Below are 42,637 nucleotides of genomic sequence, written 5' to 3'. Positions count from 1 at the left end.
CGCCATCATGGATGGCCGCCGCCGACGTCACACCAAGCACCTCGATAGCAAAACCAGCCGCCGCAGCGCCCGTACAGGTCGTTGTGCGCTGTGCGGTAGTAGCCCGGGTAGTTGTTCGAACCTGCCGTGCCGGCCAGGTCACTGGTCAACGACGGGCTGGTGTTCGAACCCGAGATCATCACCATGTTGGCCTCAGAGATCAACGGAGCCGCAGCAGCCGCCGCACCCGAACAACTCGTGCCAATCACACCGACAACCTGCTCGTCAGCCACGATCGTCTGGGCAGCCGCCTGGCCACCATCAGCTGAGCACAAGTCATCAAGACCAGTACCCATCGACACGTCATGGCCACCAATGGACCCGTAATCAGCAATGGCCATCTCGACGCCGCGCTGGTTCGGGATACCCAAGAACGCCACATCGCCAGAAATGGCGTTCAGCGAACGAATCTGAATGTCCTCGCCGGAACCCACCTCAACGGTGCCCAACGAACCATCACCAAGATGGTCAGCAACCGTGCCGACCTCCTCGGGAGCCGGAGCAGCCGTAGTAGCCGGAGCAGCCGTAGTAGCCGCCGGAGCAGCCGTCGTAGCCGCCGGAGCAGCCGTCGTGGTCTCGGCCTCATCGGAGCCACAGGCTCCTGCCATAAGCGCGAAAGCCGCCAAAAGTAGGGTCAACCTGCGCAGTCGAGTCCTCATGGAACAGTTCCCCTCGTAGTCAAAACACCGTTATTTCGAGATGATTGGGATGGTTCCCACATCTCGTAATTCGGAACCGTAGACCCGAACTTCCTACCGATGCGAGTCCGGGAGACCAAGGTGTACGTAACTGGATGCGTGCCGAACCAATGGCTTATGACACAGGCAGCTGAGCCAAACCGATCGGTCCTAGCCTCGTCTTTTGTGCCTCACCCACGACCCGCTGTGGACCACCAGGGCTTGGTGGACCGCCCCACTCCCTCCCCCTTTCCGGAGGGGCCGTCCACGGTGGCCGCCTGCCTCGACCGGGGGCTGGTTGAGCACCCTGACCGGGAGGCTCTCGTGTGGGGTGACCTCTCCCTGACCTACGCCGAGTTGGACCGGCGGGTGACGGCAGCGGCCGGTGGTCTGGCCGCCCTCGGTATCCAGTCGGGTGACCGGGTCGCCTTGTCGCTTCCCAACGTCTCGGCTGTCGTTGAGGCGTTCCTGGCTGTCCAACGTCTGGGGGCCGTCTGGCTGGGCATCAACACCAACCTGGCTCCGCCGGAGGCCCGGTGGATGCTGGAGGACACCGGGGCCTCCCTGTTCATCGCCAGTCCCGAACAGACCGTCGCCTCCGATGATCTCCAAACGCTCACTGTCGATCCCGGCGACGGGTCTGGTACGTGGGCCGACCTGGTGGCCGCCGGTCAGCCCCCTCCGACTGTCGACGTGGACCCCCACGCCCCGGCGGCTATCGCCTACACCTCGGGGACCACGGGACGCCCCAAGGGTGCCGTGCACTCCCAACACAACCTGCTGTGGCCGGGCATCTCCAGCCGTACCTCGGCACCAGCCCGGGACGACGAACGGCACGGCACGGTGCTCGCTCTCACCATCTTGAACATTCTCGTCCTGGGACCACTGTGGTCGTACCTCCGGGGCACCACAGCCGTCCTGTTGGACCGATCCGATCCCGTGGGTCTGGCCACCGACATCCGGGAACAGCGCATCAACCGGATCACCCTGGTACCTACCCTGGCCCACGACCTGGTGGCCCACCCTGGGGTAGCAGGTGACGACCTGGCCCCTCTGTCCCAGACCATCATCGGTGCCGGCCACTCTCCTCCGGCGCTGCGGGCCGCCTGGCGGGAGAAGTTCGGCACCCCGGCCACCATCGGCTACGGCCTGACCGAGGCCCCGTCCGGGGTGACCCGGGAACGTGCGGACTTCCCGACCCGGTCCGACGGCGCCGGTTACCCCCTCGACCCGGTCCGTGTGGTGATCGTCGATGACGACGACCGGGAGATCCCCTCGGACGAAACGGGTGAGGTTTGTATCGCTCCGGCCGACCACGGGCCCTGGGCCGGCTCGTGGACCCCGATGCTCGGCTACTGGAACCGGGGCGAGGCCACCGCGGAGGCTCTGCGGGGCGCGATGCTCCACACCGGTGACCTCGGTTTCCTGGATGGCGGCCAGTTGGTGGTCCGGGGCCGACGGACCGAGATGATCCTGCGGGGCGGGGCCAACGTTTACCCGGCTGAAGTGGAGAGGGTGCTGCTGGACCACCCGGGGGTGCGGGAGGCCTCCGTCCTCGGGGTACCTGACGACCGCCTGGGCGAGGCCGTCGTGGCCGCCCTGGTCGCCACCGACGACGTCGACCCGGACACGCTGCCTGAAGCCGTAGTCGCCTTCTGTCGGGAACATCTCGCCCACTACAAGGTGCCATCCCGGATGTTGGTGCTCGACGGCCTTCCCCGAAACGCCCTGGGCAAGGTGGTCAAGACCGACCTGGCCCCCCATTTTGACGGGGCTTGAGCGGCCTACCCGGCCAGGGGCACGACCGCCCCGTCAGCCAGGACCAACTCCACCCGGTCACCAACGACGGTCGGCCCGTCCCACCAGGCCCGGATGGCGACGCCTGCCACGTCCAGGTCAAGGAGGGTCCGCCCACCCCGGATCGAGGTACGCCGGACCTCGCCCACCAGCCCACCGGCCGGAGGTGCGGGTCGGACAACTAGGCGGTCGCCGCGGACCAGCACAGTGCCTGGCCCGTCGCCCAGGCGACCCAGGGCACACCCACCGTCGCCATCCAGGTCGACGAGATTCTCGTGGCCTAGGCACCGGGCGGCATGCACCGACCGCGGATCGGCCCACACCTCGGCCGGTGTCCCCACTCGGACCAGGCGGCCACCCCCCATCACGGCGATCCGGTCGGCCAGGGCAAAGGCCTCGTCGTGGTCGTGGGTGACGTGGACCACGGCCTGGCCTAGGCGCCGTAGCAGCGTTCCCAGCTCGGCGGTGAGCCGCTCCCGAAGGGCCCGGTCCAGGGAGCCCAGCGGTTCGTCGAGCATCAGCAGTCGGGGCCCGGCGGCCAGTGACCGGGCCAACGCCACCCGCTGGGCCTCCCCGCCCGACAGGGTGTCGACCCGGCGGTCGCCGAAGCCCGGAAGGCCCACCAGATCCAGCACCCGCCGCACCCGGTGGGCTCGCTGGTCGGCGGGCATCCCGGCTACCCGCAGGCCGAACTCCACGTTGCCGGCTACGTCGCGGTGAGGGAACAGGGCGTGGTCTTGGAACATGAGGCCCATGCCCCGCTGGTGGGTGGCCGCAACGGTCAGGTCCTCGTCACCCCACCAGACCCGTCCCGCCGAGGGACGCTCCAGGCCAGCGATGGCCCGGAGCAGGGTGCTCTTGCCGCATCCCGACGGTCCCAACAACACCACCACTTCGCCCTCGGCCACCTCGAGGTCAATGCCGTCCAGCACCAGCACACTGTCGAAGGCCAGCGTCAGGCCCTCCACTCGGAGGCTCACAGGTCCCCCCGAACGCTGCCCCGACGTCCCCAACCTTCGATGACCAGCACTGAGGCGGCGGTCAGGACCATGAGCACCACGGCCAGTGCCATGGCTTGGCCCCGCAGGGTCTCCCCGGGTGTACCCAAGAGGCGGAAGAGGGCCAGCGGGGCAGTCAACCGGTCGGGGTTGCGGGGCAGGAACGAGGTGGCCCCGAACTCCCCCAGCGAAACGGCGAACGAGAACCCGGCCCCCACGGCCAGGGCCCGGGCGGCGATTGGAAGGTCCACTTCGCGCCGGACCCGGGCCGGTGAGGCCCCCAACGTCGCGGCGGCCTCCCGGAGTCGACTGTCGATTCCCCGCAAGGTCGGCACCACGGTCCGCATCACGAACGGCACACCGACCAGGGCGTGGGCCACCGGCACCAGCCACCGCGACGACCGTAGGTCCAGGGGCGGCTCGTCTAGGGCGATCAGCATGCCGAACCCCAGGGTGACCGCCGAGGCGCCCAGCGGCAGCATCATCCCCAAGTCGAAGACCCGGGACGCGGCCCGCCGGCCGTGGACCACGACCAGTGAGGCCAGGCCTCCGACCAAGACGGCCAGGCCAGTGGCCACCACTGCGAACAGCAGCGAGTTTTGTAACGCTTCGATCGCCGAGACGGGAAGCAGGTTGACCCGGTCGGCCAGGGCGGCGTAGTTGCTCAGCGACCAGCCACCGTCGGTGGCCAGCGACCGCTCGACCAGTACAGCGACCGGCAGACCGAGCACCGCTCCCAGCAGGCCCAGGTTCCCGGCCAGCAGCCGGGCCTCGGCCCGGGGAACCTTTCGGTGGACCGGCCGCTGGCCGACGGCTCGCTGCCGCTGGAGACGGTTGGCCACCACGACCATGGCCAAGACGGCGGCCAACTGAACCACAGCCAGGGCCGTCGCGGAGGTCAGGTCGCCTCTGAACACAGCGTGGCGCCACACCTCGGTCTCCAGGGTGGCCCGGGTCGGCCCGCCGAGGATCAAGATCACCCCGAACGAGGTGAAACAGAATAGGAACACAATCGACGAGGCAGCGGCGATCGACGGCCAGAGCCGGGGCAGGGTGACCCACCGGAAGGCCTGCCACGGCGTGGCCCCCAGGACCCGGGCCTGCTCTTCTGGTCGGTGGTCGAGGCCCTCCCAGAAGCCGCCGACAGTGCGCAACACCACGGCCACGTTGAAGAAGACGTGGGCGACCAGGATGGCCCACACGGTGCGGGTCGCCCGGAACGGGCCGTCGACCAAGCCGAAGCGGTCGAACAGGGCCAGAAAGGCTCCGCCAACTACCACGGTGGGCAGGACGAACGGCACGGTGGTGGCCGCCCGGAACAGCGCCCGGCCCCGAAACCGGCGCCGGGCCAGCAGGTGGGCACCGGGCAGGGCCACGACCACGGTGAGCAGGGTGGACACCGTGGCCTGCCAAACCGTGAACCACGCCACCCCCCGGAACGAGGCCCGCCCTGGAAGGCCGAGGAGCCCGTCTAGGCCGTCGGCCCCCAGTCCCCGGACCAGAATCGTCCCCACCGGATACAAGAAGAAGACTCCCAGGAAGGCGCCAGGCACGACGACGCACAACACCCGCGCCGCCCATCGGACCGGGCCCACGTCAGCCCACCCTTCCTGATCGGCGCCACGGACTCAGCGCAGAACGATCTCGGTCCACCGCTCGGTCCAGGTGTTGCGATTGGCCTCAATCTCGGCCGGGTCCAGTACGTGCGGATCGTCAGCCAACTCCACGAAGTCCACGAAAGCCGGCGGCAGGATGGCTGTCGACAGGGCCGGGAACACGAACATGTTCAGCGGAATGTCCTCCTGGAAGGTGGGCGACAGGAGGAAGTCGACCAGCATCTCAGCTGCGAGCCGGTTCGGCGTTCCGGCCAGGATCCCGGCGAACTCGACCTGGCGGAAGCAGGTGTCGGTAACCACCCCGGTGGGCGGGGTATCGACCGGCGGGTCGGCATAGATCACCTCGGCGGGCGGGCTGGACGCGTAGCTGACCACGATCGGTCGGTTCCCACCTCCGGACACAAACTCGCCGTAGTAGGCGTCCTCCCAGCCAGCTGTCACCACCACGCCGTTGTCGCGGAGGGCAGCCCAGTAGTCCTCCCAACCGTCGCCGAACTCGGCAATGGTGGCCAATAAGAAGGCCAGCCCGGGAGACGAGGTCTCCGGGTTCTGGACCACCAACTGGTCGGCATAGGCCGGGTCGGCCAAGTCGGCCAGCGTGGAGGGCGCAAGATGGCCATCGTCGAAGCGGTCGATCCAGTAGTTGACGCACACGTCGCCGAAGTCGATCGGCGTGACCCGGTGCGACGGGTCGAGTTGTAAAGCGGTCGGTACGTCGGCCAAGGCCGGCGACCGGTAGGACTCGAAGAGGTCGGCGTCCAGCGCACGTTGGAGGAAGGTGTTGTCGACACCGAACATCACATCGCCCATCGGGTCGCCGGCGGTGAGAATGGCCGTCGAAACCATCTGACCGGTGTCACCGGCCGTCCGGAGGACGACCTCGATACCGGTCCCGGCCGTGAAAGCAGCCAACGTTCCCTCCGAGACCCAGAACGAGTCGTGGGTAACCAAGGTGACCGGGCCGATGGGCGACAGTTCAGCCGACCCATCACCAGAGCTGAGCGGCACCGACGTGATGGGGTCGGTCCCCCCACAGGCTGATCCGACCAGGACGGCCAGCACCAGGAACCCCGAGCCGAAGGCGGAGGATCGGGCACGGACCATGGGCTCTCCCTTCGCCGGCATTACCCGGAGCAGGTTCTGGTCGGGTCGACAGCGCCCCCGTCGATGGCGACGGTCGCTGCCCTCTCAGCCCGGCATCAGGCCCGAGCTCCCCGGCTGGTTGTCGTCCTCGAGACTACCGGTCAACCGGTGCGGCGTGGAAGGCCCGAAAGGTACAAAAGCTCACCGTAGATCGAGCGGAATAATGGCCCGGATGTCGGCCGACGACGGTCCGATATGTAGTTCGCAGGACCCCGGATCAATGTGCCAGCCGGGCTCGTCGCGGGAAGCCACCCCCTGACCGGCGGCCACGGGGGACTTCGACGAACGTTGGGAGTACCCGGGATCCCCGGGGTCCCAGTAGGCGAAGGCACGGTGGCCAAGTACGACGACGACGTCCGTGGACTCCCCCGGTTCCAGGCGCACCTTTGCAAAGCCCTGCAACTCCCTCACCGGTCGGGTTAAGCGCGGAGCTAGGGGAGCCACGTAGCACTGCACGACCTCGGAGCCCGCCCGGTCGCCGACGTTGGTCACCGGCACGGTGACCAACAGGGTGGCCCCCGACTCCAAATCGGCCACGGTCGGGACCTCACCCAGCGAGGGCTCCCCCCAGGAGAACTCCGTGTAGCCCAGACCGTGACCAAACGGGAAGGCCACCGGCAAGTCTCGTGCGTCATACCAGCGGTAGCCGGTGAACAACCCCTCGCCGTAGACCACCCGACCGTTCTCGCCCGGATAGTGGAGAAAGGCCGGCGTGTCCTGCAAGCGATGGGGCACCGTGGTGGGCAAGCGACCCGACGGCTCGTCGTCCCCGACCAGAACGTCCACCAGGGCGTCGGCCATCTCCTGGCCTCCGAACCACGTCTGGAGCACAGCAGGCGCAACATCTGCCCAATCGCTGGTAACCACAGATCCCGCGTTAACGACGACCACGGTGTCCGAGTTCGCCGCACACACCCGCCGGATCAACTCAGGTTGATCACCGGGCAGGTCCATCGACTCCCGATCCCGGCCCTCAGTCTCCCAGTCATGGTTGGTGCCAACCACGAGCACGACAACGTCGGCCTCGGTCGCTGCCGCCACGGCCCGGTCCATGAGGTCGTCCGGCGAGGGCGTCCGCACGCCAACTTTGGCGCCGCTTATGAACGCCGCCCCCTCCGACGTCCACTCGACGGTCACCTCGACAGGTCGACCGGCGACCATAGGGACGGCGGCGTCCGCCTCAACGCTCCCCATCCCGAAGAACTCCTCACCAAGTGGCATGGGTTGAGCGATCCCATCAACCACCACCTGGCCGTCCACCAGCAGTCGGGCCCGCCCGGCCTGCACCAGCGTGAGGGCGTGGTTACCGTCGACCGCAGGGGTAAACGTGGTGGTTGCCCGGAATGAGAAGGACCGCAGGTCGGACACTCCAGGGACCCGGTCGAAGTGGAGGATCCGACCATCCCGGAAGGTTGAGGTTCCCACCTCGGGGCCCGTCCAGTCGGTGGAGTCGAAGTAGACCACGTCGAATCCCCGCTGACCGTCGGACCGTTCAGTGGTCCGTCCGCCCAGCGGCTGGGCCGACCTGTCGGTAACAACCCCGGGTTCGTAACGGATCTCCAGGCGTTCCCCCAAGCGGTCGACCAGGGCATCAAGGGGTGAGGTCTCATGCTGGGCAACCAGGGCTGACGAACCACCTCCCATGATCATCGCCGCCGCGGCGTTCGGGCCGATCACCGCCAGGTTGCTCAAACGGTCGACCTCAAGTGGGAGTAGCTGGTCGTTCTTCAACAGGACCATGGCCTCAGCGGCAGCCCGCCGAGCCAGCAGCCGGTGAGCCAGTTCGTTCAACTCCTCCTCTTCCCGTAAGTGAGGCTCTTCAAAGGCTCGGGTCCGCTCGGCCAGGAGGAGTAGCCGCCGGGCCGCTCTATCCAATGCCAACTCGGGGACCTCACCAGCCTCGACTGCCTCGACGAGCCGCTCTCCGTACCAATGCGGCGGTCCGGGCATCTCGAGGTCCAGCCCTGCAGTAACCGAGGGGCCAGTCGACCTGGTGCCGAACCAGTCCGACACCACGATCCCGTCGAAACTCCACTCGCCCCGGAGGACGGTGTCCAGCATCCACCTGTTCTCGGCCGCGTACGTCCCGTTGACCCGGTTGTAGGAGGCCATGACACCCCATGCGCCGCCTTCAGCGACCGCCATCTGGAATGGACGCATCGAAACCTCCCGCAGGGTCCGCTCATCCACCTCCGAGGAGATCGTCGTGCGCTCGAACTCGGAGTCGTTAGCAACGAAGTGCTTGACCGTGGTCCCAACGCCACCGGCCTGCACACCGCGGATGAAGCCGACGGCAATCCGACCGGTCAGAAACGGGTCCTCCGACATGCACTCGAAGTTCCGCCCCCCTAGCGGGGTTCGGTGCAGGTTGACAGTCGGGGCCAGCAACACGTGACATCCGCGGGCCCGGGTTTCCGCGGCCAGTACTCCACCCAGTTCCTCGACCAACTCCGGATTCCAGGTGGCCCCCAACGCCGTACCGCAGGGAATACAGACCGACGGCGTGCCCGTACCCAACATGCCGGTCCCTCTGGCACCGTTCGGACCATCGGTGACCTTCAGCGACGGAATGCCCAGGCGATCCACCGGCTGCACCGACCAAAGGTCACGCCCCCCCATCAGCGCCACCTTCTCCGCCAACGTCAGGTCCACCAGCAGCCTGTCGATCCTCTCGCCCATCGGAGGATCCTCGTCCACGGGTCGCCCGGCTGGCGACCCGCGGGACCGTTCATCGGGGACCGAAAACCTGACGCTCCGTCAGGTATCGATACCGGCCCACCGCTAGCCTCGCCCCCATGTACGACCTAATCATCCGCGGTGGCACGGTGATCGACGGCTCGGGCGAACCGGGGTTCCGGGCCGACGTGGCCGTCACCGACGGCCGCATCGCGGCGGTGGGCCACCTGGCTGAAGCCGAGGCCGTCGAGACGGTCGATGCCGCCGACCGGATCGTGTGCCCCGGCTTCGTCGACCCCCACACCCACTACGACGCCCAACTCTTCTGGGACCCGTACGCCACGCCGTCGTCCCATCACGGAATCACCAGCATGGTCATGGGCAACTGCGGCTTCAGCATCGCCCCCCTGGGCGACGACTCGGACGCCGCCTACCTGGCCGCCATGCTGGTCAAGGTGGAGGGCATGTCCCCCGACGCCCTGTCGGCAGGTGTGGACTGGAACTGGCGCTCCTTCGGCAGCTTCCTGGACCGCTTCGAGGGGAACCTGGGCGTGAACGTGGCCGGAATGGTTGGCCACAGCGCCATCCGCCGGACGGTCATGAAGGACGATGCCGTCAGCCGGGAGGCCACCCCCGACGAGCTGGCCCAGATGACGAGCCTCCTGGCCGAATCGCTGGAAGCCGGCGGCCTGGGCTTCTCAACCAGTCGCTCGTTCACCCACACCGACGGCGACGGGCTCCCTGTCCCGTCCCGCACAGCGGCCGTCGACGAGGTGGTCGCCCTGAGCGCCGTGTGCGCCGATCACCCGGGCACCACTCTGGAGTGGGTGGCCGACGGATGCCTGAACGGCTTCAGCGATGACGAGGTCGACCTGATGTCCCGTATGTCGCTGGCCGGCCGACGACCAGTCAACTGGAACGTGTTGACCATCGACGCCGCCCGACCGGACGACTACCGGAACCAGTTGGCGGCCTGCGACCGGGTGGCAGAGACCGGAGGAAGGGCCATGGCCCTGACCATGCCCATCCTCGTGGGCATGAACATGCACTTTCACACGTTCTGCGCCCTCTACTCACTGCCCGACTGGGGCGACGTGATGAACCTCCCCCACGGCGAGAAGATGGCAGCTCTGGCCGACCCCGAGACCCGCCGTTTTCTCGAGGAACGGGCCGCCTCACCGGACGCCGGGGTGTTCTCGCGACTGACCGGGTGGGGCCTGTACCGCATCGGCGATACGCACTCGGTCGAAAACGAGGGTCTCAAGGGACACCTGGTCGGTGACATTGCCCGCCAGCGCGGTCAGCGGGACTTCTACACGCTGCTGGACATCGTGCTCGCCGACGACCTGCAGACCGTCCTGTGGCCAGGGCCCACCGACGACGACCCGGCCAGCTGGATCATGCGCCAGGCAGCCTGGGACCACGACCACGTAATGATCGGTGGCTCGGACGCCGGTGCCCACCTCGACCGCATGGCCGGCGCCAGTTACACCACCCAGTGGCTGGCCGATTGCCTTCGGGGTCGGCAGCTGGCCTCGGTGGAAGCCGCAGTGGCCCACATGACCGACGTGCCGGCCCGCTTTTTCGGGCTCCGCGAAAGGGGCCGGATTGTGGAGGGATGGCACGCCGACCTGGTGATTTTTGACCCACGGGCCGTCGGAGCCGGTGAGTTCCACCTGCGGCACGACCTGCCGGGCGACAGCTCGCGTCTCTACGCCGAGGCCCACGGGGTCGACCGGGTCTACGTCAACGGCACCTGCACCGTGGAGGCGTCCACGCCGACGGGGTCGCTGCCCGGACGGGTTCTGCGCTCTGGGATCGACACCGAGACGGTGTCCATCCCGGCCGACGCCTAGACCTGCCCGATCAGCGCTCGGGAGGCGCCGGGACAGAAACCCCGGCCGGAACCTGGGCGTAGTGGTCGTGCCGAATCGTGAACCGGCCCCGACCTCCCGTAATGGAGCGCAGATCGATCGAGTAGCGCATCATCTCGGCCTCGGGAACCATGGCGATGATCACCTGGTCGCCCCACATGTCCATGTCCGAGCCCTGCACCGTCGCCCGACGCGACGACAGGTCACCCATGACGTCTCCCAGGCAGTCCGACGGGATGGTCACCTCGACGGCTGAAACGGGCTCCAGCACCACCGGACGGGCCCCGCCTAGCGCCTCCTGGAAGGCCAGGCGGCCAGCCATCTTGAAACTCATCTCGGAGGAATCGACGGCATGGTGCTTGCCGTCGAACACGGCAGCCCGTACGTCGACCACCGGGTAGCCCGAGGAGCCCCCGTGGGCCATGGCGTCGACGATGCCAGCTTCTACGGCGGGGATGAACTGCCGGGGGATCACTCCGCCCCTCACCTCGTCGGTGAACTCAAAACCCGACCCGGCGGGCAGTGGCTCGATCCGGATCGACGCGACACCGAACTGCCCGTGGCCGCCGCTCTGCTTCTTGTACTTGCCTTCGGCACTGAAGGTGCCGGTGATGGTCTCCCGGTAAGCCACCCGGGCGTCCTCTTTGTCGACCTGGACGCCGAACTTACGTTCCAGGCGGGCCACCACGTTGCGCAGGTGAGTCTCTCCCAACCCGCCCAGCAGTGTCTGGCGAGTCTCGTCGTTGCGGGTGACCGTCAGCACCGGGTCCTCCTCGACCAGGCGGTGCAGGGCATTAGCCAGCTTGTCCTCGTCGTTACGGTTCCTCGCCGAGACGGCCACCGACAGCACAGGCGACGGGAAGCCGATGGGGGGCGCGGCGGCGCGGCCCCCGGCTGAGAGCGTGTCTCCAGTCAGGGTCCCGTGGAGCTTGGCCACCGCTCCGATGTCACCGGCCGGCAGCGCATCCACGTTGAGCGACTCGCCACCCTGCAGGGTCATCACGTTCCGGAACCGCTCGTTGTCGCCAGTCCGACCATTGGACAGGTGGAGGTCGCGGTTCACCGTGCCGGTCAAGACCCGGAAGTAGGAAACGTGGCCCAGATAGGGGTCGACAGCGGTCTTGAAGACCTGGACCAGGGTGTCGGCCGACGGGTCGGGGACCACCTCGACCTCTGTCCCGCCCACAGTCACCGGGACGGCGGGCCGGTCCATCGGCGACGGCCCAACCTCAACGATGTAGTTGCAGAGGCGGTCCACAGCGATGGGGATAGTGGCTGACCCGCAGACCACCGGAAACACTGTGCCGTCGGCCACGCCCCGCCCCAGCACCTTCTCCAACTCCTCGAGAGACGGGACGTCGCCGTCCAGGAACCGCTCCAGCAGGTCGTCGTCAGCCACCACGATGTTCTCGATCAGCGAATCGTGGACCTGGTGCTCGCGCTCCTTCATCTCCTCCGGGATCTCGCCCAACTCGGCATGACCACTGTCGTAGATCCAGGCCGTATCGGTGAGGAGGTCAGCGATGCCGTGAAACGACTCGGCCTCGCCGATCGGGATCTCTAGGGGGGCGACACCGGCCCCGAAGGCGTCCTGCAACTCGGCGAGGACCCGTTCGAAGCTCGTGTACTCCCGGTCCAGCTTGTTCACAAATACCAGGCGCGGCAACCGGCGGACAGAAGCCTGACGCCACAGGTCCACCGTGGCGTGGTCAAGACCACTAGAGGCATCCACTACGAAGACGGCCAGGTCGGCGACCGCCATGGCACCCACCGCCTCGCCGGCGAAGTCGAACGTTCCGGGCGTATCCAGGAGGTTGACCTTGTGGTCATGCCATTCCAGGGTGGCCAGCGCAGTGGTCAGTGAGTGCCCGGCCTCCTTCTCCTCCGGCTCGTGGTCGCAGACGGTCGACCCGTCCTCCACCCGTCCCACCCGCTTGAGGGCTCCAGCCCGGTAGAGCATCGCCTCAGCCAGGGATGTCTTGCCTGACCCGGGCGGCCCAACCAGGGCCACGTTGCGGATCCGGTCCGGCGCGAAAGCCTTCACGGCACACCTCCTCCGCCGCCGGGTCGCTCGGTGGCTCGCCGTCGGCTCCGTCCTACGTGGGTCCGTGACGGTACCCGCCGACCGCATGCACCGCCAAAGACGGGGTCCTGACTCGGGTAAACAACTTGTAGGGCCACCCCCGTTTCACCCAGATCTCACTGTCTCACTCCGAACATTCACCGGTGGCTGACCTGGAAACTGGGCTGCTGGAGACTGAGCCCGGTCAACTTGGCCTGACCGGGCTCCGGGACCGGTCCGGTCGTCGACCCAGCGGTTCGTAGACTCGCCAGCCATGGAGGTCGCCGGGCGCCGGAACATCCCGCGGCCGCGGTGGTCGGCCCTCCCGTGGACCGAAGCGGCCTCACTGCTCGTACCGGCCATCGCCGTAGCAATACCGCTGGCCCGAATGTTCGGAACTGGCGCCACCTCCATGGAGGAGGCCAACGCCCTGGTGGTGGGAGCTGGAATCCTTGACGGTCGCCTCCCTCACGCCGACGTCGAGTACCTCTATGCCCCGGGTACGGCATGGACGGTAGCCAGCGCCTTCTGGCTGCTGGGCACGTCGGTAGCCGTGGAGCGAGTAGTCGGCCTGGCCTACCGGCTCGCGTTCCTATGGGGTATCCACCGGCTGTGCCGCCACTGGGGCCGGGGGACAGCGACCTGTGCCACGTTGGCCTCATGGGCAGTCATCGTCCCGTTTGGGCTGGTGGCCTACCCGTGGATCGCCGGCTTGGGCCTGCTGATCGCCGGTACAGCCCTAGTTCTTGAGGGCGACGACGGACGACGGGCCTCCGTGGGAGCCGGACTGTGCGGCCTGGCCGCCTTCCACCAGGTGGTCCTGATTCCGGCGGCCTTAGTGGTCGTTGTCCCAGCCTTCTTAGCCGCCGACCCCGAGCGGAGAGCCCGGCTGGGGACGGGAGCCGTAGCCGGCCTCTCACCGTTCTTGCTCCACCTCGTGCTGGTCGGACCCCGGGCCATGTTCGAAGGCATGGTGATCGATCCAGTTTTCCGCCTCCGGGCCGGACGACAGCTCCCCGTGCCCCCCGACCCGTCGGACAGCGGCGACTTTTTCGCCCGGCTGGACGACCTGGTCCGCGGGCCGGAAAGCCTGCCCGGACTGGACCGACCGGCCCAGATAGCGGCGTTGTTCTGGCTGCTTATCGTCGGAACCCTGGTGCTAGTCGTGGTGGCCCGGCGTTGGCGGGGGTCAGGTAGGACCCGGATAGGCGTTCTAGTGGCCCTGTCGGTGGCACTGCTGCCCATGGCACTACAACGCCCCAGCCCCAACCACCTCAAATTCGTGGGCACGTTCACCGTAGCCATCGCCGTGGTAGCCCTAGCCGTTCCCATGGGACGACGGCTAGGCAGCCGAACCCGGGTCCTGGCACCACCGATAGCCCTGTTGGTGGTGCTCGGTGGGCTAGTCGCCGTGGCCCCCCACCACATCGGCCGGTTCACCGCTCAGGCCTTCACCGACCGGCCCTTTGACGGGGCCACGACCACCGTGGTCCACGACGGGCGAATCCTGCCCCTGGGCAGGGCCACAGCCGACGTGGCTACCGAGGTGGACACTGTGGTGTCGATGGCAGATGCCCTAACCCGACCCGGCGACCGGATCTTCGTGGGCCCGGCGGACCTGTCGCGCACCAACTACGGCGACACCTTCCTCTACTTCCTGCTCCCCGACCTGGTCCCAGCCAGCCGCCACCTGGAAATGAATCCAGGGTTGGCCAACCGTCATGGCGGCGGGTTGGCCGCCTCACTGGCCTCAGCCGACCTGCTGGTCCTCACCGACCGGTTCGACGGCTGGACGGAGCCCAACAACTCCACCAGACCCGGCGACCCCACCCCGGGCGCCGTTGTGGACGAGCGGTTCTGCGACGTGGGCGGAACCCGCACCTGGCGCCTACTAACACCGTGTCAGTGACGACAACCGCGGCCATCGGTCGCCACGACGGCTCCCGGTAGGTTCCGACACCATGGCCGACCAGGCGCGCCCCCGCTTCTCCTACATTCCCGGCCTCGACGGCATCCGAGGGATCTGGGTGGTCGTCGGCCCGCTGCTGTACCACGCGGCTACCGACACAGTCTCCGGCGGGATCCTAGGCATCGACCTGTTCTTCACCCTGTCCAGCTTCCTGATCATCTCCATCGCCCTGAACGAGTTCGAGGCCACCGGGCGGATCGACCTGAAGGCCTATGCGGGACGCCGGGCCCGGCGCCTCCTGCCCGCCCTGTTCCTGGCCCTGGGAATGCTGACCCTGTACCTGGTGCTGGTGGTCCCGCCCAGCGAGATAGCCCGCTGGACCGGCGCGATCTTCTCGACCCTCACCTACAGCGCCAACTGGTACGAGATCTTCTCCGACACCTCCTACTTCGAGGACTTCCACCACTCGCCGCTCCGCCACGTCTGGTCGTTCTCGATCGAGGAGCAGTTCTACATCTTCGCCCCGCTCTACCTGATTACTGTGCTGACCCTTTTCCGGCGACGGGCCAACCTGGCCCTGCTGGTCACCATGGTGGCCGGCACCATCCTCTCTACATGGTGGATGAGCCACCTGTACCCAGGACACGGTGATCCCTCCCGCGTGTACTACGGAACTGACACCCGGGCCCATTCGCTGTTCGCCGGCATTATTTTGGCCGTTGCCGTCCGCATGTACGGGCCGGTCCGGACCCGGGCCGGCCAGCTGGTGTGGGTGGTCGGGGCCTACGGGGCGACGATCTTCTTCTCGTGGGCCATCTTCGAGATCTCCGAACGCGACGCCTGGATGTTCGAATACGGGGGCTTCCTGCTAGTGGCCGCCGTCTCGTGCCTGATGATCTACGGGGTGGCTCAGCCCGGTGAACGGGCCTGGCACAGCCGGCTACCCAGTGCCCTGTCGGCCGACGACGCCCCATGGGCCAGCCGGCTGGTCTGCGGCGCCCTCTACGCCGGGCTCTTCACGGCCGGTTGGGCGGTGGTCAGCGTGGCCCGGGGCAACGCCCCGTTCGACCACTGGCCCTACCTCCTGGGCGTGGGGATCGGGTGGTTCTGCTACGGCGTGGACCGGCCAACAGTCGGTCCGCTGCACTGGTTCCTCGAGTCCAGACTCATCCGCTGGGTGGGAAAGATCAGCTACGGCCTCTACCTGTACCACTGGCCGATCTACCTGCTGGTCACCCCGACCCGGGCGGCTCGCCTCGTGCCCGGCGTGTCGGTTATCGAAGGCAACAACCTGATCTGGCTGCACCTAGCCCTCACCTTCGCTCTGGCCGCGGCCAGCTTCTATCTGGTGGAACAGCCGGTCATGCGACGGCGGTTCCCGCTACTCGACCGACCGATTTCGGCGATAAGCGGCACAGCGGCCGGAGCCACGGCCGTCGTCCTAATCCTGGTGGGGTTGTTGTGGGTCAATACCCGGCCGGCCGAGGCCGGGGCGTTCGCCCCGTCGACCAGCCCGTGTACCGAGCAGGGGTTGCTGCCGCCGCCGTCCGACGAACGGGTCCGGGTCCTGGTGGTCGGCGACTCGGTGGCCCTCCAGATCGGAGAGGCCCTGTGCGGGTGGGCCGTGGACAACCCGGGACGCATGGTGGTCTTGAACGAGGCCCACCTGGGGTGCATCGTGGGTCGCCACGGCCTTAAGCGGATCCCCGAGGGCGACGAAGGGCCAGTGGGTGAGCTCTGCTCGGCGTGGAACGACCCCGTCCCCACCCACGTGATGCTGGACCCCGAGGTGGTCTCGTGGCCATCAGCCGTTAAGGCCTTCCGTCCTGACGTGGTGATGGGCCACGTGACGGCCTGGGACGTGACTGACCGGCTGGTCCCGTCGCTTGGCGAGGACTGGGTATGGATCGGTGTCCCCGCCTACGACGAGTACATCTCGGCCGAGTACCGGCTGGCTAGTGAGGTGCTGGGTTCGACCGGTGCGCACGTGTACTGGCTGGAGGGAGCCCACATTCGGCGTGAGATCCGCCCTCAAAACCACCCCGACCGGATCGACGCCCTTAACGCGTTGGTCCGGGAGGCCACGGCGGACCTCCGGTACGTGACGACCGTGCCCTACCGAGACTTCATCGGGGCCAACGGCACGGAGCAGGAACGCGAGATGCGAAACGACGGCGTGCACCTGTCCGACGCCGGGATGTCGCAGGTGGGCGACTGGCTAGTGGACAAGGTGTTCTTCGAAACGTCTGGCAACTGACCAGTGGACTTAGGCCTGGTCGGCCCACCAAGCGTCGAGGCGGGCCTCTAGGTCTGGGCGCTGCAGGTCGCCCTGGGTCCGTTTGACCTCCAGCAAGAAGGCCAGAGCCCGGCCGACGTCGCGACCTGGTCCTATGCCCAGGTGGGCCATCACGTCGGCACCGTCTAGGCCCGGACGCTCGGCAGCCCGTCGGGCCTCCTCAGCCAGTTCGGCGATTCGGTGCTCCAGGTCGTCCATAGCGGCCTGGATGCCCGCCGCCTTCTCCCGGTTACGGGTCGTGCAGTCGCAGCGGATCAGGTGATTGAGGCGGCCGAGCAACGGCCCGGCGTCCCGGGCGTACCGCCGAACCGCGGCGTCCGACCAGCCATCGGCGTAACCCTTGAAGCGACCGGACAACCGGACCAGCTCGGCCACGTCGTCCACCAACATCTCGTCGTAGCCCATGGCGACCAGGCGCCGTCGGGTCATGCGGGCTCCCACCGCCTCATGGTGGCGGAAGGTCACGCCGCCGTGCTCGAAGGAGCGGGTGCGGGGCTTGGCGATGTCGTGAAACAGGGCGGCCAGACGCACCGTCATCTCGGGCTCAGTCTTGCCCACCACGGCGATCGTGTGGCTGAGGACGTCCTTATGCCGGTGGATGGGATCTTGTTCCATCCGCAGAGCCAGCAGTTCGGGGACCAGGTGGTCCATCTCGCCGGAGTCCACTGAGGCCCAGATACCAGGCGCGCAGTCCGGCTCCAGCAGGAGGGCCGACAGGCGCTCGCCGGCCCCCGGGTCTACCTCGTCTAACGGGCCGGTGGCCGGCTGGGTATCGGTCGCCGCTGTCTCGGCCATGGAGGCAGTCTACGGACCTCGTCCCGTTGGCCTTGGGCCGTGGCGGGCGACCGACCGGAAGTCAGACCGTCGGGCAGGGCTCGATGTCGAGGCTGAGCATGCGGGCCGCGTTACCCCGCACGATCTTCCACACCACGTCGGCCGGAAGGTGGCCCATCATCTCCTCGGCCACCTGCTTCGTGTGGGGCCAAGTGGTGTCGGTGTGGGGGTAGTCGGTCTCAAAGGTGATGTTGTCGACCCCGACCTCGTCCAGCGACCGCAGTCCGTGGTTGTCGCGAAAGAAGCAACCGTAGATCTGGCGGTAGTAGTAGGTGGAGGGGGGCTCGGGGATGGTGTCGGCCACGCCCCCCCACGCCCGGTGCTCCTTCCACACGTCGTCAGCCCGTTCCAGGATGTAGGGGATCCAGCCGATCTGGCCCTCGCTATAGGCCAGGGTGAGCTCCGGGAAGCGAACCAGCACCCCGGAGAACAGGAAGTCGCTCATCGAGGCGATGGCGTTGTTGAAGCTGAGCGATGCGGCCACGGCTGGTGGGGCGTCGGGCGAGGCAGCCGGCATCTTCGAGGACGAGCCAATGTGCATGTTGACGGTAGTCCGGGTGTCCTGACAGGCGGCGAAGAAGGGGTCCCAGTAGCCAGTGTGGATGGAGGGCAGCCCGAGGTTGGGGGCGATCTCGGAGAAGCACACGGCATGACAGCCCCGTTCGGCGTTACGACGCACCTCGTCGGCGGCCAGCCCGGCGTCCCACAGCGGGATGATGATGAGGGGGATAAGGGCCCCGTCTGAGTCGCCGCACCACTCCTCGATCATGAAGTCGTTGTAGGCGCGCACACACGCCAACCCGAGGTCCCGGTCGGTGGCCTCGTAAAACGTCTGGCCACAGAACCGGGGCAGCGTGGGAAAGGACAGCGACGCCTCGACGTGGTTGGCCTGCATATCGGCCACCCGGGCCGTCGGGTCGTAGCAGCCGGGTCGCATCTCGTCGTAGGTAATAGGCGCCATGGTCATCTCGTCGCGCTCAAAACCCACGGCCGCCACGTGCCGCTTGTTGGGGTGGACCAGGTCTTCGTAGAACCAGATGTCGCACCACGGGGCGTCGGGCGTGTCCAGCTCGTACTCGTACATCTTCGCCCCGCCAACCCACTTCATCTCGCCCAGTCGACGCCGTTCGACCCGAGGGCCGCGGTCGCGGTACCGGGCAGGAAGCCATTCCTGCCACAGGTGGGGCGGCTCCACGATGTGGTCATCGACGCTAATGATCGGGGGGATCTCGGTGCGGGCCCCGGAGGGTGCGGGTTGGGCGATCGTCATGCCAGTCGAGTTCCCCAAAGTTTCTGACGCACCGTCAGATCTTAGGCCGCATCCGCTTCGTCCAGCCATTCCGAGGCAAAGTTGGGCCGGATGGGGCCCCGGTCAGGACCACCGGTCAGACTCGGCCAGTCAGCCGCCACGACGCCGGAGAGAGCCATGAAGGTCGGGATCGCGTTCGCCAACATCGGGCCATTCGGTACCGCCGAGGGAGCCGTCGGCCTAGCCACAGCCGCCGAAGAAGCCGGCATCGAATCGTTGTGGACGGTCGAACACGTCATCTATCCGGACGACTACGAGTCGTCCTATCCCTACGACGACTCGGGCCGGATGATGATGGCCCCCGACACCGACCTAACCGAACCCCTGACCTGGCTGACCTGGGTCGGCGCCCACACCTCGACCATTCGGCTGGCCACCGGCATCCTGATCCTCCCCGAGCGCAACCCGTTGGTGCTAGCCAAGCAACTGGCCACCATGGACCAGCTGACCGGCGGCCGGGTAGACCTGGGCATCGGCGTGGGATGGCTGCGGGAGGAGTTCGACGCCCTCGGGATCCCCTGGAAGCGCCGGGGCGCCCGGACCGACGAGTACGTGGAGGTCATGCGCACCCTATGGAGTGGCAACAGCGTGGCGTTCGACGGTGAGTTCACCTCCTTCGCCGGGGTCTCGTCGAACCCCAAACCAGTCTCGGGCAACGTGCCCATCGTGGTGGGTGGACACACCGAGGCTGCGGCCCGCCGGGCGGGGCGGCTCGGTAACGGCTTCTGGCCTGGGCGAGGCGACCTGGGCCACCTAATAGACGTGATGCGGCAGGAGGCCGAGGCACACGGGCGTGACCCCGATGGCATCGAGATCACGTGGGCTGGAGACCTGGCGACAGGCGAGGACCCGGTGCAGGCGGCGGAGGGCCTCCGGGCCCTAGGGGTCGGCCGCGTCGTCGTGCCCTCCTTCCTCTTCCTCCGGGACACCGCGGACGCGCTGGCCAAGTTCGCCGACGCCGTCGTGGCCCCCCTGGCAGACCTCTAGGAGGTCCCGGCCGACATCGCGGCCTCCCCCATTAGCCACTGCGCCCCTACCCTGACATCGTGCGCACGACGATCGGTGTCCAGCCGTGACCGGAACGATGCGGGACCCCCGGGACCGCCGAAACCGGGACTTCGGTCCCGCCTTCGGCCTCGGACGGCGATCCCGGCGTATACCCCGGGCCGGCCTAGCCGACGCCTTGGGTAGTCGCTCCACCTGGATCGCCGTGGCCGTCCTCGTCGCCTTCTTCGCTGTTATCGCCCTGGGGACCAATGCCCCAACCGAGGAGCGGGCGACCGAGCAGGACCTCACGGCCTCCGTCCAGGGGGCGATGGTCCAGGCCGGCCTGCCAACAGTCGAAGTCCGGGTCGTCGACTGGACAGTGATTCTGGAGGGCCGGGTGGCCACCGACGAACTGAAGGAAGCCGCCGAGCGAGTGGCCTTCGCCCAACCGGACGTCATTAGCGTCCAGAACCGCCTATACGTCCCCCCGACAATCGAAGAGACGATCACCACCACCACGCTCCCCGACCTCCCAGCCGCCCTGGCCGACCTGGTACTCCAGGCCCGCCTGAGCGCGGTGGCCGCCCATCCGCCGATCCAGTTCGAGAGCGGCGGCGACCGGATCACCCTGGAGTCGGTACCCACGCTCGACCGGCTGGCCGCCTTCCTGTTGTTCGAGCCGACCATTCGGGTTCAGATCATCGGCCACACCGACAGCGACGAGAAGTCGCCTGGCGACAACCTCCGCCTGTCCACTACCCGGGCCGAGGCGGTCCGCACCCAATTACTGGCCCGTGGCGTGGAGCCCGACCGGCTGATCACTCTGGGCCTCGGCCACACCGACCCCATCGCCGACAACCTGACGAAGACCGGCAAGGCAGCCAACCGCCGTATCGAGTTTCTGCTCCTCCGCGAGGGAGAGACCGGTCTCCCCCCTCCGCCCGTGGCGAGCGAGTCGAACGACACCACCACCGGGGGTTGAGTCCGTGACGCTAAGCAACCGATCCACGCCTCCGGACTGGCGTGGCGTCCACCACCTGGCCCTGGTCACCCCTGACATGGACGCCACAGTTCGTTTCTACGTCGGCGTCCTCGGCATGCCGCTAGTCGCCACACTGCGGGCCGGACCGATGCGCCACTACTTCTTCGAGCTCGGCCCGGGGAACACCATCGCCTTCTTTGAGGTTCCGGATGCCGAGACGTTCTCCAAGCCGGCGGGTGCACCCTCGTCACGGGCTATCCAGTTCGACCACGTATCGTTCGCCGTCGACGACGAGGCGGCCCTTGTGGCCCTCCAGCAACGCCTGATGGCTGCAGGCTGCGAGGTGACACCGGTGGTGGACCACCACATCCTGCGCTCCATCTACTTCCACGATGTGAGCGGCATCGCCCTGGAGGCGTCGTGGTGGACTACCGGCGGCCGTGACCTCGGGTTCCGGCCCGACGACCCGGAGATGTTCGCCGACCCGGATCCCGTGCCCGCCGTGGCCGAGTTGGCCGGCGACGGGCTGTCGTCCACGCCCACCACCAGGCTGCGGTGAACGACCGCTCCCCGACTCCGGCCATCTGGCGCCGACGAGTCACCGAGGCGGCTGTCGGGCTGTTCAGCCACGCCCCCGACCCGCTGGCCGACACGTTCGCCCACCAGGGTGACCCTGGCCTGTTCGGACCGACGTCGACGACTTGGCAGGTGATGAGCGACTGCTCAACGTTCATCGGCGGGGTCCGGGCCCTTCTGGTCCAGGCCGCCCATCCCGAGGTGGCCGCCGGGGTGGGCGACCACTCCTCGTACCGGGACGACCCACTAGGCCGCCTGTCTCGCACCGCGGCCTACGTAACGGCCACCGCCTACGGGTCTTTGCCCGAGGTGGACGCAGCGGTCGCCCTGGTACGTCGGCGGCACAGCCCGGTGTCGGGAACCTCGCACCGGGGCGTCACCTATTCGGCTGCCGACCCGGAGATGGCAGCCTGGGTCCACAACGCCTTGGTGGATTCGTTCCTGGTAGCTCATCGCACCTTCGGACCCCAACCCATGTCGGACGCCCAGGCCGACGCCTACGTGGCCGAGCAGGTTCGCCTGGGAGAGCGTATGGAAGCTGCACCACTGCCGGCCGGTGCCGACGAGTTGAAAACCTGGTTGGCCGGGCACCCGTCCCTGGGCCGTTCCCCGGCCGGCGACGACGCCGTCGCCTTCCTCTCCGGACCTCCCTTATCTGGTCCGGTGCGGACGGCCTACCGGATCATCCACGACGCCGCGGCGGCCACCATCCCGAGGCCGATACTGGAAGCCATCGGTGTCTCACCCCGCCGGGGAGCCGTCACCCGTGGGCGCTTGCTGGTCCGCGGCCTACGTAGCGCACTCGGCGCCTCGCCGGCCTGGGCCGCCGCTCTGGAACGATGCGCCGAACCCCGCCCAGAGGGCGTGCGGTTCCGAAACCCACCCGGCTCTACCCGCTAACCGGAACGAAGACCGCAACGATCGTCAGGGGACCAGTACGGGTTCGGACGGGGTGAACTCGACCGGAAGGTGCTTTATCCCGTTCACGAAGCTCATCCGCAGCCGGTCAGCCGGACCGGTAGAGGCGATGTCGGGCATCCGCCGGGCGAGGCCCTCGAACACTAGCTTCAGCTCCAGACGGGCCAGGTTCGCCCCCAAGCAATAGTGGGCACCGCCGCCACCGAAAGCCAGATGGTGGTTGGGGTGACGGGTCAGGTCCATGCGGTGGGGGTCGTCGTAGACCTTCTCGTCCCGATTCCCCGACGGGTACCAGAGGGTCACCTTGTCTCCGGCCCGGATCTGCTGGCCCCCCAGCTCCGTGTCCGCGGTGGCCGTACGCCGGAAGTAGTTGACCGGGCTGGTGTACCGCAGGATCTCGTCCACGGCGACCTCGTCCATCTCGGCCCCCTCGGTGAGTGGACCCCACTGGTCGGGATGGTCGAGAAAGCCCATCAGGCCAAGGCTGATGGCGTTGCGAGTCGTCTCGTTACCGGCCACCAGCAGCAGGGTGAAGAAGAGGTCCCGTTCGATGTCGGTCAACTCGGACGTCGTGCCGTCGTCCAGCGTCACAGTGGCCGACGTGAGGACCGTCCAGAGGTCATCCTCTGGCTCGGTGCGCTTGCGGTCGGACAGGCCGTGGGCGTACGTAGCCATCTCGATCATGGCTTTCTCGTAGGTAGAACTGTGATTTTCCTCGGCACCCTCGTCCATGTATTCAGGATCGCTTCCACCGATAGTCCGGTTGCTCCAGTCCAGTAGCAGGTGCCGTTCATTGTCAGGTACCCCGATGATGTCGGCGATAGCCATCAGGGGGAGTTCGGCGGCCACGTCCAACACAAAGTCGGCCGTCCCCTGCTCGCAGATCCGGTCCAGGATGATGGTCGTGCGGAGCCGCATGACGTCCTCCATGCGTCGGACCATGCGCGGCGTGAACCCGGTGTTGACCAGCTTGCGGTACCTCGTGTGCTGGGGCGGGTCGGTCATGACCATTTGGAGGCCCGGGCCGCGGCCGGGCGCGATGTCGTTCAGGGCTACCCCGCCGGCACCGTCCCGTCCCGGCCCGGTCTGGTGGGAGAACAGGGTCCCTGACCGGTGGGCCTCGGAGATGTGTTCGTAGGACGAAACCACCCAGAACGGTTCCGGGTGCTCGTCGGTGGCCGGGTGACGCCACACCGGTGCTTCCTGGCGGAGTAGGTCGAACCAGTCGTGGGGCATCCGCTCGACGAACACGTCGAGGTCTGTGAGGTCGATGTCGTCGATGGTGGCCATGGCGATTCCAACTCCTCGGGAAAGGTTCTCTTGCGAGGAAGATACCTTCGTCAAAGGTACCCAAGACCGTCCACCTCCGAGCAGTCCTGCCCATGCTGGCCACCGGCAAGGTCGACTAGAAGACCCCGGGGAGCAAGGCGGTGGACCTGGCCGGACGCTGATCCAGCATCACCCGGTCAGCGGAACGACATCACCGGATCGCCCCACTGGGACTCGTCCGGGGTGATACCCAGGCCCGGGCCAGGGGGCAGGTCGATCCAGCCCCTGTCCAGGTGGATCCCATGCTTATCGTCGTAGTGGCCGTCCACGTAAGGCTCGGCGATCCAAGTTCCCTCGAAGTTCGCCGGGTCCACTGTGGCTCCCACGTGCAGGCTGGCCGCGGCGACCAGGTCGCCCCCCCAGGTGTCGTCGACCGTGTGGGGCCGACGGGCCGCCGCGCACACGTCGCGCACAGCCCGCATGGCGCTGATGCCCCCGACCCGAGAGACCTTCATGCCGAACCCGTCGGCCACCCGTTGGCTGATGGCCGTCACCACGGCCATCAGGTCGGTAGCCGACTCGTCGAGGTAGATCGGATGGCAGACCTTCCCTACCAGCGAAGCCGTCTCCTCGTAGCTCAGGCAGGGCTGCTCGAGCACCATCGCTATGTCACGACAGGCCCGGGAAACCTGGATGGCGTCGCGGGTGGTCCACCCCTTGTTGGCGTCGGCCGACAGGCGAACCCCAGGCCGCAGGGTCGCCGCCACGGCCCGTAGCGCGGCGACATCGTCGGCCACCGGACGACCTCCCACTTTGAGCTGGATCCGCGGGAAGCCCTCGGCCTGTCGTCGGTCAGCGTCCGCTGCGGAGTCTTCCGGCGAGGCGATCAGAACGCCGTGGTACGACGGCACCCGTTCCCGGACCGCGCCGCCCAGCAAGTCACAGACCCGGATCCCGTAGGCCTTGCCTGTGGCATCCCAGCAGGCCACATCGACGGCCGCCTTGGCGTACCGGTGTCCCATCAGCACCTCGTCCATAGCGGAGTTCACCCGACCGATGGCCGTGGGATCCAAGCCGATCAGGTGAGAAGCCATCTCCGCCAGGGCGGCTCGGGCGCCTAGGGCATGCTCGGGCTGGTAGGTCGATCCCAGCGGACAGGTCTCGCCGTATCCGACCGTGCCGTCGTCGCAGGCGAGGCGCACGATGGTGGTGTCCAGATGCCATTGGTCCTGGAGGGCCATCCGGTACGGAACACCCTGCTCGGGCCCTCGCACGGGGAGGTCGTGCTGAAACACGTCAACCTCGGCGATCTTCACGGTTCGCTCTCCCCTGTCGATCCCGGACGGCCGCGGAACCTATCAGTGGCTAGGGCGCTGTTTCCTTTTCAGCACTAGAGTGCGGCGGCCAGCCGGACCGCCGGTTTCCCGACGAGGTTCGACGCGATGAACCAGCCCAAGCTCGCCTGCCGGAACGTCTGGAAGCTCTACGGGCCAGATCCCGAAAAGTTTCTGGCGTCCCATGACGGTGAGCCCGACCTGACCACCATCAAGGAGGGCGGCTACATCCCCGCCGTTCGAAACGCCTCGCTGGAGGTCCACGAGGGTGAGCTCGTCGTGCTGATGGGTCTGAGTGGCTCGGGGAAGTCCACCCTCGTCCGCTGCATGTCTCGTCTCATCGAGCCGACCGCCGGCGAGATCGACTTCGACGGCGAGGACCTGCGTGCCGCCTCCGAACGGGAGTTGGTCGAACTTCGCCGGCACAAGATGGGCATGGTGTTCCAGCACTTCGCACTGTTTCCGCACCGCACGGTGCTCGAAAATGTTGCCTTTCCGCTTGAAGTCCAGGGTGTCGACCTGGCCACCCGGAACGAGCGGGCCCTCGAGATCATCGATCTCGTCGGGCTGCACGGACGGGGCGATTACTACCCCAGGGAACTTTCCGGCGGACAGCAGCAGCGTGTCGGCATCGGTCGCTCACTGGCTGTTGAGCCTGATGTCTGGTTCCTCGATGAGCCGTTCTCCGCCCTCGATGCCCTCATCCGACGCGATATGCAAGATGAGTTCCTCCGGCTCCAGTCGACGTTGCAGAAGACGATCATCTTCATCACGCACGACTTCGACGAGGCCATCCGTCTCGCTGACCGGATCGCCATCATGCGCGACGGGGTGATCGACCAGTTGGGCACCGCTGAGGAGTTGATCACCAACCCGGGTTCGGACTACGTCGCGGCGTTTACCAAGAACGTCTCTCGGGCCAAGTTGCTCCGGGTTCATACCCTGATGGGTTCAGCCTCGGATGACGCCGAGGGCGAGGTCGACGGTCGCGTGTTTGTGGCGTCGGTGGCCAGTCAGATTCTCAGCTCCACGGTCCCGCTGAGGGTGGTCGAAGACGGCGAGGTTGTCGGCTCGATCACCGCTGCGCAGGTGAACGAAGCGCTCTTCGAGTCCGAGTGATCACCAGGCCATGACGGATCAGACCACGGCCGAGCCCCTCGACACCTCTGACGCTGCTTCGGCCGACGGACCAGCGAAACAACTCTCCAGTCGCCAGAAGTCGGCGATTGCCTTCGGCCCGTTCCTGATTCTGTGGTTCGCCTGGTGGCGGCTCGGGTCACACCACATCACTCGAACTGGCAAGTACGAAGGGGAGTCCGCGGCGCTTGAGTGGCTGTACCGGGTTCCGCGGACCTGGACCGTCGACTGGTTCAACTTTGCGGGCCGGGACGGCTTCGCCAGCGTCAGTTACAAGGCCACGGGGTGGGTGAACACCTGGTTCGACCATCTCCGCTACGAAGAGTTCTTCCAGTTCACCGTGGCGTGGCACCTCTCCAAGGGGCCGTGGCTGTTGGTCCTACTGGCCTGCCTCGGAGCGGCCGGCTGGATGGCCTGGCGTACCCGTAGCAACCGTTGGCTGATGGCCACCGTGGCCGTGGCATGGATGGGCTGGTCGTTCGACCTGTTGGACTTCCTGCACGTTCCCACAACGCCGTGGGTCTACGTCTTCTTGGTGCTCGGCATCGCCTCGGCGGCCCGGACTCTGCAGAATCGGACGTTCGGATGGACGGCGGCGACCGCAACCGTCGCCACCATCGGATGGTTGGCCCTGCAGACCAACGAGGAGTCCTTCAACGTCAAGGCCTTCTTCCGCCAGGTCGCACGATGGCTGGAGTTCCCCCTGGACGTCACCGAAGGGCTCCTCATCAGCGGCTACGGGCCGTGGCACCTACCCGACATGCCGTGGCTGTTCATCTTCGTCCTCCTAGTCGGTGGCGCAGGCTGGCTGGCCTGGCAACGCCGGAGCACCCCCCTAGCCGTAACGACCCTGCTGTTGGGCTGGATGGCCGTGGTGAGCCTCTACGAGCCATGGCATATTCCCGCACTGCCGTGGATCGTGATTGCCGGCCTCTTCGGTGTCGTCGGTTGGAAGCTGGGTGGCTGGCGCCTCACCCTCCTGTCGGTCGGATTCATTCTCTACGCCGCCTTCGTTGGTGAACCTGCGGAACAGGCCGGAGCGGAGACGCGCTGGGACAAGACGATGATCACGCTGTCCGCGGTCCTGGTGGCCGTTCCGATCGCCGCCCTGCTCGGAGGCCTCATCGGTCTGGTGGCTGCCAAGCGACGTCGGGTCGAACAGTTCCTGATCCCGATCATGAACCTGACCCAGGCCTTCCCGCACTTCACCTTCCTCATCCCGATCGGCGTGTTCATCGGCCTCTCGCACAAGGCGGGTGTCATCGCCACGATCGCCTACGCCATCCCGCCAATGGCCCGGGTGACGATCCTCGGCATCCAGGGGATCTCGAGTGAGGTCATCGAGGCGGGGATCATGGGCGGCTGTACACGACGGCAGATGCTGTGGAAGGTTGAGTTGCCCGCCGCCCGCCACTCCCTCCTGGTTGGCATCAACCAGGTGGTGATGGAGTGCCTGGCCATGGTGGTCATTGCGTCCTTCGTCGGCACTGCCGGCCTGGGGCAGGACCTCCTGTTCCGTCTTACGGGACTCCACATCGGCGCCGGAACGGAGATCGGGATCGCCATCGTCGTCATGGCCATCACCCTGGATCGCCTCAGCCAGGCGCTGGGTCGGCTCCAACCGACCCGCCACGCAGAGGGCGCGCCTTTCTGGAAACGCCACCCTTACCTCCTGGCCACGGGGGCCGTGGTGGTGGGCGGTCTCCTTCTGGCCCAAGCCTGGGATGCCGCCTTCCGTGTTCCCAACTCGTGGATGCGGGGCCATGAGGGCGTTTGGGAATTCCTCGTGGATAATGGCAAGAGCGATGTGGCGTGGTGGCACCTGTCCGGTGGTCGGTGGCTGGTGCTCTTCCTGGCCGCCATCGCAGTCGCCGGGTGGAGAGCCTGGGACACCCGGCGCTACCGCTGGCTCTTCGCTGCGACCGCCGTGACCCTGGTGGGATGGTCCGTCGATCTCTTCGACTTCCTGCACCTCTCCACAAAGCCGTGGATCTACGTCTTCGTGGTGGCCGGCGTCGCCGCCTTAGCGTACGGCTCTTCGGTACGAACCAGGCTGCTGACCCAGGCCTCCGAGGAGGACAACTCGGACCTCGCGGCCACCGCGCAGGCCCAACAGTCGCTGCGTTTCACCTGGACGGCAGTCATGACGGCGATCGTGGCGCTTGGCTGGGTGACCCTCCGAACCATCGACGAATCCTTCACCGTCAACCTCCGCGACATCACCATCACCTTCCGGGATTATCTCGAGTCCTGGGTCCTGCTGCCCATGCGCGACGCCTACCTCACCGTTCCGTGGGTGGGCCTCGTCCTGCTCTTCGGTGTGGTCGGATACTTCATCAACGGTCGCCGACCCGCCCTGATGGCCGCGGGCATGGTCGCCTTCATCTCCCTCGCCGGGTTCTGGTGGCAGGCCATGTGGAACTTCTACCAGCTGACCTTTGCCGTGTTGCTGGCAATCGTCTTCGGCGTTCCGTTCGGGATCTGGGCGGCAACTACCGCGCGACGCAACACGGCAGTGCAAGTGTTCCTCGACTTCTTCCAGACCTTCCCGTCGTTCGTCTACCTATTTCCGGCCATCATGTTCTTCGACGTCTCCGAAACGGCGATCATCGTTGCCGTGGTCCTCTCCGCATCCGTACCGGCCATCCGGTACACGATCTTCGGCATCCAGAACGTGCCGGCGCCACTGGTCGAGGCGTCCACAATGGCCGGCTGTACCCGACGGCAGACCCTCTGGAAGGTGAAATTGCCGATGGCCGTGCCGGAAATCATGCTCGGCGTCAACCAGACAATCATGTTTGGCCTCTTCATGGTCATGATCGCCGGACTCATCAAGACCACGGGGCTGGCCCGGGAACTCATCGAGGCGCAGCCCAACATCGACAGTGGCCGGGCCATCGTCGCCGGCATTGCCGTGGCCTGTATAGGCATGGCATCTGATGTGCTGATCTCAGAATGGGCCGACAAGCGCAAGCGTCAACTCGGCCTCATCTCCTGACCTAACCCCGGGAGGAAACGACATGACCAGAGTGGCCATCCTCGGCGCGGGCCCGAGCGGCCTGGCTCAGTTGCGGGCCTTTGCCTCGGCGGCGGCCGACGGGACCGAGATCCCCGATCTGGTGTGCTACGAGAAGCAGGAAGACTGGGGCGGCCTGTGGAACTACACGTGGCGCACCGGGGTCGACGAGTACGGCGAGCCCGTCCACGGCTCGATGTACAGGTACCTGTGGTCTAACGGTCCGAAGGAGTGCCTGGAGTTCGCCGACTATGGCTTCGAGGAGCACTTCGGGAAGCCCATCGCCTCCTATCCGCCGCGGGAAGTCCTCTGGGACTACATCAAGGGGCGCGTCGAGAAGAGCAAGGTCCGCGACCAGATCCGGTTCCGGACCCCGGTTCGCGACGTGTCCTACGACGACGCGACCGGCCAGTTCACGGTGACCGCCCATGACCTAAAGGTCGGCACCGTCAGCTCCGAGGAGTTTGATTACGTCGTCGTGGCCACTGGACATTTCTCGGTACCCAACGTGCCCCACTACCCGGGATTCGAGAAGTTCCTGGGGCGGATCCTGCACGCCCACGACTTCCGAGATGCCGTGGAGTTCGCCGGCAAGGACATCCTCATCATGGGAGCCAGTTATTCAGCCGAGGACATCGGGTCCCAGTGCCACAAGTACGGCGCTAGAAACATCTACTGCACATCACGCGCCGGCACGATGGGCTTCGACTGGCCGGACAACTGGGAAGAGTTTCCGATCCTGACCCACGTGGACGGCAACACCGCCCACTTCGTCGACGGCCAGACCCGAGATGTGCAGGCCATCATCCTGTGTACCGGCTACTTGCATCACTTCCCGTTCATGCCCGACGACCTTCGCCTTGAGACGAAGAACCGCCTTTGGACGCCCGGGCTCTACAAGGGAGTGGCCTGGGAGCGGAACCCAAAACTCTTCTACCTAGGGATGCAGGACCAGTACTACACGTTCAATATGTTCGACGCTCAGGCCTGGTGGGCCCGAGATGTGATGCTGGGACGCATCGAGTTGCCGTCAGCTGCCGAGATGGCGGCCGACAGCTCCAGGTGGCTCGAGCGCGAGGAGGCCCTGGAGACCGCCTACGAAGAGATCGACTTCCAGGGCGACTACACGCAGGAACTGGTCGATGCCACCGACTACCCCGACTTCAACATCGGCGAGGTGAACCGGATGTTCAAGGAGTGGAAGGGCCACAAGAACGCCGACATCATGGGCTACCGCAACCTCGGCTTTCCGTCAACGCTGACCGGCACGGAGGCACCGATCCACCACACTCCGTGGATGGAGGCGATGGACGACTCCATGGCGACCTACCTCCTGGACGAGGCCCCGGAGGGCGGCGGCTGAACGTACGGGCCCCGGACGCGACGGTGGCCGGGCACAAGCCCGACCGCCGGTCGACACTTGGGCGGCCCCGGAGGTCCGCTATGACCTAACTCCAGGGATAGGGCGAGTTGCTCTCCGGGTGGAGTTTGCCTAGGGCGTACCTGCTGTAGCGGAATGGCTCTAGTAGACCCTGCGTGTCGCCACAGAGTTCCCGGGCCACCAAGGCACCCACACCCACCATCTTGAACCCATGGTTCGAGTCGGCGATCACGTAGACGTTGTCACAGAAGGTGTCGAACACGGGAAAGCTGTCCGGCGTGAAAGCACCGATACCGCCTGACGGGGCATGACTCATCAGGCTGGCCTTGCCCTCGAACCGTTCCTGGCAGTGGGACAACGCTGCGGCCCAGACAGCCCGGAAGTCCTCGCCCACGATGAAGTCAGGACTGGCCGGGCCGTAGGGGTCGATGGCGACCTCGCGCCAGGGCTTCTCGACCCGGTAGGGCATGTAGCCACCCTGCACGCCGCCGAAGTTGAAGTCCGGCTTGTAGTAGATGCCCCACTTGCCCTCGACCAGCACGTTGCCGTCCTCGTCGCACAGCGTGGCATCAGCGTCCACGTGAACTACCGGCGGCATGTCGCCGTCGTTGTTCATCAGGTAACCGGGGTCGACACCCAGCGTGCCCTCCTGGAGGGCCCAGAACTTCCACGTCGGCTCAGTGAACGTCCGGTCGCCCACCACGATGTCGGTGGTGTCGGGGAGGTCCAGCATCTCCCACAACTTGGGGACCCACGGGCCGGCGGCCGCCACGACATGGTCGACGGCGATCGTCGCCGACTCGGTTCCCTGGCGGGTAACCACGTGGGTGACGGCACCGCCGTCAACCACCAACTCGGTGACCAAAGTTCCGGCAACCACGCTTACGCCCTCGGCCTCCACCTTGGCCAAGAGGCCGTTGACGGTGGCCATGTTGTGGGCGTAGCCACCCTTCTTCTCATGTAACACGCTGGTGACGCCGGTGGCCCGCCAGTCGTCGAAGATGCCCTTCATGTAAGCGTGGGTTTCGGCCTCCCCGTCGATAAACACCGACTCGTACCCAATGGCCTGTTGCTGCTCGTGGATAGTGACCACGTCGTCGCGCATCTCGTCGTAGGAAATCTGCAGGTAGCCGACCGGGTGGTATTCAAACGCCTCGGCGTTGGCCTCCCAGACCTCAACTGAGTGGGCCATCAGCTCCCGCATGGCGGGCTGGAAATAGTTGTTGCGAACCACGCCGCAGGCGATGCCCGAGGGGCCGGCACCCGCTTCAGACTTCTCGATGACGACGATGTCGCTGCCGTCACCAGTGCCGCGGGCCTTGAGCTCGCGGGCCAGGTGCCAGGCGGTGGACAGGCCGTGGATGCCGGCACCGATGATGCAATACCGGATCGACTTAGGAAGCGTGTCGGACGTGCTCATGGGGCACTCCTGTTATTCGGCGGCCCGCAGGCCGGTTGACGTTTGTTCGGTCGAGAACACGACCGGGCCCACCGACAACGTGGCGACAGGCCCGGACCGGAGACTCTCTCAGGGCTTGGGTTAGTGGGCAGGGGCTTCCCAGCCCTCGAGCACTGGGGGCTGGTAATTGTCGCCGACCGACTTGGAGTCGGCCACCCATGGGCCAAGCTCGACTTGGTGAAACTTGCAGTGCTTCTCCTTTAGCTGGATGCCGTAGGAGTTGCCCGAGATGAGGTGCTTCATCAGCACCTTGCGGGCGATCTCGTCCTCGCGGCCCTCCGGGATGTTGAAGTAGATCTTGAGGAACGAGTTGGAGTTGCGATCGAACACGGCGGGGGTGTTGTCCTCCTCTAGGAGGTGGATGTCCTCCAGCCAGTTGAGGTCCTTGCCGGGAGTCAACTCCATCAGGTCGAGGTCCTCGACGAGAGAAATGTCTTCCTGGTACTCGAACCGCTTGCCGGCCAGCTGTTCGGCGTCGATGGCGACGCTGCGCTTGTCACTCATGTCCTTCAGCTCCCCTGGTTCGCGACCTGTTTGGCCATCAAATCCTTCATCTCCGCCAGCGCCCGCTCCTCGCTGACACCTGGGATGTAGGTAGTACCGGCTAGTGGCACCTTGGCCATGGCCGCCGCCTCGTGGGTCAGGGCCGCAAGGTCCTCCGGCTCCAAGCTGTGGATGTTTGTCTTGCCGCAGGCACGAGCCAGCAACTGGACCTCCATGGTCAGCGTGTGGAGGAAGTTGTAGACCCGCAGTGCCGCCTCGTCGACGTCGAGTCGCGCCCGCAACTCCACGTCCTGTGTGGCAACGCCCACCGGGCAGCGGCCGGTGTGGCAGTGGTAGCACTCGCCGGCCGGCACGCCGATAGTGCCCTCGTAGTCGGTCACACCCTCAATGTGCTTGTTGCAGTTCAGCGCCATCAGGGCGGCGGTGCCCAGGGCCACGGCCTTGGCGCCCAGCGCCAGGCACTTGGCCACGTCACCGCCGTTGCGAATGCCGCCGGCCACCACGAGGTCGACCTCATCGGCCAGGCCGACGTCCTCAAGCGCCCGTCGGGCCTCGGGGATTGCTGCCATCAGCGGGATACCCGTCTCCTCGGTAGCGAGGTGCGGGCCGGCGCCGGTTCCACCCTCGGCTCCATCCAGGTAGATGGTGTCCGGACCGCACTTGGCGGCCATCCGGACGTCGTCGTAGACCCGAGCCGAGCCCAACTTCAGTTGGATCGGGATCTGGTAGTTAGTGGCCTCCCGTATCTCCTGGATCTTTAGCGACAGGTCGTCGGGGCCGATCCAGTCCGGGTGGCGGGCCGGTGACCTCTGGTCGATGCCAGCGGGTAGCGAGCGCATCTCGGCCACCTGCTCAGTGACCTTCTGGCCCATGAGGTGGCCACCCAGGCCCACCTTGCAACCCTGCCCGATGAAGAACTCCACCGCGTCGGCCAGCATGAGGTGGTGCGGGTTGAAGCCGTAACGGCTCTGGATGACCTGGTAGAACCACTTCGTCGACAGGTCCCGTTCCGGTGGGATCATGCCGCCCTCACCCGAGCAGGTGGCGGTTCCGGCCATCGAGGCGCCCTTGGCCAGGGCCATCTTCGCCTCGATCGACAGGGCGCCGAAACTCATGCCAGTGATGTAGACGGGGATGTCGAGTTCGAGCGGCTTGTTGGCGAACCGTGCACCAAGAACCGTCTTGGTCTCGCACTTCTCCCGGTAGCCCTCGATCACGAAGCGGGTCAAAGTTCCCGGAAGGAACACCAGCTCGTCCCAGTGCGGGATCTTCTTGAACAACGAAAACCCACGCATCCGGTACCGGCCCAGCTCGGCCTTCACGTGGATGTCGTTAATGACCTCCGGCGTGAAGATCTTGCTCTTTCCGATGACGTCGGTGGCGGAGTTGGTGTCGACCGGCGGGGTATCCGCGCCTTTGATGTCGTTTGCTTCTGGCATCGTCGTCTCCTCCTAGAGCACGAGCTTGCGCTCGGAAGGCTCCAGCGCGTCGTAGTTGTGGAGCACCTTGCCGCACTCGAACTTCTGCAGTTCCGGAGGGGAGCCAAGGTCGTAGATCTCGAACTTGCGGTTGATGAACTCCTGGTCCTCGTCGTTCATCTCGCCAGGCACGCAATCCACGCCCAGCGAAGCGATCTTGCCGCCCACGTAGATCACGCCGTCGTACATCGAGTCGCCCAGGCCGTCGTTGACGTCCCCGCAGATAATCTGCCGACCACGCTGCATCATGAAGCCGGTGTTGATGCCAGCGCTCCCCAGGGCAATGATCGTGCCGCCTTTCTGGTCGATGCCGGTTCGGGCACCCACATTTCCCTTGATCACCAGGTCGCCGCCGCGCAGCGCGGCACCGGTCAGGGAGCCGGCCGGGCCCTCGACTACGACAGAGCCGGACATCATGTTCTCAGCTAGCGACCACCCGACACGGCCGTTGATCTGGACCTCCGGTCCGTCGATCAGGCCACAGGCGTACCAGCCGGGGCTGCCCTCGAAGGTGATGTTGCACCGCTTGAGGATTCCCACGCCAAGCGAGTGCTTGGAGCCCGGGTTCACGATGGTGACGTTGTTGACGCCCTCGTCGTAGACGACGCGCTTCAACTCCAGGTTGATCTTGCGGGTCGTGAGGTCGGTGGCATCGATTACGGCGCTGTCGCCATCGATCTCAGCCGTCAGGGGTGGCTCAGGATCTGGTTCGACGAGGCCGCGAGCGTCGTAGACGACGCCGCTCTTGGTGTTCAGACCTGCCACGTCAGCACCTCCCGCTCGAACGGATCCCTGGTCTCCACCTCGGTTCCGACGAGCGCCCGGATGGCAATCTCCTCGGAGGCCATCGCCACCAGATTGTCGGACTCCATGAGCACCAGCGGCTTGGCAGCCATCTCGTCCTTAGCGATGCCCAGCTCGCTGCCGGTGGCAACCAGGTATGTAAATACGCCGTCGAAATCGTCGAGGCTGTGCTTCATGGCTGTCTCGAGCGGCAGGCCGTCCTCGAGGTGCTGAGCCAGGTACACGGCGATGATCTCGGAATCGCACTCGGACTGGAACCGGTGACCCATCCGCTCGAGACGACGCCGCCACACGTGGTAGTTGGTGAGCTGGCCATTGTGCACGACCGCCACGTCGGCGAACGGGTAGGCCCAGTAGGGGTGGGCACTGGCCAGATCAACGTCGGACTCGGTAGCCATGCGAACGTGCCCGATGCCGTGCGTGCCCGGCATGTTCGCCAGCCCATACTGCTCGTGCACCGTGTTGGCGTCGCCCAGGTCCTTGATGATCTCTAGGGAGTTACCCAGCGAGAGCACCTTGCAGCCGTCGATATCTTCCAGGTAATCGGCCAGCGGCTTGAGGTCGCCCCCGTATCGGATGGTGGCTCGGAAGGCGTAGCCGGTCTCGTTCTGGATGGTGGCCAGGTCGGCGCCGATCTTGGCCAGCCTGGACTCGACCTCAGCCCGGTTGCGCTCCAGCTTCTCCTCCATGCCGAATCCCGTGTAGTCGTTCGGCTCGGCCAGCATGAACCGCACGACGACCATTTCGTCGGGTGGTCCGTAAATGGCGTAGCCCGTGGAGTCGGGGCCCCGGTGCTTCATGGAGTTGAGCATCGCGGTGAGCTCGTCGCCGATGTCAGACGGGCCGTCACGATGGATGATGCCGGCAATGCCGCACATGTGGTGTCTCCTGCTCTCTGGGACGCGGGTCCTCTCTGGGACGCGGGTCGTGTGATCTCTGGGACGCGGGTCGTGGGCTACGGGAGAATGTCGAGATACTCCTCGACGTCCCAGTCAGTCACGGTGTGCATGAAGCGCTCCCACTCGTCGCGCTTGTAGTGCTCGAAGACCTTGAACATCTCATTGGGAAGAGCGCTCTTTATAACCTCGTCGGCCCTCAGAGCATCCAGGGCCTCACCAAGGTGCATCGGGATCTTCTTGACTTCCTTGCCTTCTTCCATGGCCTCGTAGATGTTGCGCTCCTCGGGCGGGCCAGGATCCAGGTTGCGATCCAGCCCGTCCTCCATGGCCTTGAGGAGACCCGCAAAGGACAGGTAGGGGTTGACCGCCGAGTCCACGGACCGGTACTCGAACCGTCCCGGCGCGCTGATCCGGAGGGCAGTGGTGCGGTTCTGGAAGCCCCAGTCGGCATAGACGGGTGCCCAGAAGCCGGTGTCCCAGAGGCGCCGATACGAGTTGACGGTCGGTGAGCCCAGGCAGGTCAGCGCATCGAGGTGCTCCATGATCCCGCCGATGGCCTTCATTCCGATCTCACCGGGGATCTGCGGGTTATCGCCTTCGGGCATGAACTTGTTCTCGCCACCCTCGTCGGGTTCGCCGGTCCACAGGGAGATGTTGTGGTGGCAGCCGTTGGCCGACACGCCCATGAAGGGCTTGGGCATGAAGCACGGGAAGGCACCCATCTCGCGACCGACCTGCTTGCAGATCTGGCGGTAGGTGGTGAGCCGGTCGGCCGTAAGGTCGGCCCGGTCGAAGTTGAAATTGAGTTCGAGCTGACCCGGAGCGTCCTCGTGGTCACCCTGGATCATGTCCAGTCCCATGGCCTCGCTGTACTCGACCACCTTGTGAATGAGCGGCTGGAGCTCGGCAAACTGGTCGATGTGGTAGCAGTTCGGCTTGGTCATGCCCTCCACGGTGGGCTTGCCATCGGCGTCGGCCTTGAGCCACATCATCTCCGGCTCGGTCCCGGCACGCAGATGAAGGCCGGTCTTCTCCTCGAAGGCCTTGTGGATGCGGTGCAGGTTGCCACGGCAGTCCGACGTGAGGAACATGCCGCCGTCGACCTCTTCCTCACGACCCCGGAACAGAGTGCAGAAAACCCGGGCCGTCTTGGGGTCCCAAGGAAGCTTCATGAAGGTGTCGACCTCGGCTACGCCGACCAGCTCGCGTGACTCCGGGCCGTAGCCGATGTATTCCCCGTGCCGATCGACGAACAGGTTGGCTGTGGATCCGTAGACCAGTTGGAAGCCCTTGTTGGCGATGGTGCCGAAATGCTTGGCTGGGATGCCCTTGCCCATGATGCGCCCGGTGACGGACACGAACTGGCAGTACAGGTACTGGATGCCCTCCGCCTCGATCCGCTTCTGGACCTCGGCGACCTGCTCGGCGCGCCCCTCAGCCTCGATGAAGGCCTGGATGTCGGTCATTAGTCTCCCCCTGGCATCGTTCGGTGCGTTGCACGTGGCGGTTATTGCAGCTGCGTTATGTCCGGGGCCACGCATCCCTAACCCGCACACCATACCGATCAACTACACTCACTGCCAGTGAAATCTTTCTCCGTAGGAAACTGCCTCCACACACAGGGGTGGTCCCCTCTGGAAGCGCTGGTCAGCGGTCCGTCCCGGTGCGAAGATCGGGTCGCAACCCGCCCAAAACGGGCGACGAGATGGGGGCGAGGATGACGATCACGGTGGCCGAGGGGCCCCGCCTGCTCATGCCGGGAATGGCCAACTTCGAGCCCGGTATCGAGCGCTACCGGATCACCGGAGGGGCCGTCACCGCGGTACTGCTCGGGCCCGGCGACCGCCTGGAAGTCATCGACCCCGAGGGCTGTCAACCAGTCGAGGTGGCAGCCTTCGACCGCAACGGGAACTCCGACCCAGGTCTACTCGGCGAGTCGTCGGGCGCTCCGGCGACCGGCATCGCGGCGATCCTGTCCGGAAACCAGCACGACGCTCAGCGGGTGGCCGACGCCCTTGCCGTAAAGGGGATCGATCTGGGCTCGGCTACCGCGGTCCACCTGTTCGCCCCCGATTCCCCGGCTGCGGAAACGGCATGGTTGACCGCGTCGGCCGACGTGGTCTGTGTAATCGGTGTACCCGGCTCAAAGATGTCGCCCGACGAGCAGAACCCGCCGACCGACGTCATCACGTTCGTCCACCGGACCGCTCCCCCGGCACCCGGCCTGGAGGTCCTCCCTACTCCCCTGGCCGACCAGAACCAGGACCTGCGGGTGCCTGCTGCCACCGCCCGGACCTACGAGGTGAAGGCCGGTGAGTTCATCCAGATCATCGACGTGGAGGGCAGGGAGTGCTCCGACTTCCAGTGCTTCGACGCCACCCGACTGGATGGTGGCGTGGAGGCGGCGCTGGACGCCACCATCACCCGCAGCCTGATGGGCGCGAGTTACCCCATGCCAGGCCTCTACGCCAAGTACTACACACTGGACTTCCAACCCATGGTGGAGGTTGTCCATGACACCGTGGGCCGCCACGACACCTTCAACACTGCGTGTAACGCCAAGTACTACGAGGACATGGGCTACCCGGGTCACATCAACTGCAGCGACAACTTCAACCGGGTCCTGGCGCCCTACGACATCGCTCCCCGGCGCGGCTGGGAGGCCATCAACTTTTTCTACAACACCAACCTTGACGACGCGAACCAGATGTACTTCGAGGAGCCCTGGTCACGTCCCGGCGACTACGTCCTGTTGCGGGCGCTGACCGACCTGGTTTGCGTCTCGTCGGCCTGTCCGTGCGATATCGACGCCGCCAACGGCTGGCAACCCACCGACATACATCTCCGCGTCTATCCGGCGACCAACACCTTCAAGAAAGCGACGGCCTTTCGCATGTCTACCGATGCCGACCCCGAACTGACCAAGGAGACCGGCTTCCACTCCCGGACCTCTGCGCTGACCCGGAACTTCACCGAGTACGCCGGCTATTGGCTGGCTAACAGCTACACCGGGCACGGAGCCATCGACGAGTACTGGGCCACCCGCCAGAAGGCCGGGATCATCGACCTGTCTCCACTCCGCAAGTACGAGGTCCTCGGACCCGATGCCGAAATCCTGCTTCAGACCTGTGTGACCCGCAATATCCGGAAGCTGGCCATCGGCCAGGTTGTTTATACGGCCATGTGCTACGACACCGGCGGCATGATCGACGACGGAACGGTGTACCGCCTGGGCCAGGACAACTTCCGGTGGATCGGCGGCTCGGACGCCAGCGGCCTGTGGTTGCGCAAACAGGCGAAAGAACTCGGCCTCCACGCCTGGGTCCGGGACTCCACCGACCAGCTCCACAACGTGCAGGTTCAGGGACCTCTCAGCCGGGAGATCCTGTCCGAGGTGGTCTGGACCCGACCCGACCAACCAACGATTGAGGAACTTGGTTGGTTCCGGCTGTCGGTGGCCCGTATCGGAGACGAGCACGGTGTCCCGATCGTGGTGTCGCGTACCGGCTACACCGGCGAGCTGGGTTTCGAGGTGTTCTGTCACCCGTCAGACGCCGAGACGGTGTGGGACGCCATCTGGGCCATCGGCCAGCCAAAGGGCCTGACCCCTCTCGGGCTGGAAGCCCTGGACATGCTGCGGATCGAGGCCGGCCTGATTTTCGCCGGCTACGAGTTCTGCGATCAGACCAACCCGTTCGAGGCCGGCATCGGCTTCACCGTGCCACTCAAGACCAAGGAGGACGACTTCATCGGTCGCGATGCCCTGGTCCGCGGCAAGGAACACCCCCAGCGGACCCTGGTCGGCTTGGAGTTGTCCGGCGATGATCCGGCCGGTAACGGCGACATGGTCATGGTCGGCCGCCAGCAAGTGGGCACGATCACCAGCGGGACCCGCTCCCCCATACTCGGTAAGAACATCGCCCTGTGTCGGATGGCCGTGGAGCACGCTGAGATCGGCACCGCTGTGGAGGTAGGGAAGATGGACGGCCACCAGAAGCGCCTCCCGGCCACCGTGGTGCGGTTCCCGCACTACGACCCGGATAAGGAGAGAGTACGGGCCTGATTCTGAGGACCTCAACCGTTTAACGGTCTAGGTCCTCAGGCTGCGAAGGAGGCCCGGAAGAGGTCCCGGTCGACCTCGCTCGGCCAGGAGTTTCCGAGCAGCATTCCTGCAGCCAACTCGCCGAGGGCAGGAGCGCACTTGGCCGCGTAGCCGTTGCCGCCGATGCAGCAGAAGACCCGGTCGTCCAACGCGTCGATCATTGGGTGCCCGGTCGGCGTGTAGGCGGTGACACACGAGGTCGTCCACCGGTCGAGCCACCGTAAGCCGGGAAGGAGGCCACCGATCGTCCGGTCAAGGCGGCTAGCAAATGCTGGGTCGCCGTCGGTCCGATACCAGGCCGCCAGATCGGTCGCCGACGCCCGCACGTGGTCGTCCTGGGGTTTGCCGACCTTCAGGACAGTCCGGCCCCGGGGGTCGACGGTCGGCGGGGTGAGGTAGAAGTCCTCTTCTGGATCAGGGCTCTTGGCGATGATGCTCGGCATGCCGGCCAGACGAGACGCCTCGTCGTCGTCCAACTGGAGATACCGCTGGGTGTGGAGGGCGTACTCGACGTCCAACCCGGCCGCCGGCGTCTCGCCGAAGCCCGAGAAGGCCCCGGTGGCCAACAGCACGCGGTTGCCGACCACTGTTTCGGATTCAGTCCGGACTTCCACGGCCCCGTCGACCGAAACCACCGAGCCGACCAGGGTGTCCAGGACTGTCGCCCCGGCGCCCTCGAGCGCTGCCTTCTCGGACCGCACGTAGGCCCGCGGATCCACCCACCCGGCCGGGGGCGGCTCCCACAGGGTGTCTAGTTCCGCGGGCAGGGAGAGGTAGGGGATGGCGGCCATGGTGTCCGCAGCGCTCCGACGGATGCAGCCCAGCGAGAACCGGCGGTCGGCGGCGACCAGGGCCTCCAGGCCATCAGCGGCCTCTACCCAGAGGTGTCCGACCCCGTAAACGGCCCGGATCCCGGTACGTGCCGCGAGGTCGGCGAACTGGGCGACCGCTCGGTACCCCAGCCAAGCCCGGACGGGATCGGGATCGATGGTCCGGCTGACCCGGCCGATGTCGTGATGGCTGGCGAAAACGCCGTCGTGCACCTTGGGGTCGTCCGGCTCAGCCTCACCGACCAAGGCCACAGCGCATCCGCCATCGGCTAGGTGTCGGGCGGCCGAAGCACCGAGCATGCCTGCCCCGACCACCACGACGTCGTAGGAACCGGGGGTCATGCGACCGCCCTCGGGCGGCACGCCGGACTCACCTCTCAGCGTTCTCTCGGATCTCGGCCAGCAGGTGCCACACCAGGAAGACGACAGCCGTCGTTGCCGCCAAAGCCCCCAACAGGGGGCCCAGGCTTCGAAGGCCGTCAGCTCCGTCGAACAACTGCCGCCACAGCACAGCTGCCGAAAAGCCAGCCGCAAACCACGACAGGCGCTTACGAAGACGGATCAGCACGATGGTTGCCACCGCCGTAAGGACAACTAACTGCCCCTGGCCGACCTGAACGCCCCGCAGGGTCCGTCCGTCCTCGACCACCCAGGGCAAAAACACCGAGATGACGATGACGGCGGCGGCGACCTCCGCAACTCGGAGGCGCACCGCCGCCGGCATCTAACTGCTTCTTCTACTTCTTCTACTGTTCGCCTGGAGTTAGCAGGACATCGCCCAGGTCACGTCGGGATCGCACGTGGGGCCACTGACGACGTTCACGGCGATGATGACAAACACGATGCACGCAAGGCTGAAGAGCAGCATCCCACGCTCATAACTCTTCTTATGCGTGTGGTTCTCAGGAAACTCGACCTGCTTACCGGCCATCTCACTCACCTCCCATCGGTGCACTCGGTGCACTCGGTGCACTCTTGGCGGCCAAACGAGCGGCCGCGTGGTTGAGGTTCCGATCCTCACTCCTCATGATGTGGACGAGGCTCAGCACGAACGCTGCAATCCCCAGGGCCGTGAGCACGAAGATCGCGCTCTCGTTGTCGGCCCAGGTATAGATCGCACCATTCGCTTCGAGTGCCTCAGCCCAATCGGCGTAGGGAAAGGTGTCCATATAGGTTCACACTCCTTCTCAAATTGAATTTTCGATGTCGTTCTCTGCCAACTCACGTAGGGCCTTCGACTTACGGGTCGCCCAGATGCCCGCCGCCAAGACGACGGCGTACATCAGTGCGATGGCCCCAATGAGTTCAAGCATCGATCAACCGCGGATGAGTTGATTGGCCGCTTGGGCGAGCACCGGTCCTGCCGATACTTCGCTGCCATCGGCTTCCACAATGACCTCGTCGCTAGCGCCGAAGTCCGGATAGAAATCGCCACCAAACTCGGCGACGTCGAGACCTTCGAGCTCGACCTCAGGTGGTACGCGGAGCAGGTTCCCCTGCTTCAGCAACCACGAGATGATGTAACCGGAGAGGAAGGCCAAGGGCAGCAGAGCAGCGATGCCGACTAGCTGGCCGAGGATGGTGACATCGACCTGGTTTCCGGCGCCGGAGGCGGCGGGGTAGCCGCTGGCAAAGATGCCCATGAGCAGAACACCCAGGAAACCGGTCCAGCCGTGGACGGCGACCGCCCCGACGGCGTCGTCGACCCGCATCTTCTCCTGCTGCCAGGTG

General features: G+C 66.2%; 33 protein-coding genes and 1 riboswitch. Of the genes, 12 read left to right on the top strand and 21 right to left on the bottom strand.

The genetic code is table 11. The annotated features are described in order from the left end of the window. Positions 1 to 5: 5 nt before the first annotated feature. Positions 6 to 677 (bottom strand): ABC transporter substrate-binding protein, encoded by a 672-nt coding sequence (locus MK181_07630; GenBank protein ID MCH2419671.1) that lies wholly within the window; start codon positions 675 to 677, stop codon positions 6 to 8. Positions 678 to 902: 225 nt separating this feature from the next. Here MK181_07630 and MK181_07625 point away from each other — a divergent pair, with 225 nt between their 5' ends. After that, on the top strand, positions 903 to 2,495 hold the full coding sequence (locus tag MK181_07625) for an AMP-binding protein (GenBank protein ID MCH2419670.1): 1,593 nt from the start codon (positions 903 to 905) through the stop codon (positions 2,493 to 2,495). A gap of 5 nt (positions 2,496 to 2,500) precedes the next feature. Here the strand turns inward: MK181_07625 and MK181_07620 are convergent, their stop codons facing one another. From MK181_07620 to MK181_07605, 4 genes are all read right to left on the bottom strand, one after another. Then, positions 2,501 to 3,493 carry an ABC transporter ATP-binding protein gene (locus MK181_07620; GenBank protein ID MCH2419669.1) on the bottom strand — a complete coding sequence of 331 codons (993 nt, stop codon included), beginning with the start codon at positions 3,491 to 3,493 and terminating at the stop codon, positions 2,501 to 2,503. Further along, positions 3,490 to 5,106: an iron ABC transporter permease gene (locus tag MK181_07615; protein ID MCH2419668.1), complete on the bottom strand. Its 1,617-nt coding sequence runs from the start codon at positions 5,104 to 5,106 to the stop codon at positions 3,490 to 3,492. Before MK181_07615 ends, MK181_07620 begins: the two co-directional genes overlap by 4 nt. Before the next feature lie 33 nt (positions 5,107 to 5,139). Beyond that, positions 5,140 to 6,231: a thiamine ABC transporter substrate-binding protein gene (locus tag MK181_07610; GenBank protein ID MCH2419667.1), complete on the bottom strand. Its 1,092-nt coding sequence runs from the start codon at positions 6,229 to 6,231 to the stop codon at positions 5,140 to 5,142. A 5-nt stretch (positions 6,232 to 6,236) separates the two neighbouring features. Next, positions 6,237 to 6,345, bottom strand: a riboswitch (TPP riboswitch). A gap of 66 nt (positions 6,346 to 6,411) precedes the next feature. After that, positions 6,412 to 8,949, bottom strand: a complete 2,538-nt coding sequence (locus tag MK181_07605; GenBank protein ID MCH2419666.1) for a glycoside hydrolase family 3 C-terminal domain-containing protein — start codon at positions 8,947 to 8,949, stop codon at positions 6,412 to 6,414. 116 nt (positions 8,950 to 9,065) lie between these two features. On the opposite strand from MK181_07605, the gene MK181_07600 reads away from it, so the two are divergent. After that, on the top strand, positions 9,066 to 10,802 hold the full coding sequence (locus MK181_07600; protein MCH2419665.1) for an amidohydrolase family protein: 1,737 nt from the start codon (positions 9,066 to 9,068) through the stop codon (positions 10,800 to 10,802). A 10-nt stretch (positions 10,803 to 10,812) separates the two neighbouring features. On the opposite strand, the gene fusA is transcribed toward MK181_07600, so the two are convergent. Next, the gene (gene fusA, locus MK181_07595) at positions 10,813 to 12,864 is read right to left on the bottom strand and encodes an elongation factor G (GenBank protein MCH2419664.1); all 2,052 of its coding nucleotides are present in this window, start codon (positions 12,862 to 12,864) and stop codon (positions 10,813 to 10,815) included. A 292-nt stretch (positions 12,865 to 13,156) separates the two neighbouring features. On the opposite strand from fusA, the gene MK181_07590 reads away from it, so the two are divergent. Beyond that, on the top strand, positions 13,157 to 14,791 hold the full coding sequence (locus tag MK181_07590; GenBank protein MCH2419663.1) for a hypothetical protein: 1,635 nt from the start codon (positions 13,157 to 13,159) through the stop codon (positions 14,789 to 14,791). 52 nt (positions 14,792 to 14,843) lie between these two features. Beyond that, positions 14,844 to 17,048, top strand: coding sequence for an acyltransferase family protein (locus MK181_07585; GenBank protein MCH2419662.1), 2,205 nt, complete (start codon positions 14,844 to 14,846; stop codon positions 17,046 to 17,048). A gap of 9 nt (positions 17,049 to 17,057) precedes the next feature. Here the strand turns inward: MK181_07585 and MK181_07580 are convergent, their stop codons facing one another. Then, the gene (locus tag MK181_07580) at positions 17,058 to 17,882 is read right to left on the bottom strand and encodes an HDIG domain-containing protein (GenBank protein MCH2419661.1); all 825 of its coding nucleotides are present in this window, start codon (positions 17,880 to 17,882) and stop codon (positions 17,058 to 17,060) included. 61 nt (positions 17,883 to 17,943) lie between these two features. Further along, on the bottom strand, positions 17,944 to 19,191 hold the full coding sequence (locus tag MK181_07575; GenBank protein ID MCH2419660.1) for an amidohydrolase: 1,248 nt from the start codon (positions 19,189 to 19,191) through the stop codon (positions 17,944 to 17,946). A 156-nt stretch (positions 19,192 to 19,347) separates the two neighbouring features. Between MK181_07575 and MK181_07570 the strand changes: the two genes are divergently transcribed. The 4 genes from MK181_07570 to MK181_07555 all read left to right on the top strand — a co-directional run bounded on the left by MK181_07570 (position 19,348) and on the right by MK181_07555 (position 22,675). Next, positions 19,348 to 20,217, top strand: a complete 870-nt coding sequence (locus tag MK181_07570; GenBank protein ID MCH2419659.1) for an LLM class F420-dependent oxidoreductase — start codon at positions 19,348 to 19,350, stop codon at positions 20,215 to 20,217. 85 nt (positions 20,218 to 20,302) lie between these two features. Further along, entirely contained in the window at positions 20,303 to 21,199 is an 897-nt protein-coding gene (locus tag MK181_07565; GenBank protein ID MCH2419658.1) for an OmpA family protein, read from the top strand. Positions 21,200 to 21,203: 4 nt separating this feature from the next. After that, positions 21,204 to 21,758 carry a VOC family protein gene (locus tag MK181_07560; protein ID MCH2419657.1) on the top strand — a complete coding sequence of 185 codons (555 nt, stop codon included), beginning with the start codon at positions 21,204 to 21,206 and terminating at the stop codon, positions 21,756 to 21,758. Next, a complete protein-coding gene (locus MK181_07555; protein MCH2419656.1) occupies positions 21,755 to 22,675 on the top strand; it encodes a DUF2236 domain-containing protein in 921 nt (306 codons plus the stop codon). Before MK181_07560 ends, MK181_07555 begins: the two co-directional genes overlap by 4 nt. A 24-nt stretch (positions 22,676 to 22,699) precedes the next feature. Here the strand turns inward: MK181_07555 and MK181_07550 are convergent, their stop codons facing one another. Together MK181_07550 and MK181_07545 are read right to left on the bottom strand one after the other, a co-directional pair. Further along, entirely contained in the window at positions 22,700 to 23,983 is a 1,284-nt protein-coding gene (locus MK181_07550; GenBank protein ID MCH2419655.1) for a cytochrome P450, read from the bottom strand. A gap of 176 nt (positions 23,984 to 24,159) precedes the next feature. Next, entirely contained in the window at positions 24,160 to 25,278 is a 1,119-nt protein-coding gene (locus MK181_07545; GenBank protein MCH2419654.1) for a mandelate racemase/muconate lactonizing enzyme family protein, read from the bottom strand. A gap of 126 nt (positions 25,279 to 25,404) precedes the next feature. Between MK181_07545 and MK181_07540 the strand changes: the two genes are divergently transcribed. The 3 genes from MK181_07540 to MK181_07530 are packed head-to-tail and all read left to right on the top strand — an operon-like array spanning position 25,405 to position 30,812. Beyond that, positions 25,405 to 26,415: a glycine betaine/L-proline ABC transporter ATP-binding protein gene (locus MK181_07540; GenBank protein ID MCH2419653.1), complete on the top strand. Its 1,011-nt coding sequence runs from the start codon at positions 25,405 to 25,407 to the stop codon at positions 26,413 to 26,415. Positions 26,416 to 26,425: 10 nt separating this feature from the next. Continuing rightward, positions 26,426 to 29,431, top strand: a complete 3,006-nt coding sequence (locus tag MK181_07535; GenBank protein ID MCH2419652.1) for an ABC transporter permease subunit — start codon at positions 26,426 to 26,428, stop codon at positions 29,429 to 29,431. 22 nt (positions 29,432 to 29,453) lie between these two features. After that, positions 29,454 to 30,812, top strand: a complete 1,359-nt coding sequence (locus MK181_07530) for an NAD(P)/FAD-dependent oxidoreductase (protein ID MCH2419651.1) — start codon at positions 29,454 to 29,456, stop codon at positions 30,810 to 30,812. Between the two features lie 85 nt (positions 30,813 to 30,897). On the opposite strand, the gene MK181_07525 is transcribed toward MK181_07530, so the two are convergent. The 6 genes from MK181_07525 to MK181_07500 form a co-directional block, all read right to left on the bottom strand. After that, positions 30,898 to 32,250 (bottom strand): FAD-binding oxidoreductase, encoded by a 1,353-nt coding sequence (locus tag MK181_07525; GenBank protein MCH2419650.1) that lies wholly within the window; start codon positions 32,248 to 32,250, stop codon positions 30,898 to 30,900. 120 nt (positions 32,251 to 32,370) lie between these two features. After that, on the bottom strand, positions 32,371 to 32,793 hold the full coding sequence (locus MK181_07520; protein MCH2419649.1) for a hypothetical protein: 423 nt from the start codon (positions 32,791 to 32,793) through the stop codon (positions 32,371 to 32,373). 5 nt (positions 32,794 to 32,798) lie between these two features. Then, on the bottom strand, positions 32,799 to 34,232 hold the full coding sequence (locus MK181_07515) for an FMN-binding glutamate synthase family protein (GenBank protein ID MCH2419648.1): 1,434 nt from the start codon (positions 34,230 to 34,232) through the stop codon (positions 32,799 to 32,801). Positions 34,233 to 34,244: 12 nt separating this feature from the next. Then, positions 34,245 to 35,036, bottom strand: a complete 792-nt coding sequence (locus tag MK181_07510) for a hypothetical protein (GenBank protein MCH2419647.1) — start codon at positions 35,034 to 35,036, stop codon at positions 34,245 to 34,247. Next, entirely contained in the window at positions 35,024 to 35,953 is a 930-nt protein-coding gene (locus MK181_07505; GenBank protein MCH2419646.1) for a hypothetical protein, read from the bottom strand. Before MK181_07505 ends, MK181_07510 begins: the two co-directional genes overlap by 13 nt. A 77-nt stretch (positions 35,954 to 36,030) precedes the next feature. Then, complete coding sequence (locus tag MK181_07500) at positions 36,031 to 37,440, bottom strand: glutamine synthetase family protein (protein MCH2419645.1); 1,410 nt, start codon at positions 37,438 to 37,440, stop codon at positions 36,031 to 36,033. A 251-nt stretch (positions 37,441 to 37,691) separates the two neighbouring features. Here MK181_07500 and MK181_07495 point away from each other — a divergent pair, with 251 nt between their 5' ends. Further along, complete coding sequence (locus MK181_07495; protein ID MCH2419644.1) at positions 37,692 to 40,037, top strand: aminomethyltransferase family protein; 2,346 nt, start codon at positions 37,692 to 37,694, stop codon at positions 40,035 to 40,037. Between the two features lie 35 nt (positions 40,038 to 40,072). On the opposite strand, the gene MK181_07490 is transcribed toward MK181_07495, so the two are convergent. The 5 genes from MK181_07490 to MK181_07470 all read right to left on the bottom strand — a co-directional run. Then, on the bottom strand, positions 40,073 to 41,248 hold the full coding sequence (locus MK181_07490) for an FAD-binding oxidoreductase (protein ID MCH2419643.1): 1,176 nt from the start codon (positions 41,246 to 41,248) through the stop codon (positions 40,073 to 40,075). Positions 41,249 to 41,276: 28 nt separating this feature from the next. Beyond that, on the bottom strand, positions 41,277 to 41,630 hold the full coding sequence (locus MK181_07485) for a hypothetical protein (protein MCH2419642.1): 354 nt from the start codon (positions 41,628 to 41,630) through the stop codon (positions 41,277 to 41,279). A gap of 39 nt (positions 41,631 to 41,669) precedes the next feature. Further along, positions 41,670 to 41,870 (bottom strand): hypothetical protein, encoded by a 201-nt coding sequence (locus MK181_07480; protein ID MCH2419641.1) that lies wholly within the window; start codon positions 41,868 to 41,870, stop codon positions 41,670 to 41,672. Further along, complete coding sequence (locus MK181_07475) at positions 41,839 to 42,075, bottom strand: hypothetical protein (protein MCH2419640.1); 237 nt, start codon at positions 42,073 to 42,075, stop codon at positions 41,839 to 41,841. Before MK181_07475 ends, MK181_07480 begins: the two co-directional genes overlap by 32 nt. A 147-nt stretch (positions 42,076 to 42,222) precedes the next feature. Further along, positions 42,223 to 42,637, bottom strand: a 415-nt coding sequence (locus tag MK181_07470; GenBank protein ID MCH2419639.1) for a hypothetical protein, incomplete at its 5' end; no start/stop codon positions are given.

The sequence above is a fragment of the Acidimicrobiales bacterium genome (genome assembly GCA_022452035.1).
Taxonomy (GTDB): Bacteria; Actinomycetota; Acidimicrobiia; order Acidimicrobiales; family MedAcidi-G1; genus UBA9410.
This window is presented reverse-complemented; position numbering and strand designations above follow the sequence as displayed.

Excerpts from the sequence above, each read along its gene's own strand:
- MK181_07490 (MCH2419643.1), bottom strand. The coding sequence starts at position 41,248 with ATGACCCCCGGTTCCTACGACGTCGTGGTGGTCGGGGCAGGCATGCTC.
- MK181_07605 (MCH2419666.1), bottom strand. The coding sequence starts at position 8,949 with ATGGGCGAGAGGATCGACAGGCTGCTGGTGGACCTGACGTTGGCGGAG.
- MK181_07485 (MCH2419642.1), bottom strand. The coding sequence starts at position 41,630 with ATGCCGGCGGCGGTGCGCCTCCGAGTTGCGGAGGTCGCCGCCGCCGTC.
- MK181_07600 (MCH2419665.1), top strand. The coding sequence starts at position 9,066 with ATGTACGACCTAATCATCCGCGGTGGCACGGTGATCGACGGCTCGGGC.
- MK181_07535 (MCH2419652.1), top strand. The coding sequence starts at position 26,426 with ATGACGGATCAGACCACGGCCGAGCCCCTCGACACCTCTGACGCTGCT.
- MK181_07495 (MCH2419644.1), top strand. The coding sequence starts at position 37,692 with ATGACGATCACGGTGGCCGAGGGGCCCCGCCTGCTCATGCCGGGAATG.
- MK181_07500 (MCH2419645.1), bottom strand. The coding sequence starts at position 37,440 with ATGACCGACATCCAGGCCTTCATCGAGGCTGAGGGGCGCGCCGAGCAG.
- MK181_07525 (MCH2419650.1), bottom strand. The coding sequence starts at position 32,250 with ATGAGCACGTCCGACACGCTTCCTAAGTCGATCCGGTATTGCATCATC.
- MK181_07475 (MCH2419640.1), bottom strand. The coding sequence starts at position 42,075 with ATGGACACCTTTCCCTACGCCGATTGGGCTGAGGCACTCGAAGCGAAT.
- MK181_07585 (MCH2419662.1), top strand. The coding sequence starts at position 14,844 with ATGGCCGACCAGGCGCGCCCCCGCTTCTCCTACATTCCCGGCCTCGAC.
- MK181_07515 (MCH2419648.1), bottom strand. The coding sequence starts at position 34,232 with ATGCCAGAAGCAAACGACATCAAAGGCGCGGATACCCCGCCGGTCGAC.
- MK181_07570 (MCH2419659.1), top strand. The coding sequence starts at position 19,348 with ATGAAGGTCGGGATCGCGTTCGCCAACATCGGGCCATTCGGTACCGCC.
- MK181_07530 (MCH2419651.1), top strand. The coding sequence starts at position 29,454 with ATGACCAGAGTGGCCATCCTCGGCGCGGGCCCGAGCGGCCTGGCTCAG.
- MK181_07550 (MCH2419655.1), bottom strand. The coding sequence starts at position 23,983 with ATGGCCACCATCGACGACATCGACCTCACAGACCTCGACGTGTTCGTC.
- MK181_07610 (MCH2419667.1), bottom strand. The coding sequence starts at position 6,231 with ATGGTCCGTGCCCGATCCTCCGCCTTCGGCTCGGGGTTCCTGGTGCTG.
- MK181_07575 (MCH2419660.1), bottom strand. The coding sequence starts at position 19,191 with ATGACGATCGCCCAACCCGCACCCTCCGGGGCCCGCACCGAGATCCCC.
- MK181_07580 (MCH2419661.1), bottom strand. The coding sequence starts at position 17,882 with ATGGCCGAGACAGCGGCGACCGATACCCAGCCGGCCACCGGCCCGTTA.
- MK181_07505 (MCH2419646.1), bottom strand. The coding sequence starts at position 35,953 with ATGTGCGGCATTGCCGGCATCATCCATCGTGACGGCCCGTCTGACATC.
- MK181_07520 (MCH2419649.1), bottom strand. The coding sequence starts at position 32,793 with ATGAGTGACAAGCGCAGCGTCGCCATCGACGCCGAACAGCTGGCCGGC.
- MK181_07540 (MCH2419653.1), top strand. The coding sequence starts at position 25,405 with ATGAACCAGCCCAAGCTCGCCTGCCGGAACGTCTGGAAGCTCTACGGG.
- MK181_07590 (MCH2419663.1), top strand. The coding sequence starts at position 13,157 with ATGGAGGTCGCCGGGCGCCGGAACATCCCGCGGCCGCGGTGGTCGGCC.